A 57035-nucleotide genomic window follows, 5' to 3' on the forward strand; every position below is an offset into this window, starting at 1 on the left:
CCGGGGGCGACCCTACGCGCCAGGGCATCGACATCGCCGGCAAGGCCGGGCAGCCGGTGCGCGCTGCCGCCGATGGCGTGGTGGTGTATTCCGGCTCGGGCCTGGTGGGCTACGGCGAGCTGGTCATCGTCAAGCACAACGACCAGTGGCTGTCCGCCTACGGGCACAACCGCGCGCGGCTGGTGAACGAGGGCGCGCTGGTCAAGGCCGGCCAGCAGATCGCGGAAATGGGCCGCAGCGGCGCCTCGCGCGACATGCTGCACTTCGAGATCCGCTACACCGGCAAGCCGGTGGACCCCCAGGCGTACTTGCCCAAGCGTTGAGCTGGCGGGACCGCACTGGCGCGCCTGCGCCGCGCCGTGGCGGCGGAAGAGGGGGCCGCCGGCGACGCGCTGCGTCGCGCTGGGGTCAACGCACCGACTTGAGCGTCAGCTCCAGTTCGTCCTTGCCGTCCTTGCGCTGCAGGATGCGGGCTGGTGTCGGCAGGCCATCGACGATCCACACGATCACCTGCTTGTCGTCGCTGCTGCGCGCAACCTTGGTGGCGGTGCGCTGCTGCCCGCCGACGGTGACGGTGTCCTTGCCCAGGTTCTGGAAACGCTGCGGCCGCGCCATGCCGTTATCCACCAGCCGGTAGCTGAGCGGTTTGCCGGCGGCCACGTCGCGGACCAGGGCCAGGTTGATCAGCATGCCGTCGAGGTCGCCGTCTTCCAGCTTCACCGGGCCGGCGCGGTCGGCCTTCACGTCGCCGCTCCAGTGCGCCTCGCGCTGGGCCCAGTCGTAGGTGGCGTTCTTCTGCGAGCGCTTGAACAGCACCTGCGTGGCGTCGACGCCGGAGAGCGGGCGGAAGCCAGCCCCATGCTCTTCGAACACGGTGGTCTGGCGCGAGCTGCCCAGCTGGTTGCTGACGCTCAGTTCGTAGTTCCAGCGGTTGTCGCTGCCGCGGTTCAGGCTGATCTGCGCGTTGGCCTGTACGCCCTTCCAGCTGGCCTCGTAATCGGCCACGAACGGCTTCACGGCCCATGCCTGCGAGGCGGCGAGCAGCAGGGTCAGGGCGGAGGCGATGCGGACTGCTTTCATGCGGGATACCTGTTCGTTACCGACGCATACGCGTCAAGTCGTTATCGACTCTAGCGACAGCGGCGTAAACAGGGCCTGACCATCCACGGTTGCCTGTCCATTGCGTTCAGCAAGGCGGCCGGCGGCCGCCAGCCGCAGCACCGCCAGCATCAGCGGGTGTTCTACCGCCAGCACGCGTGCGGCCAGCAGGTCGGCATCATCGCCCGGATGCACCGGCACCCGCGCCTGTGCGATCACCGCGCCCGCATCCAGCTCCGCATTCACGAAATGCACGCTGGCGCCATGCTCGGCATCGCCCGCGTCCAGCGCGCGCTGGTGGGTGTGCAGGCCCTTGTGCCTGGGCAGCAGCGCCGGATGGATGTTCAGTACGCGGCCGGCGAAGCGCCGCACGAAGGCTTCGCCGAGGATGCGCATGTAGCCGGCGCAGACGATCCAGTCCGGTTCGCAGGCGGCCACGGCATCGGCCAAGAGCGCGTCGAAGGCTTCGCGGCCGCCGCAGGATTTGGGCGTGCGCGACCAGCGCAGGGATTCCGGCACCCGTTGCAATGCCTGCGCGTCAGGCTTGTCGGAAAACACGCCGACGATGCGCGCATCCAGGGTGCCGGCGGCAATGGCGTCGAGGACGGCCTGCAGGTTGCTGCCGCGGCCGGAGGCAAGGATGGCGATGCGGGCCGGCATCAGCGGATGTGCAGCCGCTCGCCTTCGCCCGGTGCCGGCACCACCTGGCCGATCTGCCAGTGCGCAAGGCCCATCCGGTCGAGGTCGGCGCCGATCGCGGCGGCGTCTGCCGGCGCGACCATCAGCACGTAGCCGATGCCGCAGTTGAAGGTGCGCCACATTTCCTCGCGCGCCACGTTGCCCTCGCGCTGCAGCCAGTCGAACACCGCCGGCAGCGGCCAGCTGGCGGTGTCGATGTCCAGCCCGAGGCCCTGCGGCACCACCCGGATGATCTTTTCCACCAGCGCGCCGCCGGTGACGTGGGCCATGGCGTGGATGTCATGCCTGGCCAGCAGCTCCAGCACCGGTTTGACGTAGATGCGGGTGGGCTCCATCAGCGCGTCGGCAAGCGTGACGCCGCCGAGATCGAGATCGAGCGGGTTGCCCGCCCGTTCGAGGATCCTGCGCACCAGCGAATAGCCGTTGGAATGCGGGCCGCTGGAGGCGATCCCGATCAGCACGTCGCCGGCGCGCAGCCTGCTGGAGTCGATGAGCTTCGATTTCTCCACCGCGCCGACGGTGAAGCCGGCCAGGTCGTATTCGCCCGGCGGGTACATGTCGGGCATTTCCGCGGTCTCGCCGCCGATCAGCGCGCAACCGGCGATCTCGCAACCCCTGGCGATGCCGCCGACCACGTTCACCGTGGTGTCCACGTCGAGCTTGCCGGTGGCGAAGTAGTCGAGGAAGAACAGCGGCTCGGCGCCCTGCACCAGCACGTCGTTCACGCACATCGCCACCAGGTCCTGGCCGATGCTGTCGTGGCGGTTCAGCTGCTTGGCCAGGATCAGCTTGGTGCCCACGCCATCGGTGCCGGACACCAGCACCGGCTCCCGGTAGCGACCGGAGAGATCGAACAGGCCGCCGAACAGGCCCACCCCGCCCAGCACTTCCGGCCGCATGGTGCGGCGGACCAGCGGCTTGATGCGTTCGACCACCGCATTGCCGGCATCGATGTCGACGCCCGCGTCGCGGTAGGTCAGGCCGGGGGAAGAGGGCGTGGATGGCGTCACGGCGAACTCGCGCAGGCGTGGTAGACATCGGATTTTAGCAGCCGCGCAGCGCGGACATGGACGCGCCCGCCCGGCTGCGGCACCATTTCGGCAGCAATGGCCGGGGTTTCCGGCGAGGAACGGCGATGCAGATGAAGCCGCAAGGGACGATGCAACGGTGCAGGGGATGGCTCTGGGCGGCCCTGCTGGGGGCCGGCCTGTGCCTGCTGCCGGCGGGCGCGGCGTTGGCGCAGCGCACCGAGGGCGACCGCGCGCAGGCGCAAGGCGCCTACCAGGCCGAGGTGGCGGTGCGCAACCAGACCGACGGCGAGCGCGACAAGGCGTTTGCCCGTGCGCTGGCGCAGGTGCTGGGCAACGTGACCGGCGACGACGGTGCGGCCCAGCGCCCCGGCGTACGCGAAGAGCTGGCGAAGGCGGAGGACTACGTCGAAGGCTACGACTACCGCCAGGACGAAGGCGTGTCCGCCACCGGGGCGCCCAGCTTCCAGACCATGCTGGTGGTGCGTTTCCGCCAGCAGGACGTGGATGACCTGGTGGCGATGCTGGGCCTGCCCAGCTGGCCGCAACCACGGCCCAAGCCGGTGCTGTGGCTGGCCATCGACGATGGCAGCGGGCCGCGGCTGGTGGGGCTGGGGCAGGTGAACGCGGCGCGCTCGGTGCTGGATGCCGCCAAGTCGCGCGGTTATGCATTGGGGCTGCCGGCGGGGAATGCCGCCGAGCAGGCCGCGGTGGGTGCGATCTGGCGCGGCGACACCGCCGCGATCGCCTCGCTGTCGAAGCGCTACAGCCCGCCGATGCAGCTGATCGGCAAGCTGCAGCGCAGCGACGGCGGCTGGCGCGCGGACTGGACCTTCGTCGACGCGGGCAAGGTGCTTTCGAGCTGGCAGACCCGCAGCGTGGATGCGCGCAAGGCCATGGCAGGCGGCGCCGAGGGCGCGGCGGATGCGCTCTTCAAGCGCTATGCCAAGGCCGGCACGGCCGGGCCGCCGGGGATCTATCGGGTTCGGGTGCTGGGGATCGACGGCGCCGACGACTATCTGCGCCTGGCCGGCTACCTGGACGGGATGTCCATCGTGCGTCGCATCACCCCGGCCGCCGCCGCGCCGGAAGTCCTGGAGCTGGATCTGGAGCTGGCGTCGGGCATTGCCGGGTTCGCCCGCTACGTCGGCCGCGGCGGCACGCTGTCTGCAGTGCCGGCCGGCGAAGCCGGCGCGGATGCGGGCGTCGCCACGTTCAGGCTGGGGGCACGTTGAGCATGCATCGCGAGGATGACCTGGCGACCATCGCCGCGTTCTACCGGCGAGTGCAGTGGACCGCGCTGGCGCTGGGCGTGGTGTGGGTGGTCTGGCTGCTGGCACCGATCCTCAGCCCGTTCGTGTTCGCGGCGCTGCTGGGCTGGTTGGGCGACCCGATGGTCGACCGCCTGGAAGCCCGCCGCCTGCAGCGCAATACCGCGGTGGTGCTGGTCTTCAGCGTGATGACCCTGGTGCTGGCCATCGTGGCCATCCTGCTGGTGCCGCTGCTGGAACAGCAGCTGGTGACGCTGGTCGAATCGCTGCCGAACTACCGCGACTGGTTCGTGCAGACCGCGCTGCCGTGGATCGAGCGGCGCACCGGCCTGCAGATCCTGTCGTGGCTGGATCCGGAGCGCCTGTTCCAGCTGATCCGGGAGCACTGGCAGAGCGCCGGCGGCGTGGCCGCGACCGTGCTTGGCTATGTCTCGCGCTCCGGCTTCGCGCTGATGGGGTGGCTGGCGAACATCGTGCTGCTGCCGGTGCTGACGTTCTTCTTCCTGCGCGACTGGGACCTGCTGGTCGAGCGCGTCGGTGCGCTGGTGCCGCGCGACCACTACGACACCGTGCGCCGGCTGGCGCGCGAATCCGACGAGGTGCTGGGCGGGTTCCTGCGCGGCCAGCTCACGGTCATGTTGATCCTGGGCGTGATGTACGCGATCGGCCTTTGGGCCGTGGGCCTCAACCTCGGCATCCTGATCGGGCTGATTGCCGGCCTGCTGACCTTCGTGCCCTACCTGGGGCCGGCATCCATCGTGGTGTTCGGCGGCATCGCCGCGCTGGTGCAGTACGGCGACTGGCAGCACCTGGCCGGGGTGGCCGTGGTGTTCACCGTTGGCCAGATCATCGAAAGCTACTGGCTGACCCCGAAGCTGGTCGGCGACAAGATCGGCCTGCACCCGATGGCGGTGATCTTCGCGGTGATGGCCGGCGGCACCCTGTTCGGCTTCCTCGGCATGCTGCTGGCGCTGCCGGTGGCGGCGGTGGCGAACGTGCTGCTGCGCTATGCGCAGGACCGCTACCGGCACAGCCGCCTGTACGCCGGCGACGCGGCGGCGATCGCGCCCGAGCCGGCCGCCGTCGTGAGCGCCGAGCCGGCCGCCGTCGTGAGCGCCGAGCCGCCGGCGGACGGGCGCGAGCCGCCCGCGACCTGAGATGGCCGAACTGGTGCCACAGCTGCCGCTGGCCCTGCGTGCGCCGCCCGACCAGCGGCTGTCGCGCTACGTCGACGCGCCGGTTGGCCTTCCCGAAGCGCTGCATGCATTGGCGGTCGGCGGTGCTGCTGCCGGGCTCTACCTGCACGGCGCGCACGCTACCGGCAAGACCCACCTGCTGCTCGCCACCTGCGCCGAGGCGGAGGCGGCAGCCGCCCGCGCCGTCTATCTCACCCTGCAAGGGCTGCGCGGACATGTGCGTGCAGCGGTGGAGGGGCTGGAGCGGGCCGAGCTGGTGGCGGTGGACGACGTGGATGCCGTCGCCGGCAGCCGCGACGACGAGGTGGCGCTGTTCGACTTGCACAACCGCCTGCATGACGCCGGGCGTGGCGTCCTGTACGCCGCCGACGCGGCGCCGGACGCGCTGCCGCTGGTGTTGCCTGACCTGCGTTCGCGGCTGGCGCAATGCGCGCGCTGGACGCTGCCGGTGCTGGATGATGCGGGCCGCGCCGAGCTGCTGCGCCAGCGTGCCGCCGCGCGCGGGCTGGACCTGGACGACGCCGCGCTGGAGTGGCTGCTGCGCCGCTGCAGCCGCGACCTCGGCAGCCTGACCGCCATCTTCGAACGGCTCGACCGCGCCTCGCTGGCCGCGCAGCGGCGCTTGACCGTGCCGTTCCTGCGACAGGTGCTGGAAGCGGGCCAGGCGTAAGGGCGCATCGCAGGGGCGCGATGCTGTTCCGGTGCTCTCGAAAAAGCTTTCGCGCCCCTGCGGTGCGCTCCTACAGTGCCTCTTGCGTCAGCTGCGCGTCGAGCCGCGCCAAGCGCTCCGGCGTGCCGACGTCGGTCCATCTGCCGCGATGGTATTCGCCGGTGATGCGGCCCGCGGCCATGTGCGCGCGCAGGACCGGCGCCAGCGGGAACTTCGGCTTGCCGTTGGCGAGGGCCGGTTCGGGGATGGCGTCGCGCCAGCGCTCCAGCAGCTGCGGGCGATAGACGCCGATGCCGGCATAGGTGAGCTTGTGTGCGCCATCGGCGCGCACGCAGCCGCCCGCATCGAGCGCGAAGTCGCCATGGGTCGCCTGCGGCGGCCGGTCCACCATCACAAGGTGCGCCAGCCCGCGCGGCTCGCGCGGCAGGGCGGCGAAGTCGAAGTCGGTCCACACGTCGCCGTTGACCAGCAGGAAAGGAGCGTCGCCCAGCAGCGGCAGCGCGTTCCACATGCCGCCGCCGGTTTCCAGCGGGATGTCGCCTTCGAATGCGTAATGGACGCGCAAATCCCAGCGTGCACCGTCGCCCAGCGCCGCGGGGAACTGCTCGGCCAGCCACGAGGTATTGACCACCACCTCGCGAATCCCAAGCGCCGCCAGCTTCTCAAGATGCCATTCGATCAGCGGCTTGCCGCCGACGGGCAGCAGCGGCTTGGGCGTGGTGTCGGTGAGCGGGCGCATGCGCTCGCCGAGGCCGGCGGCGAAGATCAGCGCCTTCATGCAGCCACCTTGGCGAACGCTGGTTTGATGGTGTGGTCAAGCAGCTCGCGCAGCGGGTCGAGTTCGCGGTACTTCGGCACCACCGCGTCGAGATAGCCGAGGAAGCGCGGCGCGTCTTTGATGTAGCGCGGCTTGCCGTCGCGATGGTGCAGGCGGGCGAAGATGCCCAGGATCTTGAGGTGCCGTTGCACGCCGCACCAGTCGGCGTCGCGAAGAAAAGTCTCCAGCGCCGGCACCGGCAAACCGGCTTCGATGGCGCGCGCGTGGTAGCGGCGCAGCCAGCCGTCGACGCGCGCCTCCGGCCAGCTCAGGAAGGCGTCGCGCAGCAGGCTGACCGGGTCGTAGGCGATCGGGCCCAGCACCAGGTCCTGGAAATCCAGCACCGCCGGGCCGCCTTCGACCGGCATCAGGTTGCGTGGCATGTAGTCGCGGTGGGTGGGCACGCGCGGCTGCGCCAGCGCGTTGTCCATCAGCCGGCGCTGCGCCAGCTCCAGCCGCTCGCTGTCGCCGCAGTCCAGTTCGATGCCGAGGTGGCGGCGCACGAACCAGTCCTCGAACAGCCCGGCGTCGCGTTGCAGCAGGGCTTCGCCGAACGCCGGGAAATCCGCCGGCAAGGCCAGCGACTGCAGCCGCAGCAGCTGGGCGATCGCAGCATCCATATGCGCGTCGGCATTGGCCTCACCGACCACCTGCGCCACGGTCGGCCCGCCCAGGTCTTCCAGCAGCAGGAAGCCGGCGTCGACGTCGCGCGCCAGCACCTGCGGCACGCGCACGCCGGCGGCGTCGAGCAGGTCGCGCACGCGCAGCCAGGGGCGCACGTCTTCCTTGTCCGGCGGCGAGTCCATCACGATCCGCGACGGCTTGGCGCCCACGCTGCGCCAATAGCTGCGGAAACCGGCGTCGGTGGAGGCCCGCGCAAGCCCTGCATCGGCAATTCCCAGCGCGTGGCGGGCCCATTGCAGGCGGAGGATGGCGCGGTCGTCGGTTGCAGGGCTGCTCATGTGCAAAGGGTAAACTGCCGCTTCGATTCCAGCGAGGCAGGTATGGCGAAGTTGCAGCCCGTGTTGTTGTCCGGCGGTTCCGGGACCCGTCTGTGGCCGCTTTCGCGCGAGGCCTACCCCAAGCAGTTCCTGCCGCTGGCCAGCGACGACACCATGCTGCAGGCGACCTGGAAGCGGGTGGCCGCCATCGCCGATGTCGCGCCGATCGTCGTGGCCGGCGAAGACCACCGCTTCCTGGTCGCCGAGCAGCTGCGCCAGGTCGGCGCGCCGACCCCGGCGATCCTGCTGGAGCCGGTGGGCCGCAACACCGCGCCGGCGATCGCCGCGGCCGCGCTGCAGGCGCTGGCCGGCGGTGACGATCCGCTGCTGCTGGTGCTGCCGTCCGACCACGTGGTGCGCGATGGCGAGGCTTTCCGCGCCGCGGTGGCCGCGGCGATGCCGGCGGCGGAGGCGGGCGCGCTGGTGACGTTCGGGATCCTGCCGGATGCGCCGGAAACCGGCTTCGGGTATATCCATGCGGAAGCGGGCAAAGCCGACAAGGGCGACGGCGTGCGCAAGGTGCTGCGCTTCGTCGAGAAGCCCGATGCCGCCACCGCGCAGCGCTACCTGGATGCCGGCGGCTATTACTGGAACAGCGGCATGTTCCTGCTGCGGGCCTCGCGCTACCTCGAAGAGTTGCAGCGCTTCCGCGCCGACATCGTGGCGGCGGTGCGTGCATCGTTCGAGGCCGCGGCGCGCGACGGCGATTTCATCCGGTTGGACAAGGCCGCGTTCGCCGCCTGTCCGTCGGATTCCATCGACTATGCGGTGATGGAGAAGACCGATGCCGCCTGCGTGCTGCCGGTGGACATCGGCTGGAACGATGTCGGTTCGTGGTCGGCGCTGTGGGAGGTGAGCGAGCAGGATGCCGACGGCAACGCGCACCACGGTGATGTGATTTCCATCGGCAGCCGCAACAGCTACGCGTACGCGCGCCGCCTGGTGGCGCTGGTGGGCGTGGACGACCTGGTGGTGGTGGAAACCGACGACGCGGTGCTGGTGGCGCGCAAGGACAGGGTGCAGCAGGTCAAGGACGTGGTGGCGCAGCTCAAGGCCGGGCAGCGCTCGCAGGCCGTGCTGCACCGCGAGGTACACCGCCCGTGGGGCAGCTACGATTCCATCGACATGGCCGACGGGTTCCAGGTCAAGCGGATCAAGGTCAAGCCGGGCGCGCGGCTGTCGCTGCAGTCGCACGAGCGCCGCGCCGAGCACTGGGTGGTGGTGCGCGGCACCGCGCGGGTGACCCGCGACAACGACGTGTTCGAACTGTTCGCCAACCAGAGCACTTACATTCCGATCGGCGCCAAGCACCGGTTGGAGAATCCAGGCAGGGAGATGCTGGAATTGATCGAGGTGCAGTCCGGCGATTACCTGGGCGAGGACGACATCGTCCGCTACGAGGATGTGTACGGGCGGTCGTGACGGCGTGCGGTGCGTGCGTTCTCTCGCGGCCGCGTTCCCGCGGGCACTGCCTTCCGCGAATGTCCCCCGGCATTGGTCGGTGGCCAATGCCTCCTCCTTCTCGCGGCCGCGCTCCCGCGGGCACTGCCTTCCGCGAATGTCCTCCGGCATTGGCCGGGGGCCAATGCCTCCTCCTTGATTTCGCTGCAGGCAGTGCCCGCGGGAACTCGGCTCGGAGCGGTGCGGCGCTTGAGGTACGTGCCCCTTCTGCTTCGCGGGAGGGTTCTTGTCCGCTTGGGATTGCGGGGGCTCAGCCCAGGCTGGCCAGCCACTCGTCGTCGCTGCCCTCGTTGATGTCGGCGAACAGCGGGCTGGAGAAATAGCGCTCGCCGGTGTCCGGTAGCATCGCCAGCAGCACGCTGCCTTCGGGTGCGGTCTCGGCGATCTGCAGTGCGGTGGCGGCGGTGCCGCCTGCGGAGATGCCGACGAAAATGCCCTCCTCGGCGGCCAGCCGGCGCGAGGTGGCGATGGCGTCCTCGTCGGTGACGGTGCGCAGTTCGTCGAAGGCGTTGCGGTTGATGACCTCGGGCACGAAGTCCGGCGTCCAGCCCTGGATCTTGTGCGGCGCCCACGCATCGCCCTTGAGCAGGGCGGCGCCGGCCGGTTCGGTGGCGACGATGCGGGTGTCCGGGCGCGCCAGCTTGAGGACCTCGCCCACGCCGGTGAGGGTGCCGCCGCTGCCCCAGCCGCTGACGAAGACGTCCAGCCGCTTGCCGGCGAAGTCGCGCAGGATTTCCGCTGCGGTGGTCTGGCGGTGGTAGGCGGGGTTGGCCGGGTTGGTGAACTGGCTGGCCCAGAACCAGCCGTGTTTTTCCGCCAGTTCCTTCGCCTTCTGCACCATGCCGGTGCCGCGCGCGGCGGCCGGGGTCAGGATGACCTTGGCGCCGTAGGCGCGCATCGCCTTGCGGCGCTCGATCGAGAAGGTTTCGGTCATCACCGCCACGAACCTGTAGCCGCGCGCGGCGGCGACCATGGCCAGGGCGATGCCGGTGTTGCCGGAGGTGGCCTCCACGATCGTGTCGCCGGGCTTGAGCAGGCCGCGGCGCTCGGCGTCGAGGACGATGCCCAGCGCCAGCCGGTCCTTGACCGAGCCGCCGGGGTTGAACGATTCCGCCTTCACGTAGACGGTGGCGTGGCTGGGCGCGAGGCGGTTGAGGCGGATGATCGGGGTGTTGCCGACGGCGTCGAGGATGCTGTTGTGGATGGTCATGGCAATGGATCCCTGGAATGCGGTGGAAAACGGTCAGGCGGCGCGGGCGAGGGCGTCGGGTGGACATCGCGGGTGTTCGCCGGCCAGCGGCGGAGCACCGAACCAGTGCAGGCGGGCGGCCAGCGCCGCCACTTCGCCCACCACCAGCAGTGCCGGCGCGCGCACGGCATGCGCCGTTGCCAACGCCGGCAGTTGCGCCAGCGTGCCGACGACCACCCGCTGCTGCGGGCGGCTGCCGTTTTCCACCAGCGCCACCGATGTGGATGCTGCGCGGCCGTGCGTGATCAGCTTGTCGCGCAGCCGGGCCAGCCCCTGGACGCCCATGTAGAACACCAGGGTCTGGTGGGGTTGCGCCAGCGCGCGCCAGTCGTGGTCGGCATCGCCGTCGCGCGCCTGCGCGGTGAGCAGGTGCAGCGACTGCGCATGCGCGCGATGGGTCAGCGGGATGCCGGCATAGGCGGCGCAGGCGGTGGCGGCGGTGATGCCCGGCACCACTTCGAAGTCGATGCCGGCCCCGCGCAGCGCTTCGAGCTCCTCGCCGCCGCGGCCGAACACGAATGGGTCGCCGCCCTTCAGCCGCACCACCCGGCGGCCAGCGCGGGCATGCTGGATCAGGAGGGCGTGGATGTGCTGCTGGGTGGCGTCGTGGTCGCCGCCGACCCGCTTGCCGACGTCGATGCGCTGCGCGTCGCGGCGCGCCAGCGCCAGCACGCCGTCGCTGACCAGGCGGTCGTGCAGGATCACGTCTGCCTCGTTGAGCAGGCGCAGCGCGCGCAGGGTGAGCAGGCCAGGATCGCCCGGGCCGGCGCCGACCAGGGCGACGCGGCCCGCGGGGGGGTGGGGGCGCGATGCCAGTTCAGCTTCCACCGCGCGTCGCGCCGCTGCTTCCTCGCCGCGGCGCAGCAGGGATTGCGCCGGGCCGGCCAGCACGCGTTCGAAGAAGGCGCGGCGCTGGCCCAGATCCACAAGCTGCATGCGGATGCGCCCGCGCAGTTTGCCCAGCAGCCCGGCAAGCTGGCCCAGCGCCTCGTCCAGCCTGGTTTCCAACTCCTCGCGCAGGTGCCGCGCCAGCATCGGCGAGGCGCCGCCGCTGGAGATCGCGACCTGCAGCGGGCCGCGCTGCACGCGCGCGGGCAGCTGGGCGCTGGCGAGGCCGGCATCGTCCACCACATTGATGAACACCCGGCGCGCGTGGGCGGCGGCGGCCACCGCTCGGTTGACCCCGTCGTCATTGGTGGCGGCGATTGCCAGCCAGCTGCCGTCCAGCTGTTCGGCCGCGAATGCGGCGGGGATGTGCGCCAGTCGATGCGCCTTCGCCAGTGCCGCCAGCGCGGGGACCAGGGCGGGCGCCACCACCGTGACGTCGGCGCCGCTGTCGAGCAGCGCCGCCACCTTGCGCGCGGCCACCTCGCCGCCGCCCACCACCAGCACGCGCCGGCCGCGCAGGTCGAGGAACAGGGGGAACAGGACGGGGGCAGCGGGCGGGGACATGCCGCCACGCTAGGCGGCGTGGCGGGCGGGGGGAAATGGTGGCAGGATGTCTTCTTATTCTTTCAGGGCATAAGCAAGGCGCGGGAATGCGCTCCTGCCCCTGTAAACTCCATCGCTGCATGCAGATGTAGGGATGAACAGAGTTTTCGCCATGACCCTCACCCAGCTCCGCTACCTTGTGGCCATCGCCGATTCCGGGTTCAACATCACCCAGGCGGCCGAGAAAGTGCATGCCACCCAGCCCGGCCTGTCCAAGCAGCTCAAGCAGCTGGAGGACGAGCTGGGCTTCCAGCTGTTCCTGCGCAAGGGCCGCAGCCTGGAGGGCGTGGCGCCGGCCGGGGTGAGGGTGATCGAACACGCCCGACGGATCCTGGCCGAGGCCGCCAACATCCGCAGCTACGCCGCCAACGAGCGCGGCGAATACAGCGGCCGCCTGCTGCTGGCCACCACCCATACCCAGGCGCGCTACGTGCTGCCGAGGGTCATCGCGGAGCTGACCCGGCGCTACCCCAAGGTCAGCGTCGACCTGTTCGCGGCCGGCGATGCAGAGGTGCTGGAAAAGCTGGCCGAAGCCGATTTCGGCCTGATCAGCACCGCCGGCAGCCCGCCGCCGACCAGCGGGATGGCGGTGCCGCTGTTCCGCTGGCAGCGCGTGCTGTTGGTGCAGAAAGCGCATCCGTTGGCCGGCCTCGGGCGGCCGCCGTCGCTGGCCGAACTGGCGCGGCATCCGCTGATCTCCTACGAGTCCTCGACGCTGCCGGAGTCCTCGTTGCAGCGCGCCTTCGCGGCTGCCGGGGTGGCGCCGTCCATCGCGATGACCGCGCGCGACGCCAACCTGATCAAGACCTACGTGCGCACCGGCATGGGTGCGGGGCTGCTGGCCGAGATGGCGGTGGGCGGGCGCGAGGACGACGACCTGCGGGTGATCGCGGCGCCGCCGGAGCTGCCCGAGTGCATCACCTGGGCGGTGGTGCCGCGCGGCCGCGTGCTGCGCGAATACGCGCTGGCGCTGCTGCACGGGCTGGCGCCGCAGATCGACCCGCGCGACCTGCGCCGCATCCTCGAGGGCAACCTCGCCCCCGACTGGCCGCTGCCCCCGCGCTGGAAGGCCTGAGCGACCGCGCGGATCCATCCGGGCGTCGCTGCCGTGACCGTCGTGCGCCCGCGCTAGGCCGCCGACGAAGCGGACTCGTCGAAATGCAGCCCGCATTCGCGGCGCAGGCCGAAGAAGCGGGTCTGCGCCGCGTCCATCCCCGGCCGCAGCGGCGCGGTGGTGTGCACGTCGCCAACCGAAACGTAGCCCTCCCGCGCCAGCGGGTGTTCCGGCAGGTCGTGCAGCAGCATGTAGGCGCCGACGTCGGTGTCGGACCAGTCGGCGATGGGGTGGAACTTGAAGCGCCCATCCTTGATTTGCAGCACATCGATGCCGCTGCGGCTGCTGGACTGGCCGCGGCGCAGGCCGGCGTGCCAGCAGCGCACGTCCAGCTCGCGCAGCGCGCGCTGCATCGGTTCCACCTTGCGCAGCTGGTTGTAGCGGCGCAGGCCATCGCTGCCGGCTTCCCACAGCCGGCCGAAGCGCGCCTCCATCCAGGCGATGCCGATGCCGGGGCGGTAGACCTTCAGATCCAGGTTCAACCGTTCTACCAGCTGGTCGGCGTAGCGGTAGGTCTCCGGGAACAGGTAGCCGGTATCGACCAGGATCACCGGGATGTCCGGCCGCGCCCGGGTCAGAAGGTGCAGGGTGACCGCCGACTGCACGCCGAAGCTGGTCGACAGCGCGTGCGCGCCGGGCAGGTGTTGCAGCGCCCAGGCAATGCGCGACTGCGCATCCAGCCGCTCCAGGTCGCGGTTGATCGCGTCGAGTTCGGCGGCGGCAAGGGTGGCGGGGTCGAGTAGGGCCATGGCGTTTGCGGAGTGTTTCGGCATCAGGCGGCTTCCGCCGGATCGACGCGGACGTGGGTGGGATAGGGCGGCAGCGCGACGATGCCGGCGCGGTGCAGGAAATCGCCGAAGTATTCGGCGGGTTCGCGCTCGCCGGCGTAGCGGCCCAGCAGCGGATCCAGCGCTTCGACGATCTGCGCCTCGCTGATGTTGTCGCGGTACAGCGTGTTGAGGCGGGTGCCGCGGTGGTCGCCGCCGAGGAACAGGCTGTAGCGCCCCGGCGCCTTGCCGACCAGCGCGATCTCGGCGAGGTAGGGCCGCGAGCAGCCGTTCGGGCAGCCGGAAATGCGCAGCACGATGGGTTGCCCGCGCAGGCCGTGCTTGTCCAGCAGCGGCTGCACCACCCGCAGGAAGGCAGGCAGGTAGCGCTCGGCCTCGGCCATCGCCAGTGCGCAGGTGGGCAGCGCCACGCAGGCCACCGCGCTGCGCGCCATCGCGCTGGGCGCGTGGTTCTCGCGGTCCAGTCCGTGCTGCGCCACCAGCGCGTCGATCTGCGCACGCGCGCCGGCCGGCACGCCGGCGACGATCACGTTCTGGTTGCAGGTCAGGCGGAACTCGCCTGTGTGGATCCGGGCGATTTCGCGCAGCCCGGTCAGCAGCGCGCGGCCATCCTCGAAATCGGCGATGCGGCCGGAAGGCAGCGACAGGGTCAGGTGCCACGCCCCGTCCTCGCCTTCCACCCAGCCGAAGCGGTCGCCGTTGTGCTCGAAGCGGTAGGGGCGCGCGGGCTGCAGCCTGAAGCCGGCGCGCTGCTCCATCATCGCCACGATGCTGTCCACGCCGTGGTCGTCGATGGTGTACTTGAAGCGCGCGTGCTTGCGGTCCTGGCGATCGCCGAGGTCGCGCTGCACGCTGATCGCGGCCTCGGCGATCGCGAACACCTGCCCGGGCGCCACGAAGCCGATCACGTTGGCCACCCGCGGGTAATGCGCGGCGATGCCGTGGCTGGCGCCCATGCTGCCGCCGATGCCGACATTGAAGCCTGCAAGCTCCCCTGCCGCATCGACGATCGCGATCAGCGCCAGGTCGTTGGCGAACACGTCCACGTCATTGTCCGGCGGTACTGCAACCGCGATCTTGAATTTGCGCGGCAGGTAGGCATCGCCATACAGCGGCTCGTGTTCGACACCGCTTTCCGCCACCTTCTCTTCGTCCAGCCAGACTTCGCAATAGGCGCGGGTCGCCGGCCTGAAGCGCGCCGACAGCCGCTGCGCCCAGTCGTGCACCTGCGCGTGCAAGTGGGAGCGCTGCGGGTTGCTGGCGCCCAGCACATTGCGGTTGACGTCGCCGCAGGCGGAAATGGTGTCGAGGGTGGCGGCGTTGATCGCCTGCATCGTCTGCTTCAGGTCGCGCTTGACGACGCCATGGATCTGGAAGGTCTGCCGCGTGGTCACGCGTAGCGAGTGGTTGGCGTAGGTGGTGGCGATGGCATCCATTCCCAGCCACTGCGCGGGGGTGAACACGCCGCCCGGCGCGCGGATGCGGACCATGAACTGGTGCGCGGGCTCGAGCTTCTGCCGGCGGCGCTCGTCGCGCAGGTCGCGGTCGTCCTGCTGGTAGCTGCCGTGGAACTTGATGGTGCGCTGGTCCTCGAACGACAGCGAACCGGTGCTGGCATCCAGCAGGCCTTCGGCCAGCGTGCCGCGCAGGCGGCGGCTTTCCAGCTTGATTTTTTCGACGGAGGGATGGGTCATGGTGTTGTTGCTCGCTGTATTTCCGTAAGAGCGCACCGCAGGGGCGCGACCGAAATGCGGATGGATTGGTCGCGCCCCTGCGGTGCGCTCCTACAGGTCAGTACACATCGCGGCCGTAGCGTCCTTCCCGCTGCAGGGTCGACAGATACGCCGCCGCCGCCTCCGCGTCGCCGCCGCCGTGTTCGCGCACGATCTCCAGCAGCGCCGCATGCACGTCCTTGCCCATGCCGATGGCGCCGCAGACGTACAGGTGCGCGCCGCCTTGCAGCCACTCGTAAACCTCGCGTCCGCGCTCGCGCAGGCGTTGCTGCACGTAGATGCGGTCGGGCTGGTCGCGCGAGAACGCGAGGTCGAGCCGATGCAGCTCGCCTTTCTGCAGCGCGTCCTGCCACTCGGTCTGGTAGAGGAAGCCGGTGTTGAAACGGCGGGCGCCGAAGAACAGCCAGTTGCGGCCCGGGGCGCCGGTTTCGGCGCGCTCCTGCACGAAGCCGCGGAACGGCGCGACGCCGGTGCCGGGGCCGATCATGATGATGTCGCGGCTGGCATCGGCGGGGACGCGGAAGCGTTCGTTCGGCTCGATGTAGACCGGCAGCTGCGCGCCTTCTTCCAGCGCCGACAGGAAGCCGCTGGCCGCGCCGAAGTGGTCGGTGCCGTGCGCGTGGTAGCGCAGCACGTCGATGGTGAGGTGCGCCTCGTCGCCGACGCGCTTGCGGCTGGAGGCGATCGAATACAGCCGGCGCACCTGCGGGCGCAGGGCCGCGACCAGCGCCGCAGCATCCCAGTCGGCCGGCCAGCGGCGCAGCGCGTCGACCAGCTGGTGATCGTTCAGGAGCGCGGCGAGCCCGCCGTTGCCGGGTTCCAGCAACTGCACCAGCTCGCGCGCGTTCGTGCGTCCTGCCAGCGCGGCCAGCACGGGCTTGGACAGCCGGCTCAGCTCGCGCCGGTCGGCCAGCCAGCCTGACAGCGGCAGCGATTCGCCATCGTGGGTGACCACGCTGTCGCCGCCGAGACGAGTCGCCTCCAGCACCGCTGCGACCAGCGTATCCGGGTTGCGATGGTGGATGCCCAGCGCATCGCCCGGTTCGTAGCTCAGTCCGCTGCCTTCCAGCGACAGTTCGATATGGCGCACGTCCTTGTCCGGCGCGGCGTAGCGACGAAACCCGGTGCCCTTGAACTCGCGTCCGCTCAGCGGCTGGTTGGCCAGCAGTTCGGCGGGGAAGGGTTGCCCACGCGAGAACTTGGGTTCGGCATGCGGGCGCAGCGGGGTGACCGTGGCCAGGGGCGCGGTCGGCGCGGGCTTGAGCAGTTCGCGCGCCTGCGCCAGCGCTGCCTCGCGCCACGGCGCGGCGATGGTGTCGATGTCGAGGTCGGCCTCGCCCAACGGCTGCACGCGCGTGGCACCAAGTTCGGCCAGTCGCGCATCGAGCCTGCGGGCGATGCCGCAGAAGTCGGCATAGGAAGAGTCGCCCAGTCCCAGCACCGCGTACTTGAGCTGCGGCAGCTTCGGCGCGCGCCGGCCGTGCAGGAATTCGGCGAAACCGATGGCGTCATCCGGCGGGTCGCCTTCGCCCTGGGTGCTGATCACCAGATACAGCAGGGTTTCGGCGGCCAGCTCGCGCAGCGGGTAGGCATCGGCGCGCAGCAGTCGCGCCGGCAGGCCGGCGCCCTGCAACTGTGCGTGCAGCGCTTCGGCGGCGCGGCGGGCGTTGCCGGTCTGGCTGCCGTACACGATGGTCGCCGGGGCGGGCGCGGGCACCGGTGCGGGTGCGACCGCCAGCGCGACGGGGGCAAGCGCGCGGGCGAGCCCGGCCAGGTAGCCCGAGGCCCAGAGCAGGGCGGTACTGTCGGCGTCGGTCGCAAACCGGGACAGCAGCGCGCCCTGATCGCCGGTCAGCGGCGAGGGCAATGGAGCGGCGGCATGCGACATGGCGGGACCGGGGGAAGGGAGCGTCCCCGCAGGCTAGGCGGCGTGCGGCCGGCGCGGAAAGGATCTGGGGCCATGCGCTCATGCGCCGCGTGCATATGCGCACGGTCCGCCGCCGCCAGCGTGGCTGTTGCGCCCCGAAACGGAAGCGCCCCGCACGGCGGGGCGCTCCGAGGTCTGGCGACGTGCGGGTCGGGCCTTCGTCACCGGCCCAGGCTGAACGCCACCGGCACCAATCCGATGGCCTGCACCGGCGCGCCGCCACGGATGGCGGGCTGGAAGTGCCAGCGCTTGAGCACCTGCTGGCGCGCGGCCTCGTCCAATTCGCGATGGCCGCTGCTGCGCGCGATGCGCACGTCCAGCGGGCGGCCGTCGGTATCCACCAGCACCTGCAGCAGGACGGTGCCGCTCCATTGCCGCTGCAGCGCGATGCGCGGATAGAGGGGCGCCGGGGCATGGCGGTAGGCCAGCTGCATCGGCGCGGGGCCGGCGCCGGGGCCGATATCGCCGTCGGGGGGTGCGACATCGCCGGCATCGGCAACCGCATCCGTGGCCGGCGCGCTGCCGGTGTCGCTGATGGCGGCGGTGGCGCCGGCGTCGCGGACGGGCGGCGCCACCCGCTGGCGCTCAAGCGTCGGTGCGGGTGCGGCCGGGCGCGGCGGCTGGATCGGCACGATGTCGACGACCACCGGCTCCGGTGGCTTGACGATGTCGCGGATCGCCAGGTTCGGCCTGGTCGGCGCCTGCACGGCCGGCGGCGGCAGCGCCACCGGCACCAGCAGCAGGCCGAACACCAGCAGGTTGAGCGCGAAGGTGCCGCTGAGGGTGAGGATGCGCGCCGGATCCGGCTGCAGCCGGGGCGCATGCGAATGGTCCTGGGCGGGGGCGGATGCGTGAATCATGGCCAATCTCCTTTCCGATGCGGAAGCGGGAACCACGAGTCATGCAACGGACGGGCGGGTGGAGTGGGGTTGCGGCCCGGCCGGCGCACGCCTGTACGCTGCGCCGGCGCCCGCGGGATCGGCAACCGGGCGGGGCGCCGGCGTTGCCCTGTGTTCAGCCGGCCGCGCAGACGACGACGCCCGCGCGAGGCGGGCGTCGGGGTGGTGCTGCTGTGGCGAAATCAGCGGCCCAGTTCGAACACCATCTCCACGCTGACCGAGACGGTGCTCTCGCCCGGCGCCACCGCGGTTTCCTTGGCGTAACCGGCATCGGCCGACATCGCCCGCAGCATCGGCATCGGCGGGCGCGGCAGGCTGGCGCCGCCTTCGCTGATGCTGACGATGCGCCTGATCTTCAGGCCCAGCGCGTCGGCATAGGTCTGCGCCTGTGCCTGCGCTTTCTTGACCGCGGCGACGCGGGCTTCGTCGAGCGCTGCCTCCGGCTTGTCGATGCCGAAGCTGGGCCCGTTGATCTGGTTGGCGCCCTGCGCCACCAGCGTATCCAGCACCTTGCCCAGCTTGGCCAGCTCGCGCACCTTCACGTTGACCGTGTTGCTGGCCTGGTAGCCGACGATGGCCGGCGGCATGTTCTCCACGTACTTGTACTGCGGGTTGAGGTTGATCCCGCTGGTCTGGATGTCGCGCGCGGCGATCCCGGCCCCGCGCAGCGCCGCCATCACCTTGTCCATCTGGCTGGCGTTGTCGCGCATCGCGCCATTGGCGTCGGCCGCCTGGGTCACCACGCCGGTGGAGATGGTGGCAACGTCCGGGGTGCGGCTGGCCTCTGCGCTGGCGGACACCGACAGCAGCGTGCCCGGCTGGGCGGCGGCACCGATATCGGCGAGGGTCTGGGCATTGGCGGTCATGGGCAGGGCCGTGGCAAGGGCGAAGGCAAGGAACAGCGGGCGCAGGGTCATGATGGACTCCGGTGGAGGATGGTGGAAAGGATGTACCTGCGGGGAGTGAACGGCCGGTGAGCCGCGGCGGGGTTGCGCGCCTGCGCCGGTACGGTGCGCAGTCAGCCACGGGTTAGACTTCCGGGATGCTGCATCTTGCCTCGCGTTCGCCCCGCCGCGCCGAACTGCTGGCCCGCCTCGGGCTGGACTTCGGCCTGCTCGACCTCGATGTTCCAGAACAACGCGGGGAAGGCGAGCCCGCGGCCGATTACGTGCGCCGGGTGGCGCGCGAAAAGGCCGGCGCCGGGCTGCTGGAAGTGGTGGCGGTGCCCGGGGCGGTGGTGCTGGGGGCGGATACCGAAGTCATCCTCGAAGACCGCGTGTTCGGCAAGCCGGCCGATGCCGCCGATGCGGCGGAGATGCTACGCGCGCTGTCCGGCCGTACCCACGAGGTGCTGACCGCCGTGTCGCTGGTTTCGGCTGGGCGCGAAGCGCAGGCCGCGGTGCTGACCCGGGTGTCGGTGGAGGCGCTGCCGGAAGCCGACATCCAGCGCTATCTGACCAGCGGCGAGTGGCGGGGCAAGGCCGGCGCCTATGCGATCCAGGGCCGCTTCGAAGCCCACGTGGAACGCCTGGACGGCAGCTATTCCGGGGTCATGGGCCTGCCGCTGCACGAAACCGCCGGCCTGCTGCGCCGGTTCGGGCTGCTGCCATGAGCGCCTGCCGCCATGAGTGAGGAACTGCTGGTCAACGTGACCCCGCGCGAGACCCGCGTGGCGGTGGTCGAGAACGGCATGCTGCAGGAGCTGCACATCGAGCGCGGCAGCCAGCGCGGGGTGGTCGGCAACATCTACAAGGGCAAGGTGCAGCGGGTGATGCCCGGCATGCAGGCGGCCTTCGTGGACATCGGCCTGGAGCGCGCCGCCTTCCTGCACGCCAACGACATCTTCCGCAGCGCGCCGCTGGACGGAGTGGCGGGCGACGAGGCCCCGGCCGCGCCGCCGCCGCAGATGCAGATCCCCATCGCCGACCTGCTGCGCGACGGTGCCGAGGTGGTGGTGCAGGTGGTCAAGGACCCGATCGGCAGCAAGGGTGCGCGGCTGACCACCCAGATCAGCATTCCCTCGCGCTACCTGGTGCTGCTGCCGCGCTCGAAGGTGGTCGGCATTTCCGCGCGCATCGAGGACGAGGCCGAGCGCGCCCGCCTCAAGGCCCTGATGGCCGAGCTGACCGCCGGCGGCGCCGGCCACGGCTATATCGTCCGCACCAATGCCGAGGGCCAGCCGGCCGAGGCGCTGGCCGAGGACATCGCCTACCTCGGCCGGGTGTGGGAGCTGATCGAGCGCAGCGCTGCCGATGCGAAGGTGGGCAGCCGCGTGTACGAGGACCTGAGCCTGCCGCTGCGCGCGGTGCGCGACCTGATCCGCCGCGACGTTGAAAAAGTGAAGGTGGATTCGCGCGAGACCTGCGAGCGCCTGCGCGAGTTCGCCGCCCGCTACATGCCGGCGCTGGCCGACAAGGTGGAGCACTACACCGGCGCGCGCCCGGTGTTCGACATGTACGGCGTCGAGGACGAGATCCAGCGCGCGCTGGACAAGCAGGTGCCGCTGAAGTCCGGTGGCTACCTGGTGATCGACCAGACCGAGGCGATGACCACGGTGGACGTCAACACCGGCAGCTTCCTCGGCCAGCGCAATCTCGAGGAAACCGTGTACCGCACCAACCTGGAGGCGGCGCAGGCGGTGGCGCGCCAGCTGCGGCTGCGCAACCTGGGCGGGATCATCATCATCGACTTCATCGACATGCACGACGCCGAGCACCGCCGGCAGGTGCTGCGCACGCTGGAGAAGTCGCTGGTCAAGGACCACGCCAAGACCACCGTCTACGACTTCTCCCCGCTGGGGCTGGTGGAGATGACCCGCAAGCGCACGGTGGAATCGCTGGAGCGGCAGCTGTGCGAGCCCTGCCACGAGTGCGGCGGCCGCGGCATGCTGAAGACCGCGGAGACCGTGACCTACGAGATCTTCCGCGAGATCGTGCGCGCGGTGCGCCAGTTCGACGCCGCGAGGCTGCTGGTGATCGCCTCGCCGAAGGTGGTGGGCCGGATCACCGACGAGGAATCCAACGCGGTGGCCGAGCTGGAGGAGTTCATCGGCAAGTCGATCCGCTTCCAGGCCGATGCGCAGTACCTGCAGGAGCAGTTCGATGTGGTGCTGCTCTGATGAACGCCACCTCCGTTCATTGTAGGAGCGCACCGCAGGGGCGCGAACGCTTTCGCGAAGTGACCGAAAAAGCGTCGCGCCCCTGCGGTGCGCTCCTGCAGGGCATGCCGCGGAGATCGGCGTGACCATGCCGTTGCGCCACCGGCTGCGGCTGCTGCGCCGCGGGGCGTGGTACGCCCTGGCGGCGCTGTTGGTGCTGGCGGCGCTGGGCAACGGCATCGGCAGCCAGCTGCTGCCGCTGGCCGAGCGGCATCCGGAGCGCATCGCGGCCTGGCTGGGTGAACGCGCCGGACGCCCGGTGGCCTTCGATCACGTGACCACCCGCTGGACCCGGCGCGGGCCGCTGCTGCGGCTGGACAACCTGCGCATCGGCGATCCCGCCAACCCGCTGCGGATTGGCGACGCCGAGGTGCTGGTGGCGCAGTACGCCGGCCTGCTGCCGGGACGCTCGTTCACCGAGCTGCGCCTGCGCGGGCTCGACCTGACCCTGCAGCGCGACGCCGACGGCCAGTGGCAGGTGCGCGGCCTGCCCGGCCAGCAGGCCGGCGGCGACCCGCTGGACGCGCTGTCCAATCTCGGCGAGTTGCAGCTGGCGCAGGCGCGCCTGCACGTGCTGGCGCCCGAACTGGGCATCGACCTGCGCCTGCCGCGCATCGACCTGCGCCTGCGCGTGGAGGGCGAACGGGTGCGCGCCGGCGCGCGCGCGTGGCTGCGCGAAGGCGCCCAGCCGCTGGATATCGCCGGCGAGCTCGATCGCGCCACCGGCAATGGCCGCGTCTACGCCGGTACCCGCCAGGCCGATCTGGCGGCGCTGGCCGGCACCTTCGACGTGGCGGGCGTGTCGCCGCTGTCCGGCCGCGGCCGCCTGCGCGCCTGGGCGCAGCTGCGCGGCCACCGGGTCGTGGGCGTGCGCGCCGACGCTGGGTTGCTGGACGTGCGCCTGCGCGGCAGCGCAGCGGCCGGCGCCACCGCACCCACCCTGGCGCTGGGCGAGCTGGTGCTGGATGCCAGCTGGAGCGGCAGCCTGCAGGACTGGCAGCTGCGCCTGCCGCGCCTGCGCATCGGCGACGGCGCGCGCCGGCAGACCCTGGACGGGCTGGCGCTGGCAGGCGGCGAGCGCCGCTACGCACTGCGGGCGCAGCGGGTGGATGTGGCCCCGCTGCTGCAGCTGGCGGCATTGAGCGATGCGCTGGCGCCGTCGCTGCGGCACTGGCTGCGCACCACCGCGCCGGGTGCGCTGGTGCAGGACATCGTGCTGGCCGGCGAACGCGGGGGCCGGCTGCGCGCCAGCGCGCGCGTCGACGGCTTCCGCTTCGACCCGGTCGGGCATGCGCCCGGCATGCGCGGGGTCAGCGGCTGGCTGCAGGCCGACCAGGACGGGCTGCGGCTGCGCTTCGACCGCGCCGCGCAGGTGGCGTTCGACTGGCCGGCCGGGTTCGGCGTGGTGCACGCGTTCACGCTGGACGGCGAAGCCGTGCTCTGGCGCGACGGCAACGGCTGGACCGTGCGCACGCCGGGATTGGCCATCGAGGGCGATCCGCTGCGGTTGCAGGCGCGTGGCGGCATCGGTTTCGAAGGCGACGGCAGCCGCCCGCACCTCGACCTGGCCGTCGACATCGGCGACGTGCCGGTGTCGGCCGCGCATGGCTTCTGGATCCACCACCTGATGCCGAAGGCGACCGTGCAGTGGCTGGACGCGGCGCTGCAGGGCGGCACCCTGCGCAACGTCCATGCGGTGGTGGCCGGCGACCTCGACGACTGGCCGTTCCGAAACGAGCCAGGCCTGGCTGGCGCCGGCGTGTTCCGCGCCGATGCGCATATCACGGACGGCACGGTGAAGTTCCAGCCCGACTGGCCGGCGGCGCAGCACATGGATGCCGACCTCAGCTTCGTCGCCGATGGATTCACCGTCAGCGGCAGCGCCAACCTTGCCGGGGTGCCGGTGAGCGCGCTCAAGGCCGGTATCGCCCGCTTCGGCAAGGCCGAACTGCAGGTGGAGGCCGCGGCCGCCGGCGACGCCGGCAACTTCCTGACCTTGTTGCGCGGCAGTCCGCTGCACAAGGAACACCGCGAAGTCCTCGACAACCTCCGCGCGTCGGGGCCGGCGCAGGCGCGCTTCCGCATGCTGCTGCCGCTTCACCACGATCGCCCGATGCCGGCACGGATCGACGGCACGGTGGCGCTGGGCGGCGTGCGCCTGGCCGAACAGCGCTGGAAGCTGGCGTTCGAGCAGGTGCGCGGGCAGGCGCGCTTCGATCGCGGCGGCTTCGATGCCGGCGACCTGCAGGTGCGCCAGGACGGCGCGCCGGGGCTGCTGTCGCTGCGCGCGGGGCCACATGCGCGCGATCCCGGCAATGCCTTCGAGGCGACGCTGCAGGCGGCGTCGGACATCGATGCGCTGCTGGCCAAGGCCGGCAACCTGGACTGGCTGAAGCCGCATGTCCGCGGCAGTTCCAGCTGGATTACCGAGCTGGCGGTGCCGCGCGGGGCGGCACCCGGGTCGCAGCCCGCGCGGCTGCGCTTGCGCTCGAACCTCGTCGGCACCGCGCTCGACCTGCCGGCGCCGCTGCGCAAGCCGGCCGCGCAGACGCTGGCAACCGAAATCGATATCCGCCTGCCGCTGGAAAGCGGCGAAGTGGAGGCCACCCTGGGCAACCTGCTGTCCCTGCGCAGCCGCAGCAGCAACGGCCGCACCGGCCTGCGCCTGCAGCTGGGCGGCGGTCCGGCGGGCGCGCCGCCTGCCTCCGGCCTGCTGGTTGGCGGGCGGGTGGAGCGGCTGGACGCGCTGGACTGGGCAGGCATCGGCGCCGGCGGAAGCGGCAATGCCGACATGCCGCTGCGTCGGATCGAGCTGGAAGCCGCGCATCTGCAGGTACTGGGCTCCGACGTGGGCGCGGCGCGGCTGGTGGTGGCGCCCGCGCCGCGCGGCACCTCGATACAGGTGCAGGGCGCGGGCATTTCCGGCGCGCTGCTGGTGCCGACGCAGGACGGCGCCACCGTTGCCGGCCGCTTCGAGCGCCTGCACTGGTCGCTGCCGGTGGCCGACAGGGACGCAGCGCCCGCAAACCCACCGGCCACCGGGGCCGATCCCGCGGCGGTGCCGCCGCTGCTGCTGGACGTGGCCGACCTGCGCATCGGCAAGGCCGCGATGGGCCGCGCCCGCTTCCGCAGCACGCCGGTGGCAGGCGGGCTGCGCATGGACGAGTTCACCACCGCCGGCGGCAAGCAGCGGCTGTCCGCCAGCGGCAGCTGGCTGGGCCGGGGCGCGGCCGCACGCACCCAGTTCAAGCTGGATGTGGCCAGCGACGAAATCGGCGCGCTGCTGGACGGGTTCGGCTTCGGCGGGCAGGTGGCGGGCGGCAAGGGCAGGATCAATGTCGAAGCCAACTGGCGCGGCGGCCCGGGCGAGTTCGGCCTCACCACGGTGGAAGCGCGTCTCGGCACCGACGTGCGCGATGGCCAGCTGCTGGAGATCGAGCCGGGCGCCGGCCGCGTGCTGGGCCTGCTCGGCGTGGCCCAGCTGCGCCGCCGGTTGACCCTGGATTTCAGCGATTTCTTCAGCAAGGGCTTCGCCTTCGACCGCATCCAGGGCGATGCGACGCTGGCGCAGGGCCAGCTGCGCACCGACGACCTGGCCGTGCGCGGCCCCGCCGCCGAGATCCACGTGCGCGGCAGCACCGACCTGCGCAACCGCCGCTTCGACCAGACCGTGGAAGTGCGGCCGAAGTCCGGCAGCCTGCTCACCGCGGTGGGTGCGCTGGCCGGCGGCCCGGTCGGCGCCGCGGTCGGCGCGGTGGCCAATGCGGTGCTGGACAAGCCGATGCGCGGCATCGGCGCCAAGACCTATCGCGTCACCGGGCTGTGGGCGGAGCCCAAGGTGGAAACCCTTGCCCGCGATACGGCGGCGCAGGCCGGCACCGGACAGTTCCCCGGCGATTGATTTCGGTGCAAACGCCACGACATTGGTGATCTCGATGTCGTCGGCGCACGCAGCGAACCCGCTGCGCATTCCTGCTCCGGCAGGCGCATCGCCGCGCAGGCGATGACCCATCCCCGCAGTATTCAGGACAACCCCATGCCCCATCTTTCCATCGCCGAATCCCGCCTGCTGCTGCCCACCGGGCTGGACGCCGCCGCGCTGGAGCGCGCGTTCGCCGCCCTGCTGGGGCCGGGCATCGACTTCGGCGACCTGTATTTCCAGCACGCCCGCCGCGAGGGCTGGAGCATGGAGGACGGTATCGTCAAGGACGGCTCGCACAGCATCGAGCAGGGCGTGGGCGTGCGCGCGATCTCCGGCGAGAAGACCGGCTTCGCCTATTCCGACGAACTGGACGCCCCGGCGCTGCTCGCCGCCGCGCAGTCGGCCCGCGCCATCGCCCGCGACGGCCGCGCGCACGGCGCGCAAGCCTTGCAGCGCAACGGTGGGCGCGCGCTGTATCCCGCGCTCGATCCGATCGATGCGCTCGACAACGCCGCCAAGGTGGAGGCGCTGCGCCGCGTGGACGCGCTGGTGCGCGCGCTGGACCCGCGCGTGCAGCAGGTGATGGTGAGCCTGTCCGGCGGCGTCGACACCGTGCTGGTGGCGCGCAGCGACGGCGTGCTGGCCGGCGACGTGCGCCCGCTGGTGCGGATGAACGTGCAGGTGATCGTGGAGCAGAACGGCCGCCGCGAATCGGGCTATGCCGGCTTCGGCGGGCGCTATTCGTACGAAGAGCTGCTGGCCGACGGCAAGCCCGAGAAGTTCGCCCGCGAGGCGCTGCGGCAGGCGCTGGTGAATCTGGAGGCGGTCGACGCGCCGGCCGGGGTGATGCCGGTGGTGCTGGGCCACGGCTGGCCGGGCGTGCTGCTGCACGAGGCGGTGGGCCACGGGCTGGAAGGCGACTTCAATCGCAAGGGCACCAGCACCTTCGCCGGCCGGCTCGGCCAGCGGGTGGCATCAAGGGGCGTAACTATCGTCGACGACGGCACCCTCGACGGCCGCCGCGGCTCGCTCAACATCGACGACGAGGGCACTCCGACGGCCTGCACCACCCTGATCGAGGACGGCATCCTGGTCGGCTACATGCAGGACACGCTCAACGCACGGCTGATGGGCATGGCGCCCACCGGCAACGGCCGCCGCGAGTCCTTCGCCCACCTGGTGATGCCGCGGATGACCAATACCTACATGCGCGCCGGCACCCACGACCCGGAGGAGATGATCCGCTCGGTGAAGAAGGGCCTGTACGCGGTCAACTTTGGCGGCGGCCAGGTGGACATCACCAGCGGCAAGTACGTGTTCTCCGCCACCGAGGCCTATCTGATCGAGGACGGCAGGGTCACCGCGCCGGTGAAGGGCGCCACCCTGATCGGCAACGGCCCGGAAACGATGCAGAAGGTGGCGATGATCGGCCATGACCTCGCCCTGGACGACGGCGTCGGCATCTGCGGCAAGGACGGCCAGAGCGTGCCGGTGGGCGTGGGCCAGCCGTCGCTGCTGATCTCGGAACTGACCGTCGGCGGAACGCAGGCGGACTGATCAGCCGTGATCGCCTTCGTCGCCGTCGAATGCGTCGTCCGCTTCCTCACCGGAAGCACCGCCGTTCTGCGCCAGCAGCTCACGCAGCACCCGGAACAATTCGCGGAACGCACGCGGCGGCTTGTTCTTCGCCCGCTCCTCGCGGACGTTGCGCAGCAGTTGGCGCAGCTGCTGGCGGTCGGCCTGCGGATGCGCGGCCAGCAGCGCGGTCAGCGCGGCGTCCCCGTCGTCGCCCAGCAGCGCGTCGCGCAGCGCTTCGACCCGGTGCAGCGCGGCGGTTTCGCGGCGCGCGGCCTCGCCGTCCTTGCTCATGGCGTCGCGGATCGCGTCCAGCACTTCGTCGCCCAGCTTGCGCATCTGCTTGGCCAGGAACGCCTGCTGCCGCTTGCGCGCGCCGTGCGAGGTGATGCGCTGGGTCTCGCGGATATGCGGAAGCAGCTCCTCGGGAATCGGCAGCCTGCCCAGCTGGGTGGCGGTCATCGCCGCCAGCTGTTCGCCAAGCTCCAGCACGTCCAGCGCCGCGCGGCGCTGCTCGCTGCGGCTGGGGCTGAAAAATTCACCGGTTTCTTCGTCACGTCCTCGCATCCCCACAGGATAAGCCATTGAACGTCCCCGCCACGCATTCCCATCTCCCCGCCGACGACAGCCGACAGCGGCTGGAGCAGCTGTCCGCGGTTGCCCGCCAGCTGCTGGACCGCGCCCGCGCCGCCGGCGCTGACCAGTGCGAAGTCACCTGCAACGAGGACGCCGGGCTGGCGGTCAACGTGCGCATGGGCGAAGTGGAGACGGTGGAGGCCACCCGCGACCGCGGGGTGTCGATGACCGTCTACTTCGGCAGGCGCAAGGGCAGCGCCAGCACTGCCGACCTGCGCGAGGACAGCCTGGCCGCCACCGTGGCGCAGGCCTGCGCGATCGCCCGCCATACCGAGGAAGACCCGGCCGCCGGGCTGGCCGATGCCGAGTTGATGGCGACCACCCTGCGCGAGTTCGACAGCTGGCACCCGGCCGCGTTCGACGCCGACCGCGCCATCGACATCGCGCTGGCCTGCGAGGCGGCCGGGCGCGAGCTGGATCCGCGCATCGGCAACTCCGACGGCGCCTCGATGAACGCCAACGCCTCGCTCAGCGTGTACGCCAACTCGCACGGCTTCCTCGGCGCCGAACGGGCGACTTCCTACAGCACCGGCTGCGCGCTGATCGCCGGCGAGGGCGAGGCGATGCAGCGCGACGGCTGGTATAGCGTGGCGCTGGCGCAGGAGGACCTGGAATCGCCCGAAGCGATCGGTCGCAGGGCCGCGCGGCGCACCCTGGACCGGCTGGATCCGCGCCGGCTGCCGACCGGCCAGGTGCCGGTGCTGTTCGCCGCGGAAATGGCGCGCTCGCTGATCGGCAGCTTCATCGGCGCGGTGTCCGGCGGCGCGCTGTATCGCCGCGCCAGCTTCCTGCTGGACAGCGCCGGTACGCGGGTGTTCCCGGAGTGGTTCGCGATCGAGGAAGATCCGTTCCTGCCGCGCGGCTTCCGCTCGGCGGCGTTCGATGCCGAAGGCGTGGCAACGCGCAAATCGATGCTGGTGGACGGCGGCATCGTCCAGCGCTACGTGCTGGGCAGCTATTCGGCGCGCAAGCTGGGGCTGGCCAGCACCGCCAACGCAGGCGGCGTGCACAACCTGCAGGTGAGGGCGAATGCCGGCGACCTGGCGTCGATGCTGCGCGGGATGGGCACGGGCCTGCTGGTCACCGAGCTGATGGGGCAGGGCGTCAATGCGATCACCGGCGATTATTCGCGCGGCGCCGCCGGGTTCTGGGTGGAGAACGGCGAGCTGGCTTATCCGGTCGACGGCATCACCATCGCTGGCAACCTAAAGTCGATGTTCGCCGGGATCGAGGCGGTGGGCGGCGACATCGATCCGCGTTCGCACGTGCGCACCGGCTCGATCCTGATAGGGCGGATGACGGTGGCCGGCGAGGGTTGATGGCTTTGTCGATGGCCGATTGCGTCATCGGTTCGCGTTATCCTCCGCAAGCGGCAATCGATGCCGTATGACCAACCGGGGAAATTCATGGACCAGAACGATACCGTCGCCACGCCGCCACCGCCGCCCGTCGGGCCTTCCAAGGAAGAGCGCCAGTGGGCGATGTTCGCCCACCTGTCGGCGCTGGTTGGCGGTCTGCTGACGTCGGCGCTGGGCGGCTGGGGCTTCTTCATCGGCCCGCTGGTGATCTGGCTGATGAAGAAGGACGAAATGCCCTTCGTGGCCGACCAGGCCAAGGAAGCGCTGAATTTCAACATCACCGTATCGGCGATCTTCCTGTTGCTGCTGATCTTCACCATCCTCACCATCGGGATCGGCGCGCTGCTGACCGTGCCGGTGGCGCTGGTGGTGGGCATCGGTGCGCTGGTGCTGGTGATCCTGGCGGCGATCAAGGCCAACGACGGCGTGGCCTACCGCTACCCGCTGACGATCCGCCTGATCAAGTAAGTCAGGCGGCAGCCAGCGAACCACGACGAGCCCGGGCCTGCCCGGGCTCGTCCGTTTTCGCGGCGCATTCGGCATCGGCTGGCGGGGTTTCATCGTCGCTCCCGGGGTTTCGTCGCACGCCGGCTTGCGCCATGGCAACACGCCGCCATCATCGATCCAGACCGGAATGGTTCCGGCGGGAGACGACGATGGAAACCGTGCAGATGCAGCCGCTTTCGACCGCCCAGGGCGAGCGCGCGTGGGCCGCGGGCGTGCATGCGGGCGCCCTGCTGCTGGCCTTCATGACCAGCTGGAGCGCCGGCGTGGCCGGCATGCTGGCGGGCCTGGCGATCTATTTCCTGAAGAAGAACGACTCTGCCTTCGTCGCCGAGCACGCGCGCGAAGCATTCAACTTCAACCTGACCATGTTCCTGCTGACCTGCGCGCTGGCGATCGCCGGCGTGGTGCTGGTGGGCGCCACCGTGCTGACGCTGGGGTTGGGCGCCATCGTCACCCTGCCGGCCGGGCTGGCGCTGGTGCTGCTGGCCGGGCTGGTGGCGGTGAGCTGGCTGGTGTGCAGCGTGATCGCCACGTTCAAGGCGCTGCATGGCGAAAGCTATCGCTACCCGTTCACCCTGCGGCTGCTGGGTTGAAGCCGGCATGCACAGGGACCGTGCCGGGATGCACACCGTGCGTGGTGAGCCGGCCATGGCAACTGCCGTGGCCAGCGACATCGACGTGGCGGCGGGTGTCGCCACATCCACCGGAACAGCGCACCGGCGCCACCTGCGCGCATTCGGCCGGATGCTGTGGGCACTGCTGCTGGGAGGTGCCGCCGTCCTCGGGGCGATGTTCGCGTTCCGGCAGGGGCTGTTGCCGTGGATCGAGGCGGTGTTCCAGCCCGACGCCGGCGCGCTCAGCGGGATCCGTCGCGCCGGCATCTTCCTTGCCGCAATGCTGGCTTACTGGGCCTATGTGCGCGGGTATGAAAAGCGTGCTGCGACCGAGCTGCGTCTACGGCCGGTGGCGTTATTGCTGGGCGGCATCGCCGGGGCTGCGCTGGTGGCTTTGCCGATCGCCGCGCTGTTCGGGCTGGGCGCTTACGAGCTGGTGCAGTCCCGGCCTGCCAGTCCGGCGTTGTTTGGCATTGCCGCCGTCATCGGCATCGCCGCCACGCTGGAGGAGGTGCTGTATCGCTGCCTCCTGCTGCAGGCACTGGAGCGGGCCTGGGGCACGCGGGTGGCGCTGGTGGTGCAGGCGCTGGTGTTCGCCCTGATGCACTTGGGCAACATGCCGCAAGCCGGCAGTGGCGACGCCGCTGCCATGCTGGTTTCCGTCGGCCTGCTGGGCCTGCTGTGGGGCGGCGTGTTCTTGCTGGCACGCAACCTGTGGGTGGCGGCAGCGCACCATGCCGCATGGAACTTCACCATCGTGCTCAGTGGCGTGCCGCTGTCCGGCAACGATGACTGGCGCGCGCTGGTGCCGATGCAAACCCGCTATGCCGGTTCGGACTGGCTGACCGGCGGGATGTTCGGGCCGGAAAATTCGCTGCTGGTGATTGCGGCCATCGCGATGGCGGTGGTGCTGGTGCTGCGGGCAGCGCATCGGCGCGGCAAAATGCTGCCGCCTGCAGGGCTGCGCGAGGGCTAGCACGGGGGGCGTTACGAACCCGCGGCGGGATCAGTGGCTGCGTTCGACGACCTGCCGCGCCAAGGCCTGCAGCGCGCTGGTATCGGCCTCCAGGGCGTCGAGCGACTGCCGCATCACTGCCAGTAGTTCCTGCAGCCGTGCCCGGCTGGCGTCCACGCCTAGCAGCGACGGGAAAGTGGCCTTGGCCTGCGCGATGTCCTTGCCGGCGGTCTTGCCCAGCGTTGCGGCATCGCCTTCGATATCCAGCAGGTCGTCGCGGATCTGGAAGGCCAGGCCCAGCGCGTCGGCGTACTGGTCCAGCTGCGCCGCCTGCGTCGGCGTTGCATTGCCGGCCAACGCGCCCAGGCGCACCGCGCAGCGCAGCAGCGCGCCGGTTTTCAGGGCGTGCAGGCGCTCCAACTCCACCAGTGCGATGGAGGCGCCGGTGGCATCGATATCCAGCGCCTGCCCGCCGCACATGCCGGCAACGCCGGAGGCGCGTGCCAGTTCGGCCAGCATGGCGATACGCTGCACCGGCGGCTGCGGGGCAGTGGCCAGGGTTTCGAAGGCCAGCGTCTGCAGCGCATCGCCGGCGAGGATGGCGGTGGCTTCGTCGAAGGCGACATGCACGGTGGGCTGGCCGCGGCGCAGGTCGTCGTCGTCCATCGCCGGCAGGTCGTCGTGGACCAGCGAATAGCAGTGCACCAGCTCCACCGCGGCAGCGGCGGCATCGAGCGAATCCTCGCGCGCACCCAGCGTGGTGCCGATGGCATACACCAGCAGCGGACGCATGCGCTTGCCGCCATTGAGGACGCCGTGGCGCATCGCGGCGTGCAGGCGGCGGGGTGAGGCGGTCGGGTCGGGCAGGATTTGCGCCAGCGAGGCTTCCGCGCGCGCACGCCAGCGCGCGAGGTCACGCGCTGGCATCGTCGCCGACGTCGAACGGGCGCGCGTCGCCCGGGTTGGCAGGGTCATCGAGCAGGCGCACGCGCAGCTCGGCCTGCTCCAATGCGCCCTGGCAGCGTCGATACAGGCCGACGCCGCGCTCGTACGCGGCCAGCGATTCTTCCAGCGTCATGTCGCCGGCCTCCATCCGGCCGACCAGGTCTTCCAGCGCCAGCATCGACTGCTCGAAGTCGGCAACGGGGGAAATCTCGGTGACGGGTTTCTTGGCCATGCGCGCAGTTTACGCCAGCGCGGCGATTGCACCGTGGTCGCCATCCACGCTCACTCCGGTGCGCAGAGCCGCAGGCGGGCGCCGTGCGCTGCCAGCCATGCCGCCATGCGCGCCGACACGATCTGATCCCCCGCCGCCAGCAGCGTGCCGTCGGCCGCGGACAGCAGCGGCAGCCGCGCGCGCTGCCACGGCGGCATGCCGGCGTCCTGCAGGACGTGCTTGAGCGCATGCGAATGGCGGCGGCCCGGCAGCACGATGCGTTCGCCGCCCCGCCGCGCGTGCACGCGCAGCGGTGCGTCGAAATGCGCTGCGCCCACCAGCTGCAGGCGCTCGCCGCCGGGCATCACCAGTGCCGTGCGGCCATCCCAAGCCTGTTGCCAGTCGGCTGGCAGCGGGGCAGGCAGGACGTCCGCGTGCAGCAACCCCCGCCAGCGCCGGACCCGTGCGCCTTGCCAGTCGAAACACGCATTGGCGTCGTGGCGGCTGGCCAGCAGGTCATGCTCAATCCGCGCGATGCCGTTGCCGGGCAGCGGCGGCAGTCGCAAATCCGCGATCCAGCGCCGCAGCACGCGCGCCCGGCGCGCTGCCGGCAGCGCCTGCAGCGGCTGGACCTCCAGCGTATGCGCGGCACGACGCGCAGCCGCCAGCGCCGCTGCGTCCTCGGCTTCCAGCAGTTCGTTGGCCTGCGCGCACAGCGCGGCGCTGCGGGCGAAGCTGCCGGCGGCATCCGGCCAGCGCTGCCGCAGCAGCGGCAGCACCGCGTTGCGCAGGAAGTTGCGGTCGAAGTGGGGGCTGGCGTTGCTGGGGTCGTCGATCCAATGCAGGTTCTGCGACGCGGCATGGTCCTGCAGCGCCGTGCGCGGCAGGTCGAGCAGCGGGCGCCACAGCCAGCCGCCTGCGTACCGGCGCCACGGCCGCATCGCCGCGAGGCCGTCGCTGCCGGCGCCGCGCAGCGCGCGCAGCAGGAAGGTTTCGGCCTGATCGTCGCGATGGTGGGCCAAAGCGAGGATTTCGCCTTCGCCCAGCGCCGCGGCAAAGGCGGCGTGACGGGCAGCGCGGGCGGCGCCCTCGATGCCGAGCCCGGCGCCCAGGTCGACCTCGACGCGGACGATTTCCAGCGGCACGCCCAGCGCCTCGCAGGCGCGCAGGCAATGCGCGGCCCAGAGGTCCGCTTGCGGGTGCAGGCCGTGGTGGACATGCAGCGCGCGCAGGCCGCGCTTGCGGACGCCGGCGTCGGCGGCCAGCAGGTGCAGCAGCGCGGTGGAATCGAGCCCGCCGCTGAAACCCAGCAGGATCGGGGAGGGCAGCGGCGGAGGGGGCAGGCGCATGTCGCAAGTGTAGGGCGGCATGCGCGGGGGGCGGGCGGTGGCCGCCCTGCGCAAGATCAGGAGGCGATGTCGTAGGCGCCAAGGGCCCGCAGGCGGCGGTAGCGGCGTTCCAGCAGGTCGGCGGTGGGCAAGCCTTCCAGTGCGTCCAGCTCGCGCAGCAGCACCGCCTTCAGGCGCTTGGCCATCTGCACCGGGTTGCGGTGGGCGCCGCCGGTGGGCTCGCGCACCACCTTGTCGATCAGGCCCAGCCCGTGCAGGCGCTTGGCGGTCATGCCCAGCTGTTCGGCGGCGTCCTTGGCTTTGGCGGAATCGCGCCACAGGATCGAGGCGCAGCCTTCCGGCGAAATCACCGAGTAGGTGCTGTACTCCAGCATGATCGTGCGGTCGCCCACGCCGATCGCCAGCGCGCCGCCGCTGCCGCCCTCGCCGATCACGGTGCAGATGATCGGCACCGTGAGCTCGGCCATTTCCAGCAGGTTGCGGGCGATGGCTTCGGATTGGCCGCGTTCCTCGGCGTCGATGCCCGGCCACGCGCCCGGGGTGTCGATGAAGGTGAGGATCGGCAGGCCGAAGCGCTCGGCCATCTTCATCAGCCGCAGCGCCTTGCGGTAGCCCTCGGGCTTGGGCATGCCGAAGTTGCGGCGCACCTTGGTCTTGGTGTCGCGGCCCTTCTCGTGGCCGATCACCATCAGCGGGCGGCCGTCGATGCGGGCCAGGCCGCCGACGATGGCCTGGTCGTCGGCAAACGCGCGGTCGCCGGCCAGTTCCTGGAACTCGTCGCAGATCACCCGCAGGTAGTCCTGCGTGTACGGCCGCTGCGGATGGCGCGACAGCTGCGAGACCTGCCACGGGGTGAGGTCGCGGAAGATCGTCGCGGTGCGCTTGCGCAGCTTGTCCCGCAGTGCCTGCACTTCCTTGTCGATGTTGAGCGCCGGGCCGCTGCTGGCCTGCCGCAGTTCCTGGATCTTGGTTTCCAGGTCGGCGATGGGCTGCTCGAAGTCGAGGTAGTTCGGATTCATTCCGCGGAGTTTATCGCAGCGGGCTCGCCGTACCGAGGCGTAGGGCCGGCGAAGTCAGTTCGCCGCCGTCCAGGGGCGGGCCAGCTGCACCTGGACCGTGCCGACGCCCGGCAGGCTGCGCAGCAGGCCGGGCAGGCTGGCGTCCACCTGCAGGCCGCGGCCACCGGGCAGTGTCAGCCGGCCGATGCCGGCGGTGGTGGCGACCTCCAGCAGCACCGGGGTGGGGCCGGGGTGGGCCTTCAGCACCAGCTCCAGCTGCTGCTGCGCGCCCGGGACGCGCAGGTCGATGCGGATGGAAATGCGCTGGGCCTGTTGGCCGCAGATCTGCGCGAAGTCCCAGCAGCGGCTGGCGCGCAGCGAGTAACCACCGTTGAACTCGTCCTCGCGCAGGCCGCCCTCGACCACCAGGATGCGGTCGCGGGTGAGCAGCGGGGCGAATTCCTGCCACTGTTCGTTGAAGAAGCCGCATTCGATCCGGCCGCGGCCGTCCTCCAGCTGCACGAAGGCCTGCGACTCGCCGCGCTTGCGCATGCCGATGACTTGGCCCGCCACCACCGTCTGCACCATCGGCCGCCAGCTGCGCCCTTCCTGCGGGCGGCTGCTGCGCGCGGCGCGCTCCCAGATTCCTGCCAGCGCCGACAGGTCGTGGCCCACCAGCTTCTGCACGTCGTCGCGGTAGGGATCCATCGGATGACCGCTGAGGTAGTGCCCCAGCGTGTCGTGCTCCCCCTGCAGCAGTTGCGCCAGCGGCCATTCGGTGGTCTCCGGCAGTTCCACGCGGATGTCGGCGCCGCCACCGCCGAACATGTCGAACATCCCGGCCTCGTGGTTCTTGGCCATCTGGTCGGTGGCCTTCATGGCCTCCGGCAGCTGCAGCATCAGCGAGGCGCGGTTGACCGCCAGCGCATCCATCGCGCCGGCCCGGATCAGCGCTTCCAGCGTGCGTTTGTTGAGGCCGGCGGCGGAGACGCGCTGGCAAAAATCGAGCAGGTCGCGGAAAGGTCCGTCGCCGCTGCGCGCCGCCACGATCGCCTCGCACACGCCCTGGCCCACGCCCTTCACCGCGCCCAGGCCGTAGCGGATGGTGTCCGGCGCGGTCGCCTCGAACATGTAGGCGGATGTGTTCACGTCCGGCGGCAGCACCGCCAGGCCAAGGCCGCGTGCCTCATCGAGGAAGCCCACCACCTTCTCGGTCTTGTCCATGTCGCTGGACAGGGTGGCGGCCATGAACTCCGCCGGGTAGTGCTGCTTCAGCCATGCGGTCTGGTAGGCGACCAGCGAGTACGCGGCGGCGTGCGACTTGTTGAAGCCGTAGCCGGCGAACTTCTCCATCAGGTCGAAGATCTCGTCGGCCTTGGCCGCGCTGACCCCGCCCCTGGCCGCGCCCTCGCGGAAGATCTCGCGGTGCTTGGCCATCTCGGCCGGCACCTTCTTGCCCATCGCGCGGCGCAGCAGGTCGGCGCCGCCCAGCGAGTAGCCGCCGACGATCTGCGCCATCTGCATGACCTGCTCCTGGTAGACCATGATGCCGTAGGTCTCCTGGAGCATCCCCCTGGTGCGGGGGTCGGGGTATTCGAACGTCTCGGTGCCGTGCTTGCGCGCCACGAACGACGGGATCATCTCCATCGGGCCGGGGCGGTACAGCGCGTTCAGCGCGATCAGGTCCTCGAAGCGGTCGGGCTTGGCGTCCTTCAACGCGCGGCGCATGCCGGAGGATTCGAACTGGAACACCGAGCCGGTGTTGCCGTTGGCGAAGATGTTGCGATAGACGGAAGCGTCGTCGAGGGGAATCGCGGCGATATCGACCGGCTCGGCGCCTTCCTTCCCGCGGCGGGCGTTGATCGCCTTCACCGCCCAGTCGATGATGGTCAGCGTGCGCAGGCCGAGGAAGTCGAACTTCACCAGGCCCACGGCTTCCACGTCGTCCTTGTCGAACTGCGTCACCGGGTTCTTGCCCAGCGTGCCGTGGTCGTGTTCGGCGTACAGCGGGCAGAAGTCCGACAGCGGCGAGGGCGCGATCACCACGCCGCCGGCGTGCTTGCCGGCGTTGCGGGTGAGGTCTTCCAGCTGCAGCGCCAGGTCGATCAGGTCGCGGACGTCGTCCTCGGTTTCGTAGCGCTGGATCAGTTCGGGCGAGGCCATTTCGCCGTCCATCCCGCCCTTGCCCTGGCCCATCGCGTCCTTCAGCGAGATGCCGAGGATGTTGGGGATCAGCTTGGCGATGCCGTCCACCATGCCGTAGCCGAAGCCGAGCACGCGGCCGGTGTCGCGCAGCACCGCCTTGGCGGCCATGGTGCCGTAGGTGATGATCTGCGAAACCCGCTCGCGGCCGTACTTGCGGGCGACGTAGTCGATGACCTCGTCGCGCCGGTCCATGCAGAAGTCGATGTCGAAGTCCGGCATCGACACGCGTTCAGGGTTGAGGAAGCGCTCGAACAGCAGGTTGTACGGCAGCGGGTCGAGGTCAGTGATCTGCAGCGCCCACGCCACCAGCGAGCCGGCGCCTGAGCCGCGGCCGGGACCGATGGGGATGCCCTGGTTCTTCCCCCACTGGATGAAGTCGGCCACGATCAGGAAGTAGCCGGGGAAGCCCATCTTGATGATGGTGTCCAGCTCGAATTCCAGCCGCGCGTCGTAGTCCTCGCGGGTTTTGCCCGGCGCCAGCGGGTTCTTCTGCAATCGCGCTTCCAGCCCGCGCCGCGATTCGCTGCGGATCCAGCTGTCCAGCGTCTCGTCGGACGGCACCGGATAGGCGGGCAGGAAATACGTGCCCAGCTTCAGTTGCAGGTTGCAGCGCTGCGCCAGCGCCACCGTGTTGTCCAGCGCATCCGGCACGTCCGCGAACAGCGCGACCATTTCGTCGGTCGAGCGCAGGTACTGCTGCGCGCTGTAGTCGCGCGGGCGGCGCGGGTCGTCGAGGACGCGGCCGCTGGAAATGCACACCCGCGCCTCGTGGGCGCCGAAGCCGGCGGCATCGAGGAAGCGCACGTCGTTGCTGGCCACCACCGGCAGGCCCAGCTTGCCGGATGCGTGCAGGGCGAACTGGTTGAATGCCTCCTCGCCGTCGCGGCCGGTGCGGGTCAGCTCCAGGTGCAGGTCGTCGCGGAACACGCGGCGCCATTCCGCCAGCTGCGCCTCAGCCACGTCGTGGCGGTTGGCCTGCACCAGCCGCCCGGCCAGGCTGGCGCGGCCGGCGATCGCCAGCAGGCCGGCATGGTCGTCTCGCAGCCATTCCGGCTCGATCGCCACGCAATCGCCGCGCTGTCCTTCCAGCCAGGCGCGGCTGAGCAGGCGCGACAAGCTGAGGTAGCCGTCCTGGTCGCGGCACAGCAGGGTCAGCTGCGAGGGTGCATCGCCGCCGTCGGCGATCAGCACGTCGGCGCCGGCGATGGGCTTGATGCCCACGCTTTCCGCCGCCTTGTAGAACTTGACCAGCGCGAACAGGTTGTTGCGGTCGGTGACCGCCAGCGCAGGCAGCTGCAGTTCCACCGCGCGGCTGAGCAGGTTGGGCCGGTCGCCGGCCTTTTCCGGGCGCGCATGGTCGGGCTTCTCGGGCACGCGGATGGTGGAATCCGCGAGCGAGAACTCGGTGTGCAGGTGCAGGTGGACGAAACGTGCGGGCATCGCGTGGTCGCGGTGTTGAAGCCGCAGGTTAGAGCCCGTGGCGGGGGCGGGCAAGGCTTGACAGTGCGCGATCCGTCATCGCCTCAGGCGGGCTGCGGCAATCCCGGCAGTTCCGCCTGCACGGGCACGGCCGCCAGCGCCGCCCGCACGGGGGCAAAGCTGCGGCGGTGCTGCGGGCAGGGACCGTGCGCCCGCAGCGCGGACAGGTGTTCCGGGCTGGGGTAACCCTTGTGGCGGTCGAAGCCGTACTGCGGGTGCTGCGCGTGCAGTTCGCGCATGCGCGCATCGCGCGCAACCTTGGCGAGGATCGATGCCGCCATGATGGCGCGGTCGCGCGCGTCGCCGCCAATCCAGACTTCGGCCGGGCAGGGCAGGTCCTTGGGCAGCCGGTTGCCGTCGATGCGCGCACAGTCGGCGACGTGGGCCACGCCCAGCAGCGCCTCGCGCATGCCGTGCATGGTGGCGTGGAAGATGTTGCGCCGGTCGATTTCATCGGCTTCGACGAACACGATCTTCCACGCCAGTGCGCGCTCGAGAATGCGCGGATAGAGCGACTCGCGCTTCTTTTCGGTCAGGGCCTTGGAGTCGTCCAGCCCGTTGACCGGCGTGCGGCCTGGCGCGAACACCACCGCGGCCACCACAACCGGCCCGGCCAGCGGGCCGCGTCCGGCTTCGTCGATCCCGGCCACGCGCAGCTTCATGGCTGCCGCAGGAGCTGCGCCACCGCGTCGGCGGCGCGCGCGGAGGCATCGCGGCGCAGCGCCTGGTGGATGGCCAGGAAGCGCGGCTGCAGCGCCGCCGCCGCTTCCTCGTCGCGGAACCAGTGCAGCAGCGCGGCGTGCAGGTTGTCCGGCGTGCAGTCGTCCTGCAGCAGCTCGGGGATCAAAGCCTCGCCGGCGAGCACGTTGGGCAGGCTGACGTGCGCGGACTTGAGCATGCCGAACAGCCGGACGATGCGGTAGGTCAGCGGCGCGATGCGATGGCCCACCACCATCGGCCGCTTGCACAGCATGGCTTCCAGCGCGGCGGTGCCGGACGCCAGCAGCACCGCGTCGCTGGCGATCATGATCCGCTGCGCCCGGCCGTCGATGACGCGGAACGCCGGCGCATGGCCCAGGATGTCATCGATGGCGCTGCGGCACTGCGCGTTTGCCGCAGGCACCAGCACGCGCAGGCCGGGGACATCCGCGGCAAGTCGACGCGCGGCCTCGGCGAAGTCGGGCAGCATGCGGCGGATTTCGCCCAGCCGGCTGCCGGGCAGCAGCGCCAGGATCGGCGCGTCGTTGGATTCGCCCAGTGCCGCGCGAGCCACGTCGCGATCCGGTTGCAGCGGAATTGCGTCGGCCAGCGGATGGCCGATGAACGTGGCATCCACGCCGTGCCTGGCGTAGATCGGCGGCTCCATCGGGAACAGGCAGAGCACGCGGTCGGCGCTTTCGCCGATCTTCAGCGCACGGTTCTCGCGCCAAGCCCAGACCGAGGGACTGACGTCGTGCACGGTGCGCACGCCACGCTGTTTCAGCCAGCGCTCCACCCCGAGGTTGAAGTCGGGCGCGTCGATGCCGATGAACACGTCGGGCTTCCAGTCCAGCGTGCGCTGGCGGAAGGCCTTGCGCAGCCTGAGCAGGCGGGGTAGGTGGGCCAGCACTTCGGCCAGCCCCATCACTGCCAGCTCGCTGGCGTCGAACCACGTGTCCATGCCGGCCGCGCGCATCGCATCGCCGCCGATGCCGGCGAACCGGGCATCGGGGAAACGTTCGCGCAGCGCTTCGATCAGGCCGGCGCCAAGCTGGTCGCCGGAGGTTTCTCCGGCACAGAGGATGATGCGTGGCGTCATGGGCTGTTTCGCTTCGGGGTCGCGCCGTTGCGGGGGCTGGGGTGTATCCCGACGCACTCGCTGGCGCGAGCGCACTCCACGTTATTCGCTTCGTCGGGACACACCCCAGCCCCCGCAACGGCGCTGGTTGTGTTGCGCCTTACAGCTAGGTCCGTGCTTGCGACATGCGAGGGAATCGGGTCGCGCGGGTGGCCGTGGGCTGTCCCAACCAAGCGAGTATCGGGGAGCGACTTGGGGCAGCCCACGGCCACTCGCGCGACAAGGCCGACCAGACTCACCGCAGCAACGGCCGCTCGCCAGCGTCGATGAAATCGAGGAAGGCGCGCACGTCTTCGCTGCCTGCGGCGATCTCCGCCAGCTCGAGCTTGGCTTCGTCCAGCTTCGCCTCGCCCATGTACAGCGCGCGGTACGCGCGCTTGATCGCGGCCAAGCGGGCGGCGTCGAACCCGCGCCGCTTCAGCCCTTCCGCGTTGATGCCGCGCGGACGCGCGTATTTCTCCTGGGCGATCATCAGGAACGGCGGCACGTCGCCGTTGACGAACGCGCCCATGCCGACGAACGCGTGGTCGCCGATGCGGCAGAACTGGTGCACGCCGGAGAACCCGCTCAGGATCACGTGGTTGCCGACGGTGACGTGGCCGGCCAGCGTTGCGTTGTTGGAGAACACGCAGTCGTTGCCGACGATGCAGTCGTGGGCGATGTGGCTGTAGGCCAGGATCCAGTTGCGGCTGCCGATGCGGGTGATGCCGCCGCCTTCGCCGGTGCCGCGGTTGATGGTGACGAACTCGCGGATCGAATTGCCGTCGCCGATTTCCAGCGCCACCCGCTCGCCCCGGTACTTCTTGTCCTGCGGCTCGCCGCCGATCGCGGCGTGGCCGTGGAACACGTTGTCGCGGCCGATCCGGGTGGGACCCTCGATCAGGCAGTGCGGGCCGATGCGGGTGTTGTCGCCCACCTCCACCTCGGCGCCGATCACCGCATAGGCGCCGATCTGCACGCCCGCGCCGATCCGCGCGCGCGGATCGATCACGGCGGTGGGGTGGATGGTGCTGGCGTCGTGGCTGCTCATGGCTGATGGTGCTGGCTCAGTCGCGCGAGGCCGCACACAGGATCTCGGCACAGGCGACCTGCTCGCCGTCGACCCTCGCCACGCCCACGTACTGGGCCATGTTGCGGATGCGGCGCTTGAGCTCGACGTCGAGTTCGAGGCGGTCGCCGGGCACCACCATCCGGCTGAACTTGGCGTTGTCCACCTTCACCAGGTAGAAGGTTTCCGTCTGCGGATCGCCCGCCGCGGTGGACAGCTGGGTCAGCAGGCCGCCGGCCTGCGCCAGCGCCTCCACCACCAGCACGCCCGGCATCACCGGCTTGCCGGGGAAATGGCCCTGGAAGAACGGCTCGTTGATGCTGACGTTCTTGTAGGCCAGCACCCGCTTGTTCGGTTCCAGCTCCACCACCCGGTCCACCAGCAGGAACGGATAGCGGTGCGGCAGCAGGCGCTGGATGTCGGCGATGGTGGCGGGCAGCGCCGGCGTTGCGGTGGTGTCGGTCATTCTGTGTCCTTCGCATCGCCGGGCAGGCGCCTGGCGATGCGGTCAAGTTGCTTGAAGCGGGCGGCGCTCTTGCGCCAGCTGCGATTGTCCATCAACGGCGTGCCGGAAGAATACTCGCCGGGCTCGCGGAGCGAGTGGGTGACCAGCGACATCGCGGTGATCACCGCGCGGTCGCAGACCTCCAGGTGGCCGAGGATGCCGGCGCCGCCGCCAACCAGGCAGTGGCGGCCGACCTTCGCGCTGCCGGCCACCGCCGCGCAGCCGGCCATGGCGGTATGCGCGCCGATGCGCACGTTGTGGCCGATCTGGATCTGGTTGTCCAGGCGCACGTCCTCTTCGAGCACGGTATCGCCCAGCGCGCCGCGGTCGATGGTGGTGTTGGCGCCGATCTCGCAATCATCGCCGACCACCACGCCGCCAAGCTGCGGCACGTTGATCCAGCGCCCGGCTTCCATCGCCATGCCGAAGCCGGCGGCGCCCAGCACGGCGCCGGGCAGGATGCGCACGCGCTTGCCCAGGCGCACCCGTGTCCACAGCGTGACCCGCGCCTGCAGCTCGCAATCCGCGCCGACCTCGCAGTCGTCGCCCACCACGCAGCCGGGGCCGATGACGGCGCCGGCGTCGATCCGGCTGCGCGCGCCTATGCTGGCGTGCGGGCCGATGCTGGCTGCGGGGTCCACCTGCGCGGTGGGGTCGACGACCGCGGTTGGATGGATCCCGGGGGTGTGCGCCTGGCGCGGCTCGAACAGCGCGGCGATGCGCGCGAACGCCACGTAGGGGTCGCGGGCGACCAGTGCTGAACCCGTGCAGGCGTCCGCATCCTCCGCGCGCACCACCACCACGCCGGCGCGGGTCTGCGCCAGCTGGCCGCGGTAGCGCGGATTCGCGAGGAAGGCCAGCTGCGACGGGAGGGCGTCGGCCAGCGTGCCGACGCCGGCCACGACGCGGTCCTCGCCGCGCAGCCCGAGCCCGAAACGGGCGGCAAGCTCGGCGGCGGTGAAGGTCGGCAGGCTCATGCCGCCGTTGCCGTCAGAGCTGGCCGCCGAAATTGAACTGCAGCCGTTCGATCTGGTCGCCGTCCTTCTTGCGGATCGGCAACGCATAGCTGATCGACAGCGGTCCCATCGGCGAGCGCCACAGCAGCGCCACGCCGGCGGACGCGCGCAGCTCCCCGGCGTCGAAATTGTCCCAGCCGTTGTAGACGTTGCCCACGTCCAGGAACGCGGAGACCCGCGCCGACGGGCTGTCGAACAGCTTCGGGAAGATCGCTTCCACCGAGCCGGCCAGCAGCACCGAGCCGCCCAGCGGCTGGCGATAGCCGTAGCTGGAGGTGTACACGGGACCCAGGGTGTTGTCCATGAAGCCGCGGACGCGGCCGCTGGAGGCGATGCCGCCGGCGTAGAAGTTCTCGAAGAACGGCAGTCCGCTGGCGGTGACGGTCTTGACGAAGTCCGGCGAGGTGGGCAGGCAGGGATCGGTGCCCACCGGCCCGGGCACCCAGGTGTCGCCCTGCCCGTCGTTGTTGGTGTCCACCAGGGTGGGGGCGGTGAAGCAGAGGTTGCGGCTGTAGTCCTTGCCGTAGGAATCGCCGTAGCCCAGGTTCAGCGCGGTCTTGACCACCAGCGCCGGATGCAGCGGCCAGTACTTGGAGATGTCGTACTGCAGCTTGAAGTACTCCACCGTGGAGCCCGGCAGCGCGATTTCGGCCGACAGGCTCTGGGTGCCACCCACCACCGGGGTGAAGTAGTTGTTGCGGGTGTCGCGGCCCCAGCCCACCTGCGCGCGCCAGCTGTGGAACGTGCGCTGGCCCACCGCCTTGACGTAGTCGACCAGCGGCTGCGGGGTGGAGCCCTCGAACGCAAGGATCTCGTTGCTGTCGAGGCCGACCATGAGCGAGATCGAATCGCTCTCGCTCAACGGCAGCCCCATGAACACCTGGAAGGAGCCGCTGTTGGTGGAATAGGAGGCGACGTTGAAGCTGGAGTAGTCGAACTCGCGCCACCACAGGTTGTAGCCCAGCGACATGCCGTCATCGGTGAAGTACGGGTTCACGTACGAGAAGTCGTAGCGCTTCTGGTAGTCGCTGCGGGTGATCGCCGTGGAGACCCGGTTGCCGGTGCCGAGGAAGTTGTTTTCCGACAGCTGCAGCGACAGGTTCAGCCCGGACAGCTGCGAGTAGCCCACGCCGGCCGAGATGCTGCCGGAGGTGGTTTCCTTGACCGTGTAGACCACGTCCACCTGGTCGTCGGTGCCGGCGACCGGTTCGCTGTCGACGCTGACTTCCTCGAAATAGCCCAGCCGGTCCAGGCGCACCTTGCCGCGATCGATCGCCGCCTGCGAATACCAGCTGCCCTCGAACTGGCGCATCTCGCGGCGCAGCACCGGGTCGGCGGTGCGGGTATTGCCCTTGAACACGATCCGGCGCACGTTGACGCGCGGGCCGGGCTGCACCTGGAAGTCGACCGCCACGGTGCGCTTGTCGCGATCGATGTTCGGCACCGGGTTGACCCGCGCGAAGGCGTAGCCGATGTTGGACAGGCGCGCGGTGATCGCATTGGTGGCCAACTCCAGCAGGCCGCGCGAGAACGTGCCGCCCGGCTTGATGAAGGCCACGATGGTCTCCACCTCGGACTTCGGCAGCACGGTGTCCCCGGACACGGTGACGTCGGCGAAGTTGTAGACCTCGCCCTCGGTCAGGCCCGCGGTGATGAACATGTCCTTGCGGTCGCCGCTGATCGCCACCTGGGTGGAATCCAGGCTGAAATCCACGTAGCCGCGATCCAGGTACCAGGAGTTCAGCTTCTCGATGTCGCCGGACAGCTTTTCGCGCGAATACTGGTCGTCGCGCTTGTACCAGCTCATCCAGTTGCTGGTGTGCGACTCCCAGCCCTTGGTGATGTCCTCTTCCTCGAAGCTCTCGTTGCCGATCAGGTTGATGTGGCGGATCTTTGCCGCCTTGCCTTCCTTGACGTTGATGGTCAGGTTGATGCGGTTGCGGTCCAGCCGCTCCACCGAAGGCGTGATCTGCACGCCGTACTTGCCGCGGTTGTTGTACTGGCGGGTCAGTTCCTGGGTGACTCGGTCCAGGTTCAGCGGGTTGAAGGTTTCGCCCTCGGCCAGGCCGATGTCCTTCAGGCCCTTGGTCAGGTCCTCGGTCTTGAGGTCCTTGTTGCCGGACAGGGTCAGCTTGTTGATCGCCGGGCGCTCGACCACGGTGATGACCAGGATGCCGCCCTGGCGGTCCAGCCGCACATCCTCGAAGAAGCCGGTCTTGTACAGGGCGCGCAGCGCCTCCGCGGCCTTGCCCTGGTCGAGGGTGTCGCCGCGCTCCACCGGCAGGTAGGTGAACACGGTCCCGGCGCCGATGCGTTGCAGGCCGTCGATGCGGATGTCGCTGACCGTGAAGGGCGCAAGCGCCGTCTGCGCCAGCGCCGGCAGCGAGAGCGCCGAGGCGAGGGCGAGGGTGAGCAGGCGGCGGTGCATGGGTCGGGTCATTCGGAACATCCTGTTGAGCTGCCTGGTCCGGCGCCGCAGTATCGCAGCGCCCTGTTGCGGGGAATGCGGCGGCGCGGGCGCGCCGGCCGGGGTTGGAGTCACGACACCAGGTGCAGGATGTCGTTGTAGAACGCCAGCCCCATCAGCCCTGCGATGATCGCAAGGCCGATGTAATGGCCGACAGCCATGGCCCGCTCGCCCAGGGGGCGGCGGATGACAAGCTCGATAAGGTAATACAGCAGGTGACCCCCGTCCAAGACGGGGATCGGCAGCAGGTTGATCAGCGCCAGACTGACCGACAGCAGGGCCAGGAAGTTCAGGAACCAGGCCGGGCCGCGGGCGGCGAAATCATTGGCGGCACGGGCGATGGTCAGCGGGCCGGAGACGGTGTTCTGCACCGAGACCCGGCCGGTGACGGCGCGGCCGATCATGTCCACCAGCTGGCGGACCTGGAAGCCGGTCTCGCGCGCCGCCGCGGGAATCGCCGCCAGCGGCCCGTGGCGCAGGGTGGCATCGTGCGGCGCCGGACCGGTGGCGGCGCTGCCGACGCCCAGGATCCAGCGCGGCGGCCCGCCATCGGCGGCCAGCCGTTGCGGCGCCAGTTCCAGCGCCAGCCGTTCGCCGTCGCGTTCCACCTCGACCATGCCGGGCACGCCGCGCTCGCCCAGCCGGGCGACCAGCGGGGCGATGTCCTCGAAGCTGGTGACCGGATGGGCGTCGATGGCGGTGATGCGGTCGCCCTCCGCCAGCACGCCCCAGGCCGGCGTGCCTTCGCGCACGCTGCCGACCAGTGCCGGCACCAGCAGGTGGCGCGGGACCAGGCCGATCTCGCCGATGGCGCGCAGCTCGTCCGCCTGCGCGGGCAGCTTCTGGAGCGGCAGCGAGCGGGTGGCGGTGCCGCCCGCTCCACGCTGGATCCGCAGCGTCACCGGCTGGCGATCCAGCGCGGCAACCGACAGCGCCATGCCCAGTTCGCTCCAGGTGGGCGTCTCGCGGTCGCCCACCGCCAGAATGCGGTCGCCAGGCTGCAACCCAGCCTGCGCGGCAATTCCGCTGGCGCTGCCGACTACCGGCGCGTAGTCGGGACGACCGATCACCAGCATCGCCCACAGCAGGCCGAACGCCAGCAGCAGGTTGGCCAGCGGGCCCGCGGCCACGATGGCGATGCGCCGCCAGACCGACTTGCGGTTGAACGCCCGCTCGAGCTCGTGCGGGGCGACGTCGCCCTCGCGCTCGTCCAGCATCTTCACGTAGCCGCCCAGCGGGATGGCGGCGATCACGTACTCGGTGCCGTCCCTGCCGGTCTTCGACCACAGCGGCTTGCCGAACCCCACCGAGAAGCGCAGCACCCTCACCCCGCAGCGGCGGGCGACCCAGAAATGACCGAACTCGTGGAAGGTGACCAGCACCCCCAGCGCGACCAGCAGCCACCACAGCGAGCCGAAGAAATCGCTCACGCCGCCACCCCCGCGATGCGCGTGCGCGCGGTTGCGCGGGCGTCCGCGTCGGCCGCCAGCAGCGCATCAATCGAATCGGCGGGCTGTGGCGGCATGGCCTCGAGGGTCGCGGCAACGGTGTCGGGGATGTCCAGAAAACCGATCCGGCCCTGAAGGAACGCTGAAACGGCCTCTTCGTTGGCGGCATTGAGCACCGCCGGCGCGGTGCCCCCCGCGGCCAGCGCGCTGAAAGCCAGCGCAAGACAGGGGAAGGCCTCCCGATCCGGTGCTTCGAACTCCAGCCTGCCGCCCTGCGCCAGCAGGTCCAGCGGGCCGACCCCGGAGGCGATCCGCCGCGGCCAGCCCAACCCCACCGCCAGCGCGGTGCGCATGTCCGGCAGGCCAAGCTGGGCCAAGGTGCTGCCATCGATGAAATCGACCAGCGAATGCACCAGCGACTGCGGATGCACCAGCACGCGGATGGCATCGCCGGGCACGCCGAACAGGTGGTGGGCTTCGATCACTTCCAGCCCCTTGTTCATCAGGCTGGCGGAATCGACCGAGATCTTCGGCCCCATCGACCATTTGGGGTGGGCCACCGCCTGCGCCGGCGTGACCGATGCCAGCCGGGCGCGTGGCCAGCCGCGGAACGGGCCGCCGGAGGCGGTCAGGGTGATGCGCGCCGGCCGATTGCCATCGGCGAGGCATTGGAAGATCGCGTTGTGTTCGCTGTCGATGGGAATGATGGCGGCGCCGTGCCGGTGCGCTTCGCGCATCAGCAGCTCGCCGGCCAGGACCAGCGATTCCTTGTTCGCCAGCAGCAGGCGCTTGCCGGCGCGGGCGGCCGCCAGCGTGGACGGCAGGCCGGCGGCACCGACGATCGCGGCGACCACGGTGTCGCAGGCATCGCCCGCCACCAGCGCGTCCAGCGCCTCGCCGCCGGCATGCGCCTGCGTGGCCAGGCCGGCGGCGCGTAGGCCCTCGCGCAGCGCCGGATAGCCGGACGGATCGGCGATCACCGCGTGTTCGGGCCGGTGCGCCCGGCACAGCGCCAGCAGCGCGTCGACCTTGCTGCCGGCCGCCAGCACGCTGGCGCGCATGGCGCCCGGATGGCGCGCAATGACGTCCAGCGCGGACGCGCCGATGGAACCGGTTGCCCCGAGGACCGCGACCCGCTGCATCGTCAGAACCCCAGCCAGATCTTGCCCAGCGCGAACACGGGCAGGGCCGCGAGCACGCTGTCGACGCGATCCAGTACGCCGCCGTGGCCGGGGATCAGGGTGCCGGAATCCTTCGCGCCGACGTGGCGCTTGAGCAGGCTTTCGAACAGGTCGCCAGCCACCGAAAACACCACGGTCACCGCCGCCACCAGCGCCACCGCCGGCAATTGGCTGGCCTTCGCGCCAATCACCAGCGCGCCGATGATCGCGACCAGCATCGCCAGGCCCACCCCGCCGGCCACGCCTTCCAGCGTCTTGTTCGGGCTGATCCGCGGCGCCAGCTTGCGTCCGCCGAACCACTGGCCGCCGAACCTGCGGCCGGTGAAGTAGGCGCCGCTGTCCGCGGCCCAGACCAGCAGCAGCGCCAGCAGCAGCCAACGGTGCCCATTGGGCTGGCTGAAGTGGATGACCGCCAGGGCGCACCAGGCCGGCAACACCGCCGCTGTACCGGCGGCCAGCTTGAACACCCGTGCGTTGCCGTCGTGGCGCGAAGCGAAGTCGTAGTGGCGCAGCCACAGCAGCGCCAGCAGCCACCACACCACGCCCAGCACCACGGTCAGCTGGAACAGCGGCAGTGCGCCCGGATGCTGCGAGCGCGATCCCCACACCAGCGCCACCATCAGCGCCAGGTTGCAGGCCAGCAGGATGCTGCGCGCCAGTGCGTCCTCGATGTCGGACAGCTTCAGCCACTCCCACAGCGCCGCCAGGAACACCAGTGCGCTGAGCAGCATCAGCCAGCCGGTGGGCAGCAGCAGGACTGCGCCGATGACGGCCGGGGCCATGACCAGGGCGGCCAGGATGCGGATCTTGGTCACGTCGTTCCTCCGGGGACGGGTTGCCCGAGCTGGGCACTGGTCAGGCCGAAGCGGCGCTCGCGCAGCGCGTAGTCGTCCAGCGCCGCCTGCAGCAGGGTCGCATCGACGTCGGGCCACAGCGCGTCGGTGAACCACAGTTCGGTGTAGGCGAGCTGCCAGAGCAGGAAATTGCTGATCCGCAGCTCACCGCCGGTGCGGATGAACAGGTCGGGGGCGGGCAGGTCGGCCAGGGCCACGCGGGCGCCCAGCGCGGCCTCGTCGATCTGCTCGGGGCGCAGGCGGCCGGCGGCCACTTCTTCCGCCAACGCGCGTGCCGCGGCTGCAATGTCCTGACGCCCGCCGTAGCTGGCGGCGACGTTGAGGTGCAGGCGGGTATTGGCGGCAGTCAGCGTCTCTGCCGCCTGCATGTGCGCGAGGATGGCGCCGTCGAAGCGGCTGCGTTCGCCGATGAAGCGCAAGCGCGCGCCCAGCCGGTGCAGCTCTTCGACTTCCCTCTCCAGCGCCCCAAGGAACAGTTTCATCAGGCCGCCCACTTCGTCGGCCGGCCGGTTCCAGTTTTCGCTCGAGAAGGCGAACAGCGTGAGCGCGCCGATGCCGCGTTCCAGGCAGAACTCCACGCTGCGCTTGACCGCGCGGGCGCCGGCGCGATGGCCGACCAGGCGCGGGCGGTGGCGCTGCTGCGCCCAGCGCCCGTTGCCGTCCATGATGATGGCGACATGCCGCGGCACGCCGCCGTCGCCGGACGCGTCCGCGGGCAGGTTGGCCATGCCGCTCAAGGGCACGGTCCGTTCACGGGGCAAGGCGCGCAGTCGCCGGCCACGCCGCTCAAACCGACATCAGCTCGGCTTCCTTGGCCTTGATCACCTCGTCCACGTCCTTGATCGCGGCGTCGGTGATCTTCTGGATCTCGGCCTCGGTGCGCGCGCTCTCGTCCTCGGTGATCTGCTTGTCCTTCAGCAGTTCCTTGACCTGGTGGTTGGCATCGCGGCGGATATTGCGGACCGCGACCTTGGCGTCCTCGCCCTCGCTGTGCACGACCTTGGTCAGGTCGCGGCGGCGCTCCTCGGTCAAGGCCGGGATGTTCAAGCGGATGGTGGTGCCCGCGGTGTTCGGGGTCAGGCCGAGGTCGGAGGCCAGCAGGGCCTTCTCCACCGCGCCCACCATCTGCTTCTCCCACGGGGTGATGACGATGGAGCGGGCGTCCGCGACCGAGACGCTGGCCACCTGCGACAGCGGCATGTCGGAGCCGTAGTAGTTGACCTTGATGCTGTCGACCAGGCCGGCGTTGGCGCGGCCGGTGCGGACCTTGACCAGGTTGTGGCGCAGCGCCTCGATGCTCTTGGCCATGCGGGCCTGGGCGTCTTTCTTGATCTCGTTCAACATGGCGGCGCTCCGGGGGTGGTCTGCAAACCCGCGATTATAAGCGGGGCCGGTGCCGCCGGGCGCGGATCAGTCGCGGGCGCGGACCAGGGTGCCGATCGGCTCGCCGCGGAGGATCCGCAGCAGCACGCCGGGTTCGGCCATGTCGAAGATGCGCAGCGGCAGGCGGGCATCGCGGCACAGCGCGAAGGCAGCGGTGTCCATGACCTGCAGGTTGCGCGAGATGACTTCGTCGTAGGTCAGCGTGTCCAGCTTGACCGCATCGGGGTACTTCTTCGGGTCCTTGTCGTAGACGCCGTCGACCTTGGTCGCCTTCAGCAGCAGGTCCGCGCCGATCTCGATGGCGCGCAGGGCGGCGCCGGAATCGGTGGTGAAGAAGGGGTTGCCGGTGCCGGCCGCGAAGATGACCAGCCGGCGCTTCTCCAGATGGCGCACGGCGCGGCGGCGGATGTAGTCCTCGCACACGTCGTTGACCTTCAGCGCGCTCATCACCCGCGCCTTGCCGCCGAGCTTCTCCAGCGCGTCCTGCATGGCCAGCGCGTTGATCACGGTGGCCAGCATGCCCATGTGGTCGCCGGTCACCCGGTCCATGCCGCTGGCGGCAAGGCCGGCACCGCGGAAGATGTTGCCGCCGCCGATCACCAGCGCGATCTCGGCGCCGGCCTCGCTGGCCTCGATGACCTCGCGGGCCAGCCGGTTCAGCACCTTGGGGTCGATGCCGTAGTCCTCGTCCCCCATCAGCGCCTCGCCGGACAGCTTCAGCAGGACGCGGCGATAGGCGAGATTGGACATGGATGCCTCGGGCAATGGAAAACCGGCGGATTCTAGCGGAAACCGCGCTTCGCCTCAGCTGTGGGGCGGGTCGCGGTCACTCGCCGTGCAGGCGGACGCGGTTGCGGCCTTCGCGCTTGGCGCCATAGAGCACGTCGTCGGCCGCCTGCAGCAGGTCGTGGACGCTTTCGAAGCGGGTGTCGGGCTCGCCGTTGTGGGTGGCGATGCCGGCGGAGAAGGTGGTGAAGACGGGCTGGCCGTCGACGATCGCCATCGGCGTGCGCGATACCTCTTCCAGCAACCGCTGCAGCACCTGCCGTGCGGAAGATTCGCTGGAATAGTTCAGCACCAGCAGGAATTCCTCGCCGCCGTAGCGGGCGATGAGGTCGGTGCTGCGCAGGGTGCGCTGCACGGTCTGGGCGAAGTGGCGCAGCACCTGGTCGCCGACCAGGTGGCCGAAGCGGTCGTTGATCTGCTTGAAGTCGTCCAGGTCCACCAGCGCGACGGTGAGCGGATGCATCCCTGCGGCGGCGAACTCCTGCTCCAGCACTTCTTCCATGTGCAGGCGGTTGTACACGCCGGTGAGCGGGTCGCGCCGCGCCTGCTCGCTCAGCTGGCGCATGCGCTCCTCGGTGACCCGCGCCTCCTGGTGGGACTGCGAGGCATCCTGGATCTGGCGCAGGTTGCGCAGGATCAGCAGTTCCCGTGCCTCGTCGGAGATCGCCTGCAGATGCGAGGGCTGGTCGATCCGCACCTCGAACAGAGTGCTGATCTCCGGCAGCGAAACCGCCAGCAGCGACAGCACCTCGGCCAGTACTTCTTCGCCGCGACCGGTGCAGGCATCGGTCCTGGCGCAGGCCAATGCGTGCGCGGCGGCGTGCGCTTGCGGCGGAGCCAGCCACAGGTCGGCGATCGCGCCGGAGGCCTGTACGCAGCGCAGGAAGGGATCTTCCGCCCCCGCCTGCTCGCTGGAGGCGATCGCCTCCACCAGGTAGTCGGGCAGGTTCCACCTGCGCGCCAGCCACGCGCCGACCTCCGCATGGTCGGCATCGTAGCGCCCGCGCTCCGCCGCCAGCAGCGCGGCGTTGTCGTCCGCGTCCGCGCACAGCAACGAGTACTCCTCCGGCGTGGCCTGCAGCAGCGCCAGTCGGCCGATGTCCTGCAGCAAGCCCGCCAGCATCAGCGATTCCGCGCGCTTCAGGCTGGCCTGCTGCCCCAGCAGCCTGGAGGTCATCGCCGCAAGCACGCTGCGCCGCCAGATCCGCTCCTGCAGCTCGGCGGTACCGTTGTGGCCGCGCAGGCCCTGGATCAGCGAGAACCCCAGCGCCAGACTGAGGGTCGCGTTCAGCCCCAGCATCGCCATCGCCTGCGTGAGCGTGTCGATGCGACGGCGGGTGGCGTACAGCGGGGAATTGGCCACCCGCAGCAGGCGCGCACTCAGGGCCGGGTCGACGCTGATGAGCTGTGCGGCCGCGCCCAGGGTGGCGTTGGGATCCTGCGCAAGCGCGATGATCTGCATCGCAACGCTTGGCGGCGACGGCAGGTTGCGGCAGTGCAGGAGGGTGGTTTCGAGTTCCGTTCGCATCGTGCGTGGATTTGATTCCAAGGCCCTAGTATGCGTGTGAAAAGGGGTCGTGGTAAGTGCGGCATCCCGGCGGGGATCGGGAGGGGGCCGCACACCGATTATCCCGCCGTTACGATGTTGCGGATTGTGGCCGCGGTTCCGCTTCGGGGACCGGGGGCGTCACGGCGGAACGCAGGCGCATGGCGCCCGGGAGGAACATGCAAACACAGGTGCCCGCGTCGCTGGATCCGCCTGTGCATGGCCCGCCGGGGGCGCACGCGTGAGCCCGGTTGTCCTGCTGGCAGGGGCGTGCGTGGCGGCGGTCGCTTGCCTGGTGCTGGCGGAATTCCGCCGTTCGCAGTCCGCCCGCGTGCTGGCCAAGCTGACCGCCAGCAGCGCTTTCGTCGCGCTCGCCTGGCTCCTGGGCGCGGCGGAAAGCCACCACGGGTGCTGGATGCTGCTCGCCTTCGCGTTGAGCTGGATTGGCGACCTCCTGCTGCTGTCTGTGCGCAGCCGGGTATTCCTGGCAGGGTTGGCTGCCTTTCTCGCCGCGCACGTTGCGTTCGCCATCGCGTTCCTTGGTTTGCCGCTGGACCGGTCGGCATTGGTGGTTGCGGCCGCCGTCATGGCGGGCACTGGCGCTCTGCTGATGCGCTGGCTGTGGCCGAACCTGAAAGGGTTCTACCGCGTGGCCGTGACTGCCTACGTCGTGGCATTGGTGGTGATGGCAGCCTCTGCGGTCGCGGTGACGGGTGCCGGCGGGGATTGGCGCTATGCCGCCGGCGCGCTGGCGTTCGCGGCGTCGGACGTCGCCGTCGCGCGCAACCGCTTTGTCGCCCCGGGCGCCGCGAACAAGGCGTGGGGACTACCCCTGTACTACGCCGCGCAGCTCATGTTCGCGCTGTCGCTGGGGTGAATGCGGGTGGTTGCGGCGCGGCACGGGGTGGTCGCAACCCCGGAAGATGCCGGCGCACACGCGTGTGCTCGCCCGATCGGGTGGATGCCGATGCTGCTGATGCGGATCAAGTCCCGCCCGGGCGCCGTGGCCGCCGCATGGGGCGGAGGTTCTGCAGGAGGCGGACGGCCCTGCGCGGATCCGCGATCAACCGCAGACGGGCATGCGGTATGTCCTTATGGCAATCCCATCAGGACCGCGCCCGGTCGAGTCGCAGCGCCTGCGACTGGGTCATCATTCAATGGGCATGTTGATCCGGAGTGTCACCCCTTGAGCCATCCTGAAGTCGATGCAGGCCTGACCCTGCTGCGCGCCAGTCGCCTGGAAGCCTTGCTGGAGCCGTTGGCGGCCTTGCTGGCGCAGACCCGTCCGGCGCATCCGCTGGTGCCGCAGCACGTGATTGCCGCGCATCCGGGGATGAAGCAGTGGTTGGCCGGTGCGCTGGCGCGGCAGGTGGGCGTGGGGCGGATCGTCGCCAACCTCGACGTGCAGTTGCCCAGCAGCTGGCTGGACGGGCTGTCGGCCGCGCTGCTGGGCGAGCGCGCGGTGGCGCTGCCGAATTACCGCCGCGGGCATCTGCGCTGGACCCTGCACGCGATGCTCGGCGATCCGTCCGCGAATGGCGTTACCGACCCGCGCGTGCTGCCCTACCTGGATGCCAAGGGCAGCGCCGATGAGCGCGCGCTGCGTCGCTTCCAGCTGGCCGATCGGCTGGCGCGGGTGTTCTCGCAGTATCTGGTGTATCGCAGCGACTGGCTGCAGGCCTGGGAGGCCGGCCAGCACCGCTATGCCGCGGCCGGCAGCCGCGATCCGGCGCTGCAGGTGCTGGAAGCGGAGTGCCTGGCCCCCCTGTGGCAGTCGGTTGCTGGAGCGCTGGGCGAGCACCGCGGCCGCCTGGTCGACGCGCTGGTGTCTGCCCTGCAGGGGGGTGACGCGCCGCTGGCACCGCTGCACGTGGTTGGGCTGTCGCACCTGCCGCCCGCAGAGCTGTCGGTGCTGCGCGCCTACGCGCGCCGCGCGCCGGTGTTCATGTACGTGCCCGACCCTTGCCGCGAGTACTGGGGCGGGCTGCACAAGGCCGAGGACGGGCGGCCGGCGCTGGCGGCGTGGCAGGCCTTTCGCGAGGACGAACAGGCGCGCTTCGACGATCCCGATGCGCTCGACTGGCACGAGCAGGGCCATCCGCTGCTGGCGCGCTGGGGTCGGTTGGGCCAGCATTTCTTCGCCGCGCTGGTGGAGGGCGAGCTGCGCGAGGACATCCGCCACTGGCGGGACGACGCCACCGGCACGCCGGGCAACCGCCTCGCGCGCCTGCAGGAAAGCATCCGCCGGCTGCAGCCGGATCTGCTGCAGGAGAACGCCGCCGATCCCGCGGCAAGAGCCGACGCCAGCCTGCGCATCCACGCCTGTCACACCCGCCAGCGCGAGCTGGAAGTGCTGCGCGACGCGCTGCTGGATGCCATCGAGAAAGAAGGCGTGCGTGCCGGCGACATCGTGGTGATGGCGCCTGACATCCAGGTCTACCTGCCGCTGATCGCGGCGGTGTTCGGCGAGCCGGGTTCCGCGCGCGAGCGCCTGCTGCCCTACCACCTGGCCGACGTGCCGGTGGCGCGCAGCCATCCGCTGTTCACCGTGTTCGAGACCCTGCTGGGGCTGGGGGCATCCCGCCTCACCGCACCGGAGGTGGTGGACCTGCTGGGCGTGGCCGAAGTGCAGGCAGCACTGTCGCTTGATCCCGGTGATGTCGAGACGCTGGTCGAATGGCTGCGCCAAAGCCGGGTGGCGTGGGCGCTGGATGGCGCGCACAAGCAGGCGCTGGCGCTGCCACCGCGCGCCGAACACAGCTTCGCCTGGGCGATGGACCGGATGCTGGCGGGCTATCTGATGGCCGATGTTCCGGGGACTGCCGATCAGCAGCCTTTCCTGCTGCCTGACGGCACGGCGCTGCTGCCGCTGGCGGGCATCGACGGCCCTTCCGCGGCCGCGCTGGGCAGCCTCGACCAGTTGCTCTGCGAACTGCAGGCCTGGCGCGCGCTGGCCGAGGCCGAGATGCCCGCCAGCCAATGGGCGGAACAGCTGCGCGCACGGGTGGATGCGCTGCTGCGCATCGATCGCACCGATGCCGATGCGCGCGCCGCGCTGTCGGTTCTCCATCGCGCGATTGCCCTGCTGGCGGCCGAGCCCGCTCGCAACGGCCAGGACCCCGTGCTGCGTCTTGCGGTGGTGCGCGAGCTGCTGCAGGACGCCCTGGCCGCGGCGCCGGAGCGGCAGCGCTTCCTGATGGGCGGCATCACCTTCTGCGGCATGGTGCCGCAGCGTGCCATCCCGTTCGACATTGTCTGCGTGCTGGGCCTGGACGAAGGTGCGTTCCCGCGCCGCCCGTCCGGCGGTGGCATCGACCTGATGGCGCGGCTGCGCCGCATCGGTGATCGCGACGTGCCCGGCGACGATCGCTACCTGTTCCTGGAAACCGTGATGTCGGCGCGCAAGCGCCTGCATCTGTCGTACATCGGCCTCGGCGTGCGCGACGGCAAGCACCGCAATCCCGCCGCGCCGCTGGCCGAGCTGATGGCCGAGCTGGAACTGCGCTGCGGCATCGCGCCCGATGACGACAAGGCGCCGCGGCCTTGGCAGGTCGAGCATCCGCTGCAGCCGTTCGACGGACGTTATTTCGACGGCGGGCATCCAGCGCTGTTTTCCTACTCGCCGGCGTTCGCGGGCATGCGCGGCGCGGGCAGGGGGATGCTGCCGCGCCTGCGCGACGGCAGCCTGCCCGCGCCGGAACCCCTGCCGGACCCGCTGCCGCTGGCCACGCTGGAGGGCTTCTTCAAGGACCCGGCCAAGGCGCTGCTGAAGGATCACCTGCAGCTGTCGCTGGATGCGCTGGACGACGACGTGCGGCTGGCGGAGGACGAGCCGATGGATGCGATTCCAAGGATCCACCCGGTGGCGCGCACGGTGTTCCTGCAGCAGGTGTTGCCGCGCAAATGCAGCGATCCCGCGTGGGCGTGGGATCGCCAGCCGCCGGCGTGGGTGGGGTTGGGCGGGTTGCTGCCGCTGGGCGCGGCCGGCGATGCAGCCTGGGCGAAGGAGGCCAATGCGGTGGACGCCTTGTGGAGCCAGGCCGATGCCTGCGGCCGTTTCGATGCGCGTGGCCAGCACGGCGGACAGGCGGTACGGGTGGACGTGCCCCTGCTGCTGCCCGGCGGCGAAGGTGCCGAAGACGATCTGCCGCAGCGCATTACCGGGTTGCTGCGCAATGTGTTTCCACTGGCGGGATCGACGGACGGGCTGCAGGTGGTGTTTGCTTTCCCGAATCCGAAGGACGAAAAGAAGCACCTCAAGGCCCCGAAGGACCTGGGATTCAAGGATCGCGTCCCCGCCTTCCTGCATTGGGCGTTGCTGCGCCTGCACGCCGCAGGCGGCGACGAACCGGGACCGGTGCGGCTGACCATGCTGGCGGACGGCGAGCCGGATCTGGCCGCACAGGTGAACGCCTGGGACTTGCGCTACTGCGCCGCCGATGCGGCAGGGCGGGCTGCCCTGGATGCCGATCTGCGCCGTCGTCTGCGTGCACTGGTCGAACTGATGCACATGGGGCGACAAGGCCTCTCCTGGTTCCATCCGCAGTCCGGGTGGGCTGCCCTGGGTGCACTGCAAACCGCGATGGAAAAACCTGAAGGCAGTCAGGGTGA

Annotated in this window: 47 protein-coding genes (2 of these 47 running past the window's edge); 16 read left to right on the forward strand and 31 right to left on the reverse strand. The window is 70.5% G+C overall.

The genetic code is table 11. The features are described from left to right. Positions 1-323 carry the 3' portion of a peptidoglycan DD-metalloendopeptidase family protein gene (locus SPK54_RS02800; protein ID WP_330946408.1) on the forward strand. Its footprint begins 454 nt before the window's first position, so 323 of the gene's 777 nt are visible here — the last part of the coding sequence; its start codon lies beyond the left edge, outside the window; the stop codon is at positions 321-323. Between the two features lie 85 nt (positions 324-408). Here the strand turns inward: SPK54_RS02800 and SPK54_RS02805 are convergent, their stop codons facing one another. From SPK54_RS02805 to purM, 3 genes are read right to left on the reverse strand one after another with little or no spacing between them, the layout of a single operon-like run. Beyond that, a complete protein-coding gene (locus SPK54_RS02805; protein ID WP_330946409.1) occupies positions 409-1080 on the reverse strand; it encodes a DUF3108 domain-containing protein in 672 nt (223 codons plus the stop codon). A 33-nt stretch (positions 1081-1113) separates the two neighbouring features. Then, a complete protein-coding gene (gene purN / locus SPK54_RS02810) occupies positions 1114-1758 on the reverse strand; it encodes a phosphoribosylglycinamide formyltransferase (RefSeq protein ID WP_330946410.1) in 645 nt (214 codons plus the stop codon). After that, positions 1758-2777 (reverse strand): phosphoribosylformylglycinamidine cyclo-ligase, encoded by a 1020-nt coding sequence (purM, locus tag SPK54_RS02815; protein WP_330946497.1) that lies wholly within the window; start codon positions 2775-2777, stop codon positions 1758-1760. Before purM ends, purN begins: the two co-directional genes overlap by 1 nt. A 155-nt stretch (positions 2778-2932) precedes the next feature. On the opposite strand from purM, the gene SPK54_RS02820 reads away from it, so the two are divergent. Genes SPK54_RS02820 through hda form a run of 3 tightly spaced genes read left to right on the forward strand, consistent with a single transcriptional unit; the run spans position 2933 to position 5962 of the window. After that, a complete protein-coding gene (locus tag SPK54_RS02820) occupies positions 2933-4060 on the forward strand; it encodes a DUF2066 domain-containing protein (RefSeq protein ID WP_330946411.1) in 1128 nt (375 codons plus the stop codon). Positions 4061-4062: 2 nt separating this feature from the next. Then, on the forward strand, positions 4063-5253 hold the full coding sequence (locus tag SPK54_RS02825) for an AI-2E family transporter (RefSeq protein ID WP_330946498.1): 1191 nt from the start codon (positions 4063-4065) through the stop codon (positions 5251-5253). A gap of 1 nt (position 5254) precedes the next feature. Continuing rightward, complete coding sequence (hda, locus tag SPK54_RS02830) at positions 5255-5962, forward strand: DnaA regulatory inactivator Hda (protein ID WP_330946412.1); 708 nt, start codon at positions 5255-5257, stop codon at positions 5960-5962. 70 nt (positions 5963-6032) lie between these two features. On the opposite strand, the gene murU is transcribed toward hda, so the two are convergent. Beyond that, positions 6033-6740, reverse strand: coding sequence for an N-acetylmuramate alpha-1-phosphate uridylyltransferase MurU (gene murU, locus SPK54_RS02835; RefSeq protein WP_330946413.1), 708 nt, complete (start codon positions 6738-6740; stop codon positions 6033-6035). Further along, complete coding sequence (locus tag SPK54_RS02840; RefSeq protein WP_330946414.1) at positions 6737-7741, reverse strand: phosphotransferase; 1005 nt, start codon at positions 7739-7741, stop codon at positions 6737-6739. The genes murU and SPK54_RS02840 overlap by 4 nt, the downstream gene beginning before the upstream one ends. A 42-nt stretch (positions 7742-7783) precedes the next feature. Between SPK54_RS02840 and SPK54_RS02845 the strand changes: the two genes are divergently transcribed. Next, positions 7784-9202 (forward strand): mannose-1-phosphate guanylyltransferase/mannose-6-phosphate isomerase, encoded by a 1419-nt coding sequence (locus SPK54_RS02845; protein WP_330946415.1) that lies wholly within the window; start codon positions 7784-7786, stop codon positions 9200-9202. Between the two features lie 289 nt (positions 9203-9491). Here SPK54_RS02845 and cysK read toward each other — a convergent pair whose 3' ends face one another. Both cysK and cysG read right to left on the reverse strand, forming a co-directional pair. Further along, positions 9492-10451: a cysteine synthase A gene (cysK, locus tag SPK54_RS02850; protein WP_330946416.1), complete on the reverse strand. Its 960-nt coding sequence runs from the start codon at positions 10449-10451 to the stop codon at positions 9492-9494. A gap of 33 nt (positions 10452-10484) precedes the next feature. Further along, positions 10485-11942, reverse strand: a complete 1458-nt coding sequence (gene cysG / locus SPK54_RS02855) for a siroheme synthase CysG (protein ID WP_330946417.1) — start codon at positions 11940-11942, stop codon at positions 10485-10487. Between the two features lie 151 nt (positions 11943-12093). Here cysG and SPK54_RS02860 point away from each other — a divergent pair, with 151 nt between their 5' ends. Then, complete coding sequence (locus tag SPK54_RS02860; RefSeq protein ID WP_330946418.1) at positions 12094-13056, forward strand: LysR substrate-binding domain-containing protein; 963 nt, start codon at positions 12094-12096, stop codon at positions 13054-13056. 53 nt (positions 13057-13109) lie between these two features. On the opposite strand, the gene SPK54_RS02865 is transcribed toward SPK54_RS02860, so the two are convergent. From SPK54_RS02865 to SPK54_RS02885, 5 genes are all read right to left on the reverse strand, one after another. Next, positions 13110-13844: a phosphoadenylyl-sulfate reductase gene (locus tag SPK54_RS02865; RefSeq protein ID WP_330946419.1), complete on the reverse strand. Its 735-nt coding sequence runs from the start codon at positions 13842-13844 to the stop codon at positions 13110-13112. Positions 13845-13867: 23 nt separating this feature from the next. Next, a complete protein-coding gene (gene cysI / locus SPK54_RS02870) occupies positions 13868-15577 on the reverse strand; it encodes an assimilatory sulfite reductase (NADPH) hemoprotein subunit (protein WP_330946420.1) in 1710 nt (569 codons plus the stop codon). Positions 15578-15674: 97 nt separating this feature from the next. Further along, positions 15675-17504 (reverse strand): assimilatory sulfite reductase (NADPH) flavoprotein subunit, encoded by a 1830-nt coding sequence (locus SPK54_RS02875; RefSeq protein ID WP_330946421.1) that lies wholly within the window; start codon positions 17502-17504, stop codon positions 15675-15677. Between the two features lie 200 nt (positions 17505-17704). Next, complete coding sequence (locus SPK54_RS02880) at positions 17705-18403, reverse strand: TonB family protein (protein WP_330946422.1); 699 nt, start codon at positions 18401-18403, stop codon at positions 17705-17707. A gap of 221 nt (positions 18404-18624) precedes the next feature. Next, positions 18625-19362 carry an SIMPL domain-containing protein gene (locus SPK54_RS02885; protein WP_330946499.1) on the reverse strand — a complete coding sequence of 246 codons (738 nt, stop codon included), beginning with the start codon at positions 19360-19362 and terminating at the stop codon, positions 18625-18627. Positions 19363-19484: 122 nt separating this feature from the next. Between SPK54_RS02885 and SPK54_RS02890 the strand changes: the two genes are divergently transcribed. From SPK54_RS02890 to tldD, 4 genes are all read left to right on the forward strand, one after another. After that, complete coding sequence (locus tag SPK54_RS02890) at positions 19485-20054, forward strand: Maf family protein (protein WP_330946423.1); 570 nt, start codon at positions 19485-19487, stop codon at positions 20052-20054. 12 nt (positions 20055-20066) lie between these two features. Then, positions 20067-21560 (forward strand): ribonuclease G, encoded by a 1494-nt coding sequence (rng, locus tag SPK54_RS02895; protein ID WP_330946424.1) that lies wholly within the window; start codon positions 20067-20069, stop codon positions 21558-21560. Between the two features lie 127 nt (positions 21561-21687). Continuing rightward, positions 21688-25500 carry a YhdP family protein gene (locus SPK54_RS02900; protein ID WP_330946500.1) on the forward strand — a complete coding sequence of 1271 codons (3813 nt, stop codon included), beginning with the start codon at positions 21688-21690 and terminating at the stop codon, positions 25498-25500. 135 nt (positions 25501-25635) lie between these two features. After that, on the forward strand, positions 25636-27078 hold the full coding sequence (gene tldD, locus SPK54_RS02905) for a metalloprotease TldD (RefSeq protein ID WP_330946425.1): 1443 nt from the start codon (positions 25636-25638) through the stop codon (positions 27076-27078). Here tldD and yjgA read toward each other — a convergent pair whose 3' ends face one another. Further along, positions 27079-27663 (reverse strand): ribosome biogenesis factor YjgA, encoded by a 585-nt coding sequence (gene yjgA, locus SPK54_RS02910; RefSeq protein ID WP_330946426.1) that lies wholly within the window; start codon positions 27661-27663, stop codon positions 27079-27081. Between the two features lie 17 nt (positions 27664-27680). On the opposite strand from yjgA, the gene pmbA reads away from it, so the two are divergent. The 4 genes from pmbA to SPK54_RS02930 all read left to right on the forward strand — a co-directional run bounded on the left by pmbA (position 27681) and on the right by SPK54_RS02930 (position 31187). Continuing rightward, positions 27681-29051 (forward strand): metalloprotease PmbA, encoded by a 1371-nt coding sequence (gene pmbA, locus SPK54_RS02915; RefSeq protein WP_330946427.1) that lies wholly within the window; start codon positions 27681-27683, stop codon positions 29049-29051. Between the two features lie 87 nt (positions 29052-29138). Next, positions 29139-29558, forward strand: coding sequence for a DUF4870 domain-containing protein (locus SPK54_RS02920; protein ID WP_330946428.1), 420 nt, complete (start codon positions 29139-29141; stop codon positions 29556-29558). Between the two features lie 188 nt (positions 29559-29746). Then, entirely contained in the window at positions 29747-30190 is a 444-nt protein-coding gene (locus tag SPK54_RS02925) for a DUF4870 domain-containing protein (protein WP_330946429.1), read from the forward strand. 55 nt (positions 30191-30245) lie between these two features. Beyond that, on the forward strand, positions 30246-31187 hold the full coding sequence (locus SPK54_RS02930; RefSeq protein ID WP_330946430.1) for a type II CAAX endopeptidase family protein: 942 nt from the start codon (positions 30246-30248) through the stop codon (positions 31185-31187). Between the two features lie 30 nt (positions 31188-31217). On the opposite strand, the gene ispA is transcribed toward SPK54_RS02930, so the two are convergent. From ispA to SPK54_RS03020, 18 genes are all read right to left on the reverse strand, one after another. Further along, positions 31218-32093, reverse strand: coding sequence for a (2E,6E)-farnesyl diphosphate synthase (gene ispA, locus SPK54_RS02935; protein WP_330946431.1), 876 nt, complete (start codon positions 32091-32093; stop codon positions 31218-31220). Further along, a complete protein-coding gene (locus tag SPK54_RS02940; RefSeq protein WP_330946432.1) occupies positions 32080-32343 on the reverse strand; it encodes an exodeoxyribonuclease VII small subunit in 264 nt (87 codons plus the stop codon). The genes ispA and SPK54_RS02940 overlap by 14 nt, the downstream gene beginning before the upstream one ends. Before the next feature lie 50 nt (positions 32344-32393). Further along, a complete protein-coding gene (gene tilS / locus SPK54_RS02945; RefSeq protein ID WP_330946433.1) occupies positions 32394-33671 on the reverse strand; it encodes a tRNA lysidine(34) synthetase TilS in 1278 nt (425 codons plus the stop codon). 56 nt (positions 33672-33727) lie between these two features. Beyond that, positions 33728-34690, reverse strand: coding sequence for an acetyl-CoA carboxylase carboxyltransferase subunit alpha (locus SPK54_RS02950; protein ID WP_330946434.1), 963 nt, complete (start codon positions 34688-34690; stop codon positions 33728-33730). A gap of 54 nt (positions 34691-34744) precedes the next feature. Further along, the gene (gene dnaE, locus SPK54_RS02955; RefSeq protein ID WP_330946435.1) at positions 34745-38314 is read right to left on the reverse strand and encodes a DNA polymerase III subunit alpha; all 3570 of its coding nucleotides are present in this window, start codon (positions 38312-38314) and stop codon (positions 34745-34747) included. A gap of 83 nt (positions 38315-38397) precedes the next feature. Then, a complete protein-coding gene (locus tag SPK54_RS02960) occupies positions 38398-39015 on the reverse strand; it encodes a ribonuclease HII (protein WP_330946436.1) in 618 nt (205 codons plus the stop codon). Then, positions 39012-40151, reverse strand: a complete 1140-nt coding sequence (lpxB, locus tag SPK54_RS02965; RefSeq protein WP_330946437.1) for a lipid-A-disaccharide synthase — start codon at positions 40149-40151, stop codon at positions 39012-39014. The genes SPK54_RS02960 and lpxB overlap by 4 nt, the downstream gene beginning before the upstream one ends. Before the next feature lie 274 nt (positions 40152-40425). Next, positions 40426-41220 carry an acyl-ACP--UDP-N-acetylglucosamine O-acyltransferase gene (gene lpxA / locus SPK54_RS02970; protein ID WP_330946438.1) on the reverse strand — a complete coding sequence of 265 codons (795 nt, stop codon included), beginning with the start codon at positions 41218-41220 and terminating at the stop codon, positions 40426-40428. Positions 41221-41236: 16 nt separating this feature from the next. Next, the gene (gene fabZ / locus SPK54_RS02975) at positions 41237-41704 is read right to left on the reverse strand and encodes a 3-hydroxyacyl-ACP dehydratase FabZ (protein ID WP_190281624.1); all 468 of its coding nucleotides are present in this window, start codon (positions 41702-41704) and stop codon (positions 41237-41239) included. Next, positions 41701-42720 (reverse strand): UDP-3-O-(3-hydroxymyristoyl)glucosamine N-acyltransferase, encoded by a 1020-nt coding sequence (gene lpxD, locus SPK54_RS02980; RefSeq protein ID WP_330946439.1) that lies wholly within the window; start codon positions 42718-42720, stop codon positions 41701-41703. The genes fabZ and lpxD overlap by 4 nt, the downstream gene beginning before the upstream one ends. A gap of 13 nt (positions 42721-42733) precedes the next feature. Beyond that, positions 42734-45199: an outer membrane protein assembly factor BamA gene (gene bamA, locus SPK54_RS02985; RefSeq protein WP_330946440.1), complete on the reverse strand. Its 2466-nt coding sequence runs from the start codon at positions 45197-45199 to the stop codon at positions 42734-42736. Between the two features lie 98 nt (positions 45200-45297). Continuing rightward, entirely contained in the window at positions 45298-46656 is a 1359-nt protein-coding gene (rseP, locus tag SPK54_RS02990) for an RIP metalloprotease RseP (RefSeq protein ID WP_330946441.1), read from the reverse strand. Further along, positions 46653-47834 carry a 1-deoxy-D-xylulose-5-phosphate reductoisomerase gene (dxr, locus tag SPK54_RS02995; protein WP_330946501.1) on the reverse strand — a complete coding sequence of 394 codons (1182 nt, stop codon included), beginning with the start codon at positions 47832-47834 and terminating at the stop codon, positions 46653-46655. The genes rseP and dxr overlap by 4 nt, the downstream gene beginning before the upstream one ends. Next, positions 47819-48670: a phosphatidate cytidylyltransferase gene (locus tag SPK54_RS03000; protein ID WP_330946442.1), complete on the reverse strand. Its 852-nt coding sequence runs from the start codon at positions 48668-48670 to the stop codon at positions 47819-47821. The genes dxr and SPK54_RS03000 overlap by 16 nt, the downstream gene beginning before the upstream one ends. Beyond that, the gene (uppS, locus tag SPK54_RS03005; RefSeq protein WP_330946443.1) at positions 48667-49437 is read right to left on the reverse strand and encodes a polyprenyl diphosphate synthase; all 771 of its coding nucleotides are present in this window, start codon (positions 49435-49437) and stop codon (positions 48667-48669) included. Before uppS ends, SPK54_RS03000 begins: the two co-directional genes overlap by 4 nt. Before the next feature lie 58 nt (positions 49438-49495). Next, positions 49496-50053, reverse strand: a complete 558-nt coding sequence (frr, locus tag SPK54_RS03010) for a ribosome recycling factor (protein ID WP_330946444.1) — start codon at positions 50051-50053, stop codon at positions 49496-49498. A 66-nt stretch (positions 50054-50119) separates the two neighbouring features. Further along, entirely contained in the window at positions 50120-50842 is a 723-nt protein-coding gene (pyrH, locus tag SPK54_RS03015) for a UMP kinase (RefSeq protein ID WP_330946445.1), read from the reverse strand. Between the two features lie 76 nt (positions 50843-50918). Beyond that, positions 50919-52406, reverse strand: a complete 1488-nt coding sequence (locus tag SPK54_RS03020) for a GGDEF domain-containing protein (protein WP_330946446.1) — start codon at positions 52404-52406, stop codon at positions 50919-50921. A 259-nt stretch (positions 52407-52665) separates the two neighbouring features. Between SPK54_RS03020 and SPK54_RS03025 the strand changes: the two genes are divergently transcribed. After that, the gene (locus tag SPK54_RS03025) at positions 52666-53301 is read left to right on the forward strand and encodes a lysoplasmalogenase family protein (protein ID WP_330946447.1); all 636 of its coding nucleotides are present in this window, start codon (positions 52666-52668) and stop codon (positions 53299-53301) included. 309 nt (positions 53302-53610) lie between these two features. Next, positions 53611-57035, forward strand: partial view of an exodeoxyribonuclease V subunit gamma gene (gene recC / locus SPK54_RS03030; RefSeq protein WP_330946448.1) — the 5' portion only. It continues 325 nt past the right edge of the window; the window shows 3425 of its 3750 coding nt (coding positions 1-3425); it begins with the start codon at positions 53611-53613; its stop codon lies off the right edge, out of view.

This window comes from Thermomonas sp. LB-4, from assembly GCF_036409385.1.
Classification (GTDB): domain Bacteria; phylum Pseudomonadota; class Gammaproteobacteria; order Xanthomonadales; family Xanthomonadaceae; genus Thermomonas.

What these genes read in the sequence shown, in the direction of transcription:
- SPK54_RS02805 (WP_330946409.1), bottom strand. Translation starts at nt 1,080, where the DNA reads ATGAAAGCAGTCCGCATCGCCTCCGCCCTGACCCTGCTGCTCGCCGCC.
- purN (WP_330946410.1), bottom strand. Translation starts at nt 1,758, where the DNA reads ATGCCGGCCCGCATCGCCATCCTTGCCTCCGGCCGCGGCAGCAACCTG.
- SPK54_RS02820 (WP_330946411.1), top strand. Translation starts at nt 2,933, where the DNA reads ATGCAGATGAAGCCGCAAGGGACGATGCAACGGTGCAGGGGATGGCTC.
- SPK54_RS02825 (WP_330946498.1), top strand. Translation starts at nt 4,063, where the DNA reads ATGCATCGCGAGGATGACCTGGCGACCATCGCCGCGTTCTACCGGCGA.
- hda (WP_330946412.1), top strand. Translation starts at nt 5,255, where the DNA reads ATGGCCGAACTGGTGCCACAGCTGCCGCTGGCCCTGCGTGCGCCGCCC.
- murU (WP_330946413.1), bottom strand. Translation starts at nt 6,740, where the DNA reads ATGAAGGCGCTGATCTTCGCCGCCGGCCTCGGCGAGCGCATGCGCCCG.
- SPK54_RS02840 (WP_330946414.1), bottom strand. Translation starts at nt 7,741, where the DNA reads ATGAGCAGCCCTGCAACCGACGACCGCGCCATCCTCCGCCTGCAATGG.
- SPK54_RS02845 (WP_330946415.1), top strand. Translation starts at nt 7,784, where the DNA reads ATGGCGAAGTTGCAGCCCGTGTTGTTGTCCGGCGGTTCCGGGACCCGT.
- cysK (WP_330946416.1), bottom strand. Translation starts at nt 10,451, where the DNA reads ATGACCATCCACAACAGCATCCTCGACGCCGTCGGCAACACCCCGATC.
- cysG (WP_330946417.1), bottom strand. Translation starts at nt 11,942, where the DNA reads ATGTCCCCGCCCGCTGCCCCCGTCCTGTTCCCCCTGTTCCTCGACCTG.
- SPK54_RS02860 (WP_330946418.1), top strand. Translation starts at nt 12,094, where the DNA reads ATGACCCTCACCCAGCTCCGCTACCTTGTGGCCATCGCCGATTCCGGG.
- SPK54_RS02865 (WP_330946419.1), bottom strand. Translation starts at nt 13,844, where the DNA reads ATGGCCCTACTCGACCCCGCCACCCTTGCCGCCGCCGAACTCGACGCG.
- cysI (WP_330946420.1), bottom strand. Translation starts at nt 15,577, where the DNA reads ATGACCCATCCCTCCGTCGAAAAAATCAAGCTGGAAAGCCGCCGCCTG.
- SPK54_RS02875 (WP_330946421.1), bottom strand. Translation starts at nt 17,504, where the DNA reads ATGTCGCATGCCGCCGCTCCATTGCCCTCGCCGCTGACCGGCGATCAG.
- SPK54_RS02880 (WP_330946422.1), bottom strand. Translation starts at nt 18,403, where the DNA reads ATGATTCACGCATCCGCCCCCGCCCAGGACCATTCGCATGCGCCCCGG.
- SPK54_RS02890 (WP_330946423.1), top strand. Translation starts at nt 19,485, where the DNA reads ATGCTGCATCTTGCCTCGCGTTCGCCCCGCCGCGCCGAACTGCTGGCC.
- rng (WP_330946424.1), top strand. Translation starts at nt 20,067, where the DNA reads ATGAGTGAGGAACTGCTGGTCAACGTGACCCCGCGCGAGACCCGCGTG.
- SPK54_RS02900 (WP_330946500.1), top strand. Translation starts at nt 21,688, where the DNA reads ATGCCGTTGCGCCACCGGCTGCGGCTGCTGCGCCGCGGGGCGTGGTAC.
- tldD (WP_330946425.1), top strand. Translation starts at nt 25,636, where the DNA reads ATGCCCCATCTTTCCATCGCCGAATCCCGCCTGCTGCTGCCCACCGGG.
- yjgA (WP_330946426.1), bottom strand. Translation starts at nt 27,663, where the DNA reads ATGCGAGGACGTGACGAAGAAACCGGTGAATTTTTCAGCCCCAGCCGC.
- SPK54_RS02920 (WP_330946428.1), top strand. Translation starts at nt 29,139, where the DNA reads ATGGACCAGAACGATACCGTCGCCACGCCGCCACCGCCGCCCGTCGGG.
- SPK54_RS02925 (WP_330946429.1), top strand. Translation starts at nt 29,747, where the DNA reads ATGGAAACCGTGCAGATGCAGCCGCTTTCGACCGCCCAGGGCGAGCGC.
- SPK54_RS02930 (WP_330946430.1), top strand. Translation starts at nt 30,246, where the DNA reads ATGGCAACTGCCGTGGCCAGCGACATCGACGTGGCGGCGGGTGTCGCC.
- ispA (WP_330946431.1), bottom strand. Translation starts at nt 32,093, where the DNA reads ATGCCAGCGCGTGACCTCGCGCGCTGGCGTGCGCGCGCGGAAGCCTCG.
- SPK54_RS02940 (WP_330946432.1), bottom strand. Translation starts at nt 32,343, where the DNA reads ATGGCCAAGAAACCCGTCACCGAGATTTCCCCCGTTGCCGACTTCGAG.
- tilS (WP_330946433.1), bottom strand. Translation starts at nt 33,671, where the DNA reads ATGCGCCTGCCCCCTCCGCCGCTGCCCTCCCCGATCCTGCTGGGTTTC.
- SPK54_RS02950 (WP_330946434.1), bottom strand. Translation starts at nt 34,690, where the DNA reads ATGAATCCGAACTACCTCGACTTCGAGCAGCCCATCGCCGACCTGGAA.
- dnaE (WP_330946435.1), bottom strand. Translation starts at nt 38,314, where the DNA reads ATGCCCGCACGTTTCGTCCACCTGCACCTGCACACCGAGTTCTCGCTC.
- SPK54_RS02960 (WP_330946436.1), bottom strand. Translation starts at nt 39,015, where the DNA reads ATGAAGCTGCGCGTGGCCGGGATCGACGAAGCCGGACGCGGCCCGCTG.
- lpxB (WP_330946437.1), bottom strand. Translation starts at nt 40,151, where the DNA reads ATGACGCCACGCATCATCCTCTGTGCCGGAGAAACCTCCGGCGACCAG.
- lpxA (WP_330946438.1), bottom strand. Translation starts at nt 41,220, where the DNA reads ATGAGCAGCCACGACGCCAGCACCATCCACCCCACCGCCGTGATCGAT.
- fabZ (WP_190281624.1), bottom strand. Translation starts at nt 41,704, where the DNA reads ATGACCGACACCACCGCAACGCCGGCGCTGCCCGCCACCATCGCCGAC.
- lpxD (WP_330946439.1), bottom strand. Translation starts at nt 42,720, where the DNA reads ATGAGCCTGCCGACCTTCACCGCCGCCGAGCTTGCCGCCCGTTTCGGG.
- bamA (WP_330946440.1), bottom strand. Translation starts at nt 45,199, where the DNA reads ATGACCCGACCCATGCACCGCCGCCTGCTCACCCTCGCCCTCGCCTCG.
- uppS (WP_330946443.1), bottom strand. Translation starts at nt 49,437, where the DNA reads ATGGCCAACCTGCCCGCGGACGCGTCCGGCGACGGCGGCGTGCCGCGG.
- frr (WP_330946444.1), bottom strand. Translation starts at nt 50,053, where the DNA reads ATGTTGAACGAGATCAAGAAAGACGCCCAGGCCCGCATGGCCAAGAGC.
- pyrH (WP_330946445.1), bottom strand. Translation starts at nt 50,842, where the DNA reads ATGTCCAATCTCGCCTATCGCCGCGTCCTGCTGAAGCTGTCCGGCGAG.
- SPK54_RS03020 (WP_330946446.1), bottom strand. Translation starts at nt 52,406, where the DNA reads ATGCGAACGGAACTCGAAACCACCCTCCTGCACTGCCGCAACCTGCCG.